The following is a 57,671-nucleotide window of genomic DNA, read 5'->3' on the forward strand; positions in this document are numbered from 1 at the left end:
TCCTGGAGCGCCAAAAAAATCTCCAGGTAAAGCATTTAACTGCAAAATGGGATTGTATGTCAAATTTCCGTTTGCAGATATTTGTGGCAGTGCTCTTGAACGTATTTCCTGAATTTTGTATTCACTGTTTTCAATCTGCAATTTTGATTTCTTGGCTTCGGCTTTATTTTGAAGCGCATAAGTAAGAGCTTCTTTTAAGGTTAGTGTTTTGACCTGTGCGCTGACCGATAAGCCAATAGTGCACAAAAATATAAGAATGATTCTTTTCATATGGATTGATGATTAAGTAATAATTTTTTTAAGTTGTTTTTCTAATTCCTCAATTCCTAAAGGAGTTGACATTGCTCTGGTATGATATTCTAAGGCTTCTAATTCTAATTTTTGCGCTTCTTTGTCTGATACTGTTGTCTCATTGATATGAAAAATTAAAGTGTAATAAAACCTTACATAAACATCAATATTCAAATCTGCTCTATACAATTTTTCACGAATTCCTTTTTCAATATTTTCTCTAAACCATTGACTGCATTGATCAATTTCGGTAGTCATGACCTTATAATAGATATCAGGATAATGTTTTTTAAGCTGATATATCGGAGACGAATCCAAACTGTTTGTAAACATTTCACAAAACATTTCACGGATTTCAAAATTCTCCTGAATTGCATTATTGTTTTTAGCTACAATCGTATCAATGATTTCATGTACCTGTTTATGAACTAAAGTTGTACTTTCTTCTATTAAAATCTCTTTGTTGCAGAAATATTTATAAATTGTTTTTTTTGAAATACACATTTCCCCTGCAATATCATCCATTGTAACACTTTTAAAACCGAGTTTTAAAAATAGCTCACTTGCTTTTGATATGATTTTCTCTTTCATTTTAATTTTCAAAATTGTATTGCAAAAGTAATTAGGAAACTAAAGTTACAAAAAAGCCCCCAACACATTTGTAATAATTTTACATTAACTTATTCATTACGTAAGATTTATATGCTGAATTCTAAATTTGCAATAAGTTTGATATCTTTTCCCAATGCCAATCCTCCGTTGTGGTTATAGGAATTATAGTCTAAACCAAAATCCTGACGTTTAATATCTCCTTTAATTTCAAAAGCGACTTTTTTCTCTCCGTTATAAGTATTCACACCAATAAATTCTGCATCAAGTTCTACAACTCGTGTAACATCTTTTATGGTTAGGTCTCCTTTAAAAAAGTTGATATTATTGTTTACTTTTTGAAAAGAGGTTGATTTGAAACTAATAATAGGGTGCTCATTTACATTAAACAAGTCATTCAGCTGCAAGTGCGAGTCGATTTGCTGAAAACTATCTGCTTTATTGTTAATGTCTAATGAAAATGCAACCGAAGCATCTTCAATTTCATTATCCTCTATATCTACATACCCATCAAACTTGTTTGCAGTTCCTCCTAAATAAGCAATTATTGAATGTCTCATTTTTATTAAAACATCTGATTGGCTAGAATCTACGGTCCATGTTGTTTTCATAAATTTTTGATTTTATTGAGTTTAAAAATCGCTCAATGTCTTTTGGAAACTTTTTTGGTGTTTTGAGTTTCCGTGTGCAAATATAAACAGGAAACTCAAAACACCAAAAAAGTTTCCGTGTTTTTTTAAAATAATTTTAACGTCTTAAAAATGAGTTCAATCAGCTAATTTCAAATTCAGGTCACCATTTAAATTTTAAAAACAATAATTCGTATTTGAATTGTATCTTTGGGCTTCGTAAATCAGAATTCCATTTTATGCACGATATTAGCCAGTACCAGGATTTTTTTATTAGTTATTTAAAAAGGCAAAACATAAGTAAAGAGCCTAAAAATCTTTATGAACCTATTGAATATATTTTAGGGCTTGGAGGAAAACGGATGCGTCCGGTACTCACCTTAATGGCTGCAGAAGTTTTTGATGCCGATTATGAAATAGCACTTCCGGCTGCAATGGCTGTAGAGGTTTTTCATAACTTCTCTTTAGTTCATGATGATATTATGGATGATGCGCCGTTAAGAAGAGGGCAGGTTACAGTACATGAGAAATGGAATCTGAACACCGGAATCCTGTCCGGAGATGCGATGCTTATCCTGGCGTATCAATATTTTGAACAATATGAACCAACAATTTTCAGGGATTTAGCTAAATTATTCAGCAAAACGGCACTTGAGGTTTGCGAAGGTCAGCAATGGGATGTTGATTTTGAAAACCGGTCAGATGTGACCATTCCTGAATACCTGAAAATGATTGAGTATAAAACGGCTGTTTTGGTCGCTGCAGCTATGAAAATGGGAGCAATTGTAGCCAAAACTTCTGAAAAAGAAGCCAATTTAATTTATGATTTCGGACTTAACTTAGGATTAGCTTTTCAGCTTCAGGATGATTACTTAGATGCTTTTGGAGATCCGGAAACTTTTGGGAAACAAGTAGGCGGAGATATTATCGAAAACAAAAAAACGTATTTGTACTTGAAAGCACTGGAGTTTTCTGTTCCTGAAAAAGCTTCAGAACTGCAAAAGTTATTTAGCCAGCAATTAGAAGATAACACAGATAAAATAGAAAAAGTGAAGTTAATTTTCAACGAATCAGGTGCATCAGAAGCTACTCAGAAGGCGATAAAAATGTACACTTTTAAAGCTTTTGAAACACTTGAAAAAATGAATATCAACGCAGAAAAGAAAAATATCCTGAAAACTTTTGGTGAAAATCTAATGGGCAGAAAGGTTTAATATTCAAATTATGGACATCATAGTAAATAATCTTTTTTTTGCTGATAGAAATAGTAATGCGAGAATCCAGTTGTTTTTTGCGCTATGTTTTCCTTTTTTTACCCTTTTTGCTTTAGGAATTGACAGTGTTCCTTTTGCAGCAAATTATTTTGACGGGCGACAAATTACGAATGTTTTAGCCATAATTTATTTCTCTTTTTTCTTTTGGGTTTCCGGTTCTTATTTAAGGAAACTCATGTTTGTGATGGTTTTTTTGTCCTATATAGGAGAAGTGCTTTTTTGTACGTTGCTCGGAATGTACAATTACAGAACGACCGTGATCCCGTTATATGTGCCTTTTGGTCATGCGATTGTGTATGCTTCGGGTTATGTTTTTGCGCATACGAAATGGGCACTTAAAAACGATACTATTCTTAGGAAGTATTTTGCAGTTGGGTTCGCTATATTGTTTTTGTCTGTTGGAATTTTGCTGAAAGACATTTTTTCACTGATTTTCGGGGTCCTTTTCTTTTGGGTTTTAAAGAGAAAAAAATGGCAGAACTTATATTATTTCATTGCCCTTTGTGTTATCTTTATTGAGCTTGGCGGAACTTATTTTCAATGCTGGAAATGGGTGCCAAAAACGTTTGGAGTAATTCCGGCGGCCAATCCGCCAATGGGTGCAGTTTTTTTCTACGCAGGCGGAGATGTGCTTTTGTCTAAAATAGTAGATTACTGGAAATCAAAAAAGATAGTTAGTCAATATTAAATTGAAATTGATTTTTGAAATTGCCATTGAAATTGATTTGTTGCCATTGAATTTTGAAATTGAAAAACCTATGTATGTTTCTCCCTTAAATACCGATTTGTTATTCGAAGAAGCTCAAAAGGATTCTTTATACCTGAACTTGATTGAGCAGCTCAATAAAGACTTCAATCTGGCAAACGAGGGAATTGATTTTCCGTTAAGTATTACTCCCGATGAATTAAAAATCCAGCTCCACGAAAAAATCTACAGAATGATTCAGTATAAATTTGCTGAATACCTTAATTTGCTCTATATAATCGATGTTCCGGAAAACGAAATCAAACAATTAGACGGATCAGATTTGGTTAGTCTTGCTGAAGAAGTTTCTTTTTTAATATTAAAAAGAGAATGGCAGAAGGTTTGGTTTCGGAATTTTTATAAGTAAAGATTCTAAGGTGTTTTTTCATTTGGACGAACGATTTTATGTAACTTATCTAATTCAGTCCCGAGCCCAAAATACTGCGTGTCAATTTTACTTCCAATAATTTGGAAACGATTACATTTAAAACAAATTTTTGCTATTCCAACAGTCTTTTCTTTCTTTTTAAAAATAAAAATATCGCGATACTCCGGAACACAAGCATATGCATTCATCTGTAAAGAGTCTTTTTCGCTGAATATATTTTCAATTTGCTTTTGTTGTTTAATTGTAAGATTAGATTTCTTATAATTATGATTTAGCAAAATTTCCCCAAAATCTTTTTTAGGAATACTATCAGGAAAATATCCAACAAACAAACTTTCAAGCTCTTGTTGTTTTTTTGATCTTTTACTTTTTCCTGTAAAATCAATTACACTTTCAAGAGTATAATTTCCAAAATAATGATCAATTTCATCGGAGTCAAAAAAAGGTCGAGATTCTTTTTTAACAACCTTTTCAATTTCAATATCTTTTTTCGAAGAATGATTACAGCTTAGAAGTAAAATATAAGCAATTATTAAAATACATTTTCTCATTAATATCAAATTAAAAAAACTTAGAATCTCAGAAACTTAGAAACTTTTAGAAATACACCCTCACAAAAGGCATAAATGCAGATCCGTACAAACTTCTGTCATCATCAAATAAAACGTCATATCGGGCACCAACAGTTACACTGCCTGTTCTGTAACCGGCTCCAAGATATAGTGCTGTGTTCCAGAAATTATCCGAATACGACGGAAAACCATTTCTTGCATCATAATCCGTGTTAACACGAACTTGTTCTAATTCAGCCGATAATTGGATTTCGGGTATAGGATTTACCAGTCCGATAATACTTCCTCCATATACATAAGAATCATAGTAATTTTTTGAAGCTAAATAACCAAATTGAAGACCAACACCAACAGCAACAATTTCGTTTATATTATAAATAGCACTTGGCATTACAGAAATGTCAGTATAGCCCGAACCAATTCCGAGACCTAATCCGCCGCCAAATTGTACTTTGTCCCAAAATGTGTAATTGTTATCGATTACATTATTTTGTTCCTGTGCATTTGCAAAATTTGAAAATAGGCTAATCATAATCACAAAAAATGATTTGAAAACGATTGAAAGATGAATTTTCTTCATAGTTTAGGCTATTTTTAACAAATTTTTACGTAAAAGTACGTAAAAAAATCATTTAAATAATATCGTTTGTTGTACTTTTGCCATTCTATATAACAAAAAGTATATTCACTCAAATATTATGGATAGGTTTTCATTTCTAAATGCAGCGCATACCGAGTTTTTTGCACAATTATACGATCAATATTTAGTAAACCCAGACAGCGTTGAGCCAAGCTGGAGAAGTTTTTTTCAGGGCTTTGACTTTGGACAAACAACTTATAATGATGAAAATCCTGTGCAAACAATCGTTGAGTATGTAACGACTAGCGATAACACAGATTACAGTAAAGTTTCTGAAAAATTACAAAAAGAATTTAACGTATTGAAATTGATTGATGGCTACCGTTCACGAGGTCATTTATTCACTAAAACCAATCCGGTTCGCGACCGCAGAACATCATCTCCAACTTTGGATATTGAAAACTTCGGATTAACAACTGCTGATCTTTCAACGGTTTTTGATGCGGCTCAGGTTATTGGTGTTGCACCTTGCTCTTTGCAGGATATCATTACCCGTCTTAAAGCAATTTACTGTCAGCATATTGGGGTTGAATATATGTACATCAGAAACCCTGGTGTTGTAAAATGGATTCAGGATAAATTGGGTGTGAACAACAATCAGCCTAATTTCTCAACAGAAGAAAAACAAACGATCCTTAATAAATTAAATGAAGCCGTTTCTTTCGAGAACTTTTTGCATACTAAATATGTAGGTCAGAAACGATTTTCATTAGAAGGTGGAGAAACGATTATCCCTGCTTTGGATGCTTTGATCGAAAAAGCGGCTGAAAAAGGAGTGGAGCAATTCGTAATGGGTATGGCTCACCGTGGCCGTTTGAACGTTTTGGCAAACATCTTCGGAAAATCAACTCAGGATATCTTTAGCGAATTTGACGGTAAAGATTACGATCAGGAATATTTTGATGGTGACGTAAAATACCACTTAGGTCTTACTGCCGACAAAAAAACAAGATCAGGAAAAAGCATCAATATCAATTTGGCACCAAATCCTTCGCACTTAGAAACGGTTGGAGCTGTAATTGAAGGAATCACAAGAGCAAAACAAGATAAATATTATGCTGATGACTTCTCAAAAGTATTGCCAATCGCCGTTCACGGGGATGCTGCAATCGCAGGACAGGGATTACTTTATGAAATCATCCAGATGGCACAATTAGACGGTTACAAAACCGGAGGTACCATTCATATCGTAATCAACAATCAGGTTGGATTTACAACAAACTATTTAGACGCCCGTTCATCAACCTATTGTACAGACGTTGCCAAAGTGACACTTTCGCCGGTATTACACGTAAATGCTGATGATGCAGAGGCTGTTGTACACGCAGTATCTTTCGCATTAGACTACAGAATGGAGTTTGGACGTGACGTATTTATCGATTTATTAGGATACAGAAAATACGGTCATAACGAAGGTGATGAGCCTCGTTTTACACAGCCGGTTTTATATAAAATCATTGCAAAACATCAAAATCCAAGAGATATTTATGCTGAAAAGCTTTTATCAGAAAGAGTTATCGATGCTAATTATGTAAACACAATTGAAAAAGAATACAAAGCAGACCTTGAACAAAACTTAGAAGCATCGCGTAAAAAAGCATTAACAATTATTACTCCGTTCATGCAAAATGAATGGAAAGGGTTCCAACAGGTTTCTGATGATGTAATGTTGAAAAAGGTTGATACTACTTTCGATAAAAAAGGTTTGGATTCTATTATCAATACTATTTCAACTTTACCTTCTGATAAAAAATTCATCAACAAAATCAACAAAATTGTATCTGACAGAAAGGTTGGGTATGATAATAATACTCTTGATTGGGGAACTGCAGAAGCATTAGCTTACGGTTCGCTTTTAACAGAAGGATTTGATGTTAGAATTTCTGGTCAGGACGTTGAGCGTGGTACATTCTCTCACCGTCATGCGGTTGTAAAAGTAGAAGATTCTGAAGAAGAAGTAATCTTACTAAACAGCATCGAAAACAAAAAAGGAAACTTTGGCGTATTCAACTCTCTTTTATCAGAATACGGAGTTTTAGGATTTGATTACGGTTATGCGTTGGCAAATCCAAAAGCTTTAACAATATGGGAAGCACAATTTGGAGATTTCTCTAACGGAGCCCAGATTATGATTGACCAGTACATTTCTTGTGGTGAAGATAAATGGAACAACCAAAACGGTATTGTTTTATTATTGCCTCACGGATACGAAGGTCAGGGAGCAGAACACTCTTCTGCAAGAATGGAGCGTTACTTACAGCTTTGTGCAAGACATAATATGTATGTAGCAGACTGTACGACTCCTGCAAACTTCTTCCACTTGTTGAGAAGACAAATGAAAACAGATTTCCGTAAACCTTTGGTAGTTTTCTCTCCAAAAAGTTTATTGCGTGATCCAAGATGCGTGTCTACAGTAGATGAATTAGCAAATGGAAGCTTCCAGGAAACTATCGACGACAATACAGTAGATAAAAAGAAAGTTAAAACTTTAGTTTTCTGTACCGGTAAATTCTACTACGATATTGTTGCTGAAAGAGAAAACAACGGAAGAAATGATGTTGCAGTTGTTCGTATCGAGCAGTTATTCCCTTTCCCTGCTGAGCAAATCAAAGAAATCATTGCAAAATACCCAAAAGCAGATGATTATGTTTGGGCACAGGAAGAGCCTAAAAATATGGGAGCTTACAGCTTTATGTTAATGAACTTTGATCTTGTAAAATGGAGACTGGCTTCATTAAAAGCATATTCTGCTCCGGCTGCAGGAAGCTACACACGTGCAAAACGCCGACATGCAGATGCAATCAGAATGGTATTCGATAAAAATTTATTCAGATAATTAAAAATAATTGTTTCAGGTTTAAAGTTTCAGGTTATTCCAAAACGTGGAACTTTAAACAAACTAAACTTAAAAAACAAAAAACAAGATGATTTTAGAAATGAAAGTCCCATCACCAGGGGAATCAATAAAAGAAGTTGAAATTGCAACTTGGTTAGTAAAAGACGGAGATTATGTAGAAAAAGATCAGGCGATTGCTGAAGTTGATTCAGATAAAGCTACTCTTGAATTGCCTGCTGAAATGAGCGGTGTAATTACACTAAAAGCTGAAGAAGGTGATACAGTAGCAGTAGGTGCTGTAGTTTGTTTAATTGATACTGATGCAGCAAAACCTGCAGGTGGTGCTGCAGAAGCACCAGCCGCTGAAGCTCCAAAAGCAGAGGCTCCAAAGGCAGAAGTTAAAGCTGAAGCTCCAAAAGCTGCTCCGGTTCAGGCTCCTGCAGCTACAAGTTATGCAGCGGGAACTCCATCTCCTGCAGCAAGAAAAATTTTAGACGAGAAAAATATTGCTCCTGCAACAGTTTCAGGAACTGGTAAAGGCGGAAGAATCACTAAAGATGATGCTGTAAATGCAGTACCTTCTATGGGAACTCCAACTGGTGGAAGCCGTGGAACTGAGCGTACAAAATTATCAATGTTACGTCGTAAGGTAGCAGAAAGACTGGTTTCAGCTAAAAATGAAACAGCTATGTTAACTACTTTCAACGAAGTAAACATGACGCCAATCAACCAAATCCGTAATGAATACAAAGATGCTTTCAAAGCTAAACATGGTGGATTAGGTTTAGGTTTTATGTCTTTCTTTACAAAAGCAGTTACAAGAGCGTTACAATTATATCCTGATGTGAACTCAATGATGGATGGTGACTACAAAATCGCTTATGATTTTGCTGATATCTCAATCGCAGTTTCAGGGCCAAAAGGATTAATGGTTCCTGTTGTTCGTAATGCTGAATTGTTAACTTTCCGTGGAATTGAAGCTGAAATCAAAAGACTGGCTTTAAGAGCCCGTGACGGTCAAATTACAGTTGACGATATGACTGGAGGAACTTTCACAATCACTAACGGTGGTGTATTTGGTTCTATGTTGTCTACGCCAATTATCAACCCTCCTCAGTCAGGGATCTTAGGAATGCACAACATTATCGAGCGTCCAATCGCTGTAAACGGTAAAGTTGAAATTCACCCAATGATGTACGTAGCACTTTCTTACGACCACAGAATCATCGACGGACGTGAGTCTGTTGGTTTCTTAGTTGCGGTTAAAGAAGCTTTAGAAAATCCGGTAGAATTATTGATGAACGGTGATGCTAAAAGAGCATTGGAGTTGTAATCAATAGTCCTTTTAATTATAAAAACCTCAAATGATGAAAATCATTTGGGGTTTTCTTTTTATATTCGGAAAATTAAATATCAAGGTATGAAAATAAAGCTAATACTACTTACCATTCTATTGGGTCTGAATTTTGTTTGTGCAAATCCGCCAGCTAAAAAACGCATATTGGTTTATACGAAAAACGGAAAAGGGTATGTGCATAAAAATATTGCAGCCAGTGTAGAGGCTTTAAAGAAAATTGGTGAAGCAAATAATTTAATTGTTGATGTTTCAGATAATGCTTCGGTAATGAATACTGAAAATTTGGCAAAGTACAGCTGTCTTGTTTTTTCGAATACGTGTAATGATATTTTTGATACAGAAGAACAAAAGAAGGCATTTGCAGCTTATATCCAGCGGGGAGGATCTTTTGTAGGAATTCATAGTGCTTCTGATTCTGAACGTTCGTGGCCCTGGTATACCCAAATGATAGGAGGGAAATTTAAAAAACATCCTGCTTTTCAGTCTTTCGAAATAAAAGTGATTGATAAAAATCATCCTGCGACTTCAAAACTTCCCGAAGTTTGGAAAAAGCAAGATGAATGTTACTATATGGATGAACTTAATCCTAATATTCAGGTAGTATTGGCTGCTGATTTGCGAACAGTGAATGACAGTGATAAAGGTGTTTATCCGGGACGTATTTTTGGGGATTACTTTCCATTGGCATGGTTTCATGAATTTGAAGGGGCAAGAGTGTTTTACACCGCTTTGGGGCATGATAGTAAAGATTATTCGGATCCTGTATATATTCAGCATCTTACTGGTGGAATTTTATGGGCTTTGGGTAAAAATCCAAAAGAAAAGCATTCAAAGAAAAATTAATTAATAGTAAGCAAAAAGGATTTTTTCAGTTTAACTAACCACCCATTTATGTCATCCAACAAAAAGCAAGCTGCAATAGGCTTTATCTTCATTACCATGTTAATTGATATTACCGGATGGGGAATCATTATCCCGGTTATTCCAAAACTGATTAAGGAATTAATACACAGCGATGTAAGTGAAGCTGCAAAATATGGCGGCTGGCTGACTTTTGCGTATGCAATAACCCAATTTATGTTTGCGCCTTTAATAGGTAATTTGAGCGATAAATTCGGACGTAGACCAATAATCTTAATTTCGCTTTTTGCTTTTGCACTGGATTATATTTTATTGGCATTTGCTCCAACTATTACCTGGCTGTTTATAGGAAGAATAATTGCAGGATTAACAGGAGCCAGTATTTCGACAGCCTCTGCTTATATCGCTGATGTGAGTACACCGGAAAACAGAGCTAAAAATTTCGGAATGATTGGTGTAGCTTTCGGACTCGGATTTATCATCGGACCTGTTCTTGGAGGTATTTTAGGGCATTACGGATCCCGAATTCCGTTTTATGCTGCGGCAGTTTTGTGTATGCTGAATTTCCTGTACGGTTATTTTGTTCTTCCAGAATCCTTATCCAAAGAAAACAGAAGACCAGTTAACTTAAAAAGAGCCAACCCAATTGGTGCTTTTTTGAATTTGAAAAAATATCCGGCACTTTATGGTTTATTGTTTGCCTTGTTTCTGATTTATGTGGCAGCGCATGCAGTTGAAAGCAACTGGAGCTATTTTACGATGTACAAATTTAGCTGGAACGAAAAAATGGTCGGAATTTCGCTTGGTGTTGTCGGCGTTTTAGTAAGTCTCGTTCAGGGTGGTCTGATCCGATGGACCAGCCGAAAATTAGGCAATGAAAAAAGTATTTACATAGGCATGACATTATATACGATTGCAATGTTGTTGTTTGCCTTTGCTTCAGAAAGCTGGATGATGTTTCTCTTTTTGATTCCGTATTGCCTTGCGGGAATTGCCGGGCCGGCTTTACGGGCTATAATTGCTGGTCATGTTTTGCCCACAGAACAAGGAGAAATTCAGGGAACAATTGCAAGTTTAATGAGTGCAGCAACGATTATCGGTCCGCCCATAATGTCCAGTCTATTTTATTATTTTACACACAAAGAAGCACCTTTTGAATTTGCAGGGATGCCCTTTGTACTCGGTAGTCTATTGATGATGACGAGTGGTATCGTTTCGTATTTTTCATTAAAAAAATATGCTGTTTCAAATCCAAATAATACAGAATAATTATAAATGCTAAAAATCCCAAATTCCATTTTTTTTAAGGAATTTGGGATTTTTTTATTTTACCAGAACTAAGTTTTGGAATTTGGAATTTCAGATTTGAAATTTAAATTTTTTATTGTTTGACAATTTTGATGGTTTTAATCTTTCCTTCTGATTTCACTCTCAGAAAATAAACTCCTGTTGAAACTCCTGACAAATCAATGTCAGAATGTGTATTGTTTGTTTTTTTAGCTAAAACAGATTTTCCGGAAAGAGAGAATATTTCGATTTCATCAATTACAGCTGAATTGTTTACTGACAATGTATTTTTTACCGGATTTGGGTAAAATTTGAAATTAGGTAAAACAAAATCATCGTTTGATAATGAACCGTTTGATTTTGCAGTTACGGCAAGACGTTGCTTACTTTCAATATTGTTTATGGTTTGCGATGCATAATACGTTACACCATCAACTAAAGCGGTTGTCAAAGGCAAAGTAGTTTCAGCAATTTTACTTGTTTTTCCTGTTGCAGAACTTGGATTACTGTACCATTTAATACCCTGACCATCCACAATAATATCTCCTAAGGTTTGACCCGGAGTAAATTCTACAGTTAATGTGTTTTTACCGTTTATTGAAGGTGCTGGTGGATTTACAGTGATTTCTTTTGTCAAATAACAGCCCTTTTTATCTGATATCACTATAGAATAAATTCCAGGAATTAAATTTGAGAATGTATTTTGTGTAAAAAACTGATTTAAGTATGGTGAAACAGCATACATATAAGAACCACTTCCACCCGTTGCATTCACTGTTATGGTTTGATTTTCTATGGCAACCGTTGCGTCTAAGACGGCTGGTACGAATATATTTACCATATATTTCACAATGCAACTGTTTTCATCTTTTACAGCTATATTATATGTTCCAGCTGCTAAATTTGTAAAAACATTGGAAGAGACAAATGTTAATCCTCCATCAAGAGAGTAAGTGTAAGGGGATCTTCCTCCAGTAGCATTAATAGAAATTGAGCCATCTTTACTACCATTACAACTCATATTTGTCACTACACAGGTAGCTTCTAATGGCTTATAAGCTTCTACAATAACATATATAAACTCTTCACATCCTAAAGAATCCCTTGTAATTATGATATGTACTCCAGGAACTAAATCATTAAATTCATTGTTAGCAGAATATGTTCCACCATTGATTGAATAAACATACGGACCCTTGCCACCAGTAGCCTGGACTGTTATTTTTCCTTTGTTTATACAGGAAACGGCTGTAACAGTTGCTGTTGAAGCTACATAAGGATATAAAATCAAATTAAAATAATTAGTAGTAACTTTTCCATTATTATCAATTCGGGCATAAATAGTTTTAGAACTTTCTGTGCTTTTGAAATTCGAAGGAGTAGCAATCGCATTTACATTATCCTGAGCATTTTCAAGAGTTAAATGATAAGTGACTGTTGTTTCTGCAGGATTTAAGTTTCCAATTAAAAGTGTTTTTTGGGAAGTCAGATCAAAAGAAGTATCTCCTGCACAATGCTCGATATCGCTAACCTGAGCATAAAAGAAATGGGTAAACAAAAAAAGGAAATAAAGTAGTGTTTTTTTCATACGTATAGATTTGTTAAAATAGGTGGGGCAAATATAGCTAAAAAACTTACTTTCTATTTCAAATACAAATAATGATTATAATAATCAATAATCGCTTTTCCTTCAAGTAAAACATCTGCGCCAATGATACCATGAACAGGTTTTGCTTTGTATTGCGTTAATGCTTCGTTAACGTGCGAAAGATCAAAAATTACGATACCAAAATCATTGTTTTTCCAGGAACCGATTTGCATGGAATTGTTTTTTGAAATTTGCGTTTTCATTCCCGTTCCGCCTGCTCCGGCAGCCTTGGTTTTAGATTTTTTGGTAACCAGTTCAAATCGCTCAATACTTTCATAACCCACACAGGAGTTTGATGCGCCGGTATCTAAAATGAAATTTCCAGAAACGCCGTTGATTTTTACCTTAATCAGCAAATGCTGCGTTTTGATGATTTTGAATTTTATTTTTTTGTATTTCTCTTTTTTGAGGACTTCGTGAAGATTTTCCATTTTTGATAACGATTGAAAACCAAAAATAAACCAATTAGCGTCAATAAACTAATGATGTAAACGATATAATTTGAAGCATTTTCTTCTGTCGAAATAGATCCGTAATAAACGAAAGAACTCCAGTAATAAGGTGATTTTTTAGCGTTTGGAATCGATTTGTCATGTAAGAAATCAAGTTTGGCATTTGTATTGGCTTCAAAATAGGTTTGTTTATTTTGGATGTTTTTATAAAAATCAGTCATAAAAACCGATGTTGTGTAATCATTTACTTTCCATAAAGAAAATAACAGATTCTGCGCTCCTGCAAACTGAAAACCTCTTGCAACACTCATGGCTCCTTCAGCTTTATAGAGTTTTCCGATTCCGGTTTCACAGGCACTTAAAACCACTAAATCCGGATTGATATTCAGGTTGTACAATTCTGAATATAAAACTTCCCGATCGTAGAATTTAATGCTTGCAGGAGTTTCAATGTCTCCTGCAGCAGCATGTGTACTTAAATGCAGAACCGAATAATTTTGAGCATTATTTTTGAAATTAGAAAAACCTGCATCGGTATTTTCTAAATATTTCCCTTTAAAATTATTGTGGATAGCTTCTAATTCTTTCTTGGAATAGCTTAATTCAAAAGCTGTTTTTTCGAAAACCGGAAAAACACCCAAAACGTTTTTATCTGAATTACAAACAGGTTTGGAATTCAGATAAAAATTTGCTGAAGTATTATAAGCAACCTTAAAATCGTTCAGTAAATAATGCATTTTGGCAAAATTCGTTGTATTTGATTTATGTGTAATCAATGCTTCAAATGGAAGAAAATTCAAAATGCCATCAGGAACAATTACTAAGTTTTGATAAACTGAATTGTTTGGAAGTTGCAGTAAATCATAAACGATTTTTCCATATTTGATATATCCGGAAATATCATTTATGATAGAATTTGCGTCGTTGAAATACGCTATGAAATGTGTAATATAAAACATTTTTCTATGTCCAATATGAACTTCATCGAGTATGATTCGGTTGTTTTGAAGAACAAAATAATACAATCTTTCAGCACCCACAAAATAATAAACCATCACGGCTTTGTTAGTTTCTAATTTCTTAAACAATGCTTTTAAATCACAATTTTCGGGAATATGATCGACATTTTCAGACTGGATTTTTTTCAGGGAAAGCATCAATTCATTTTGTTTTTTTATGAGTTGATTAATTTTCAAAATATCAGCGAAATCACCCTTTTGCTGTTCTTTTAAAATAGTATTGTTCAGGTTTTGAAATTGCTGCAAAAGCTGTTTTTCTGCTGCGGAAGCATTTTTAATATTCGAACGGTAACTTTTTAAAATTCCTGATTTAGTTTTTTCAGACAATTGAAAAGCTTTTTCTATATAAGAAGTTTTGCCTTCTTTTTTAAATAATTCATCGTAAATCGAAATGCACTTTTCAGTCCGGTTTCGGGATCGCAATTGCATCAGGATTTTCGAGTTTTCATAGACCAAACCGTTCATCAGCAAATCTTCCATATAAAAAGAAAGACTAAAAGCTTCCAGTGCTTTTTTAGGCTGATGTATTTTTAAAATTTCTCCCTGTAAATCGACTGCATCAACTAAAACTGTTTCTGCGTACAATTGATTTTTATTTGGGAGGCTGTTCTTTGAATTATAATCAGGAATCAAAGTCTTAAAAACAAGTATAATCTGCTTTGAGCTTTCCTCGTACTTTCTTTCATCAAATAGAATCAGGGCTTTTTCATAATAAAGTTTAGCGAGTTTTCGAGGCTGATGATTTGAGGTTTTAAAAAACAATTTTTCAGCTTTTTCTAAATATGAATTTGCTGTTTCAAAGTTTTGTCTTTGACGATTAAAAGTTGCAAGATTTCGATAAGAATTAGATAAAGTTTCGAATTGATCCTTCTCTTTTTGAAGAAATTTTATGGAAGATTCAAATGCTTTTTCGGCTTTTTCTCTTGTTCCGGGAAATAATAAATTGCCGCCTGAACTCAGTAAATAATTATTCCCGAGATTATTCAGTAAAATTCCTTTCATTGCATTCGGCAATTTTTCAGTTTTTAAAGTATTTTCCAAAAGCTCAATTGCTGTTGAAATCTTGCCAGAACTCTGATAAACATTCGATAAATTCAGAATAGCCGCTGTTTTTTGTGATTGGTTTTTCTCTGTTTCAGCAATAAAATAATACTGTTTGATAGTATTTTCGGCACTGTCGTAATCTCCTGAAACGGTGTATAAATTACCCAAAGGTTTCAGACAGTATTCAATAATATCGTAATCTTTAAGGTTATATTTCTGATAGATTTGCCAGGCTTTTTCATAACTGGAAATTGCATGGTTTGTCTGACTAAACTGATTCTGATAATAGGCTTTGTTGCAGTTTAAAACCACTATGGCTAATAATTCATCTTTGGTTTTGGGTTTTCGATTTTTCCAAAAAACAGTTTCGGTATTGGTTAAGTTTTGCAACGCTTTCGCGGAAGGATTCGCTACAAATAAATCAATGGCATTGTAAATTTTGTCTTCAGGATTTTGCCCAAAAACATTCAGGTTAACAAAAAGAAAGATTAAACCATATAAGTGATATAATTTCATATTATAGTTGTTGGTATACTAAAATAAATCACATAAGCTTATGTGTCATATCTTTTTGAATTTAAAAAGCTTAAATTTACTTAAATCCCTTATATGGTGGAAATATTTAAAACCTCCAAATCCCATAAACCTGAAAGTAATTAAAATCCTGTTCAAAATTGATCACATATCGCGCTCCTAAACTTGGTCCTATTCTGGCGAATCCTGCCGTTAAATCGAATAAAAGACCGGTTTTTAAATTTGTAAAAGAATTTTTTATGGTATTACTTGCTGTTTGCGTGCCTATTAAAATATTTTCTTTGTCTCCCTCAAAAATTTCGGTTTTTATATCCTGATTCTGCTCTGAAGCCACATTGATATTGGCCTGAACTCCGGCACCGACTCCTATGTAATTATTAATGTTGTACCGAATCAAAACAGGGATTTCCCAATTGACATTCTTGTTTTCAGTAGTAGTAGTGGTACGTATTAATTGCCTCGTTCCGTTTGCATTGGTGTTAAATTCGGTTGCGATATTGACTGCGCTGTTGTATTGGTTTAAAGCATTTACCCATTCTGCCTGCCAGTAAAAGCGATAGGCTTTAAAAGGCGAAATAGTAGCCCCGACAAAATAACTGGTTGATTTGTCAAGACCTGTATAAAAATTATATCCCGCTTTTGCGCCAATTGAAATTCCCGGTAAAAATCGGGTAGTGGCGTAGTTGGTTATGATAGGTTCGTTTTTATCAAAAATGATCGAAGTCCGGCTTTTGGTTTTCACTTTATGAAAGTCTTCACCGAATTTCATCGAATAACGGACAAAACCTTTGGTACTATCTTTTTCCTTTACGTTTTTTTGTTCAGTCCCGGGAAGGTAAATATTCTTAAACGTAAAAATGATTTGTTTTTTTGTAATGATGGTGTCGAGACAGCTTACGGTTGGCTCTTCGCCTTTTGGACAAATTGGACATTCGGGATACATACTTTCGATCTGGAATGTTTTTTTGTCGAACATATCCGGAATATCGGTTTCTAAACGAATTTTTCGGGCAGGACCTTCGCCGTTATTCTGAAAACGGGTTTTGAATTTCACTCTTTTAAACCGAACGAGTCTGTAATTCATAAAACTCCCGTTTGAACCCATTTTGTTGGGGTCGTGAGAGGTTACGATTTCCATTTCGAGATTTTTGACTTTATGATTCTTAAAACTACGGTTGGGAACAAAAATTCCGCGCATGGTAACCGTTGCGCTGGTATCCTTGATCATTTCGGGTGTTGTTTTAAAGGTGTAAAAAACATTTCGGGTTTCGCCTGGATTGGCATCGTCAAATTCCAGAATCGAAACATTATGGTAAAGTGTGTTTGCTTCTTTTAAACTCGCATCCAGATCTTCTTCTGTCGTTGTATTTTTATATTTTTTGAATTTTATAGTGTTTTCAGAAGAAGCGACATAAGAGTTTGTATCGTCCACATCATCAACTGAAGCGACTGTATTTTCTTTTACTTCACGTTCGCCGGCATGCGTTCTGAAATCGACCAGTTCGAAATTGTTGTTTTTGAATTGCTTTTCGTTGTAAAAAAGATAGAGCTTGCCATTGGCGACATAATTCTCCAGATTTTGATAACTTACTACGACTACCATTTCCTGTTCCGGAATTGGGTCACAGTTTTTTATGATTGTAAATCCGTTTTGATCAGCGATGGAGGCGATGTCCTGATACGGGTCGTCTGCTATTTCGTTAACTGCGACTTTTTTTGGCCGTGTAGCAGGAGGTTTTCCGTTGTCGTAATTGTTGGTAACGGCTAATCGGGCGGTATAATTGCCTTTGTTTTTATAAACATGTTTGGGCTCTGCCTGTTTGCTGTAATGTCCGTCACCCATTTCCCATAAATAGGAGTAGCTGGGTTTTGGAGCACCTGCAATTGGAATCAATGGTGGTGTTTCGGGCTTAAAAGTGACCGAATTGCCTTTCTGGGTGTAGCTGATATTTGCTCTTCGGGTGATGGTGTCTTTTACTTTGGTTTGCGCCAACACCATTACTGATGAAAGGAAGATGAAACAGCATAAAAGTTTTTTCATGGTCGAGGAGGTTTTTTAGCCCTGATGAGAGTGACATCCTTTTGTGCCGGGGTTCGGCATAAAAGATATAACGGACAGCAGGATTAGCTTCTGAAAATCATCAGAAATAGTTTAAAACAGGTTTAAATGTAAAAAAAAGTGATGAGCAAATCACCACTTTTTCCTAAAAAAAGTATTTGAAAATTACTGAATGGCATTGATTGCTGCTACCAATTGCGCTTCTGAACCTACTGTTGTTTCTGCAAGTGTAAAGCTATAAACTGCATTTGCTGTCGTTGTTACTCCTTTTATTGCGTAACGCCATTGTCCGTTTTCTTCTGTTGCGAAAATAATGTGGCAAGCTAAACCAATCGGAATTTGTCCGTAGTGCTCACTGAATAATCCGGCAGCTGTGTAAGTATCTAATTGGGCAAGCGCATTTGTTCCTTCGCCATCATAAGAAAGGTATACAGCAGAATTTGTGTTATCGAATCCTTCAGGAGCATCTACTAATATTGTAGTTTTAGGTCTTGGGTCGCTGTAAAAACGGTCTACATTTGCCCATCCAAAGTTTCCAAAAGTAACATAGTAACTGTTTGCTTCGCCCTGAACACCGCCTTTTCCGCCAGTTCCGTCAGCACCATCTTTGGCTTCTCTCCAAACTAAGTTATCCTCTTCGTCAATGTTTCCAAACCATAAAGTCATCTGATTATCATAACCTCCTGTCAAACCGGTTGGTACAATAAGATACATACCGCATGTAGTAGTTAAGTCCTGCCCGTTTTGTGTGGCTTTGATATAGAATTCTCCTCCTGAAATTAATAAGTTTTTCTTTCCGTCAGGCATTAAACCCATGGTTGGTTTGTTTGTTACCAGCATATCCCCTTTATCAAAAAGTTCTACGTATTCAATATCAATTGTTCCGGTTACGGCTACTCCTGCTTTTTTCAGGCAGTCTCCATTGAGGTTGATTTTAACTCCTTTTTTAGAAGTAAGAACAATATTTCCGTTCCCTGCAGTTGCTGTAAAATGTTGTGTTCTTCCTGCCAAAGCTTCATCTCTTACTGCTGCAAATTCTGATGCCGATGGTGGTGTAACTTTGTCATCTCCTCCTTCGCTGTCATCACAGCTTGCAAATGTGGCTAATGCTAAAAACAATAATGCGATTTTTCTAAAGTTTGTGTTCATGATTTCTAATTTTTATAAATCTGAGCTGATCGTTATCAGTTGGTTTTCAGATTTGGTTGTTAATTCAATTTTTATATCCTTATATTAATTCGGGTTTGATATTGTTACCCTTGTTTTAAAAAAAATATTTTTAATCTGTTTTATATCGTTATATCAATTGGGTTTTTAAATTGTTACCCCTGTTTTTTATTTTTTTTAAATTTTATCTGGAGAGGCATTTTTCTTCAAAAACATTTCCGTCTTCATCAAGAGCAACCAGGATTTGTTTTTTGCGAAGGCTAATCAGTAAATAAAGCCAGACTACTGACCAAAGCCCCAGAGTTGCCAGAACCAAAGCCAGATGAAATGAAGAATCGATTTGTTTTTTTTCTTTGGATAAAACCACATATGGGAGTTTGTCATTTTTTTCAACTACGATAAATCCGTTGCGAATTTTGTTCGACAATGTTTGCTGGAACTTGGCAAAATCCTTTTCACTTGTTAATTGATAACTTTTCATGGTGTGTGATTTTAATTCTTTGAAAAAACCTTTTTGTAGTCTTATATCAATGTGCTTGTCTAATTGTTACCCTTTTACTGTAGTTTTTTTCAGATTCTTTTTTTTACATTAGCTAATAATTTTCGATATGAAAAAGAGTAAAATACATCCTGACCAAAAATATATTGAAGGAATTGCCGCAAACGATTCGGTAATAATCCGGGCTATTTATAAAAATTTCGTTCCCAAAGTGGTTTTCTACGTTATGAATAATTCCGGGGACAAAGATCAGGCTGAAGATGTGGTTCAGGAAATCATGATTTTACTTTTTAATCAGGCCAAAGCCAATGCATTGCAACTGACCTGTCCGTTTGATGCCTACTTCTTTTTGTTGTGCAAAAGGAAATGGCTTAACGAATTGAAAAAAACTTCGAATAAAGGGGTAACAATTAATGAAGATTTTGCATCTATCAATGAATCTGCTCTCGATTTGGTTGAACAAGCCGAACAATTTGATGAAAAACAGCAGCTTTTTGACATGATGTTCCAAAAATTAGGAGATAAATGCCAGGAACTGCTTAAACTGAGTTTTGAGATCAAATCGATGGAAGAAGTTGCCGAAAAACTAAACGTAACGTACGGCTATGTCCGTAAAAAGAAATCGTTATGCGTAGGGCAGCTGACACAGTGGATTCAGGAAGCAAAGAATTTTAAATCTCTAAAAAATAATTAGTCATGAACGAAGAACGCTACATATTATTTGATCAATATCTTCAGGGAGAAATGACGATTGAAGAAAGAAATAGTTTTGAAAAGCAGGTTTCAGAAAATGAAGAATTTGCAGCTGAATTCAGGACTTTCAAAGAAGTTTTGGCGCAATTGGATAACAAGTTCGGATATGATCAGGAAAGAGAAGCGTTCAAAGAAAATCTTTCTGTGATTTCAGATAAACATTTCAATAAAGACAGGCCAAAAGTGGTACTGATGCGTCCATGGTATTATGCGGCAGCTGCATCAGTGGCTATTTTATTCGGATTGTTCTTTTTTGACTACAATCAAAATCCGTCTTTTAATGATTACAATCATCCCGGACAAGCTCATTTTACAGAAAGAAGTAATGTGAATTCCAATTTGATACAGGCCGAGAAAACGTTTAATGACAGAAAGTTCAAAGAGGCGATTCCGTTTTTTGAGGCAGTTCTTAAAAACAAAAAAACGGCGGAAATTCAATATTATTATGGTGTTTCCTTGTTACAAACCAATCAATATAAAAAAGCTGAAACGATTTTTAATGAATTGAAATCAGGAAGTTCTGTTTACAAAGAAAAAGCGCTTTGGAATCTGGCTTTACTAAAATTAAAACTAAAAGATTATAAAGGCAGTAAACAAATCCTGGAGACTATTTCTCAGGATTATGAAGATTATGATGAAGTTCAGGAACTTTTGCATGCATTGGACTAGATAATTTTTTGTAAGAAATAGTAAAACAAATCGGATTTAGAAATTTTTATTCTATATTCGATTTTTGTTTTTTATGAACTGACCTGAAACTATTTACAACCTTAAACCACCATTAGAATGCAGAAAATTACGTTAACTCTTCTTCTGTTTTTACAAATCACAATTGGTCATGCCAAAATTTCCGAAACCGAAAAACTAACTACAACTTGTAAAGTCTGGGGATTTTTAAAATATTATCATCCGAAAGTTGCCGGTGGAGAAGTGAATTGGGACAATCAGCTTTTAGAAAAATTACCGAAAATAGATAAAGCGCAAACCAAAGAAGAGTTTTCATTGATCTTAGAAAACTGGATTGATGAACTGGGTCCGGTAAAAGAAGTTGCTCCGATTGCCGTACCAAAAGAGATTGAACTTTTTGATAAGAATTTCGATTTAAGCTGGTTGAATACTAGTAAGCTGTTTTCTAAAAAACTTTCTAAAAAACTAAAATTTATTGAAGAGAACAGGTTTCAAAGTGATGAAGAATTCGGGATGGATTTTGATGCGCTAAAAAAACTGAAAAATTATTACGATCTGGATTATACCAATAAAGGTTCGAGAACTGTAATGTTGTTTGCGTATTGGAATCTAATAGAATATTACTTTCCATATAAATATATAATGGATCAAAAATGGGATCTGAGCCTGGAACAAGCATTACCACTTATTATTGATGCAAAAACGGAAAGGGAATTTTTCAAAGAAATGCGAAAATTGTCTGCAAAACTTAATGACAGTCATGTTGAATTTGTTATATATCCCTCCTCAGATGAAGCTAAGGCAGATATATTCAGATATTTTCCTGCTACAGGTAAAATAATAGATGAGAAATTTGTTGTGACAGAAATTCTTGCTGATAGTCTTGCTGAGGCGGATAATATTAAGCCGGGAACTGTAATTACTAAAATAAAAGACAAAACCCTAAAAGAATTAATTTCAGAAAATCGGGCTGTAATCAGTGCTTCAAACGAGGCATCCTACTTAGATAAACTCGTAAATCGAATTTTGATAAGCGATACGGAAAATGTATCTGTAGAATTTCTAAAAGAAGGAAAATCCGAAACAAAAGCAATGATTTGGCATGATTATCATGATTCACACAGAAATGAGTTTAAAAAAGGCGCCATTAAAAAAAAGGAAAAATTTAAACTTTTGGATCATAATATTGGTTATGTCGATATAGGTGTAATAAAGAGTAGACATATTCCTGATATGATTGAAGCTTTAAAGGATACAAAAGCTATTGTTTTTGATTTAAGAAGTTATCCAAATGACGATATTTGGAAACCCATTTCTGATTTTTTAAATTCTCAGGAAAAAAGTTTTGCAATTTACACAGAACCTTATGTAAAATATCCGGGAAAATATAAATGGACAGAAGGAGTAAAAGCAGGATTTGAAAACAAAGATCATTACAAAGGCAAAGTAATTCTTTTAGTAAATGAAGATACTTACAGCCAGTCAGAATGGATGGCGATGAGTTTTAAAACTTCTGGAAATACTACAATTATCGGAAGTCAGAGCGCAGGAACAGATGGAAATGCGATAGATATTGATTTTAAAAAATTTCATACACGATACACAGGAATCGGTGTTTATTATCCGGACCGAAGACCAACCCAAAGAATCGGAATTGTTCCGGATATTGAAGTTAAACCAACTATAAAAGGGATTCAGGAAGGAAGGGATGAGGTTTTAGACAGGGCTTTAATGTTTATTGAAACCGGGAAGTAAAAAGTAGTTTGTCATTCCTGACAAAAAAGGTAAAAAGTTCGTTAAAATCTGAGCTCCCAATCCCATAATTGCTATTCTTTTATTATTGTCGTAATTTTGGCGTTTTAAATTTTTGCAATTGAAACCTATTATTACAATTACCGATACCCACACCCATTTATATTCTGAAGAATTCGATCAGGATCGTGACGAAATGATGCAAAGAGCGATAAACGCCGGAATAACCCGTTTTTTTATACCTGCTATTGATGCCGCTGCCACACAATCAATGTACGATTTGGAGCAAAATTATCCGGATCATGTGTTTTTGATGATGGGTTTGCATCCCACTTACGTGAAAGACAACTATCTGGACGAGCTGCAGCATGTTGAAAATGAGCTGGCAAAACGAAAATTTTATGCCGTTGGCGAAATCGGAATTGATTTGTACTGGGATAAAACACATTTGAAAGAACAGCAAATCGCTTTTAGAAAACAAATTCAATTGGCAAAACAGTACAAGTTACCAATTGTAATTCATTGTCGTGAAGCTTTTGATGAAATTTTTGAAATTCTGGAAGAAGAAAAGTCGGAAGATTTATTCGGGATTTTTCATTGTTTTACCGGAACCTATGAGCAGGCACTTCAGGCGATTTCGTATAATATGAAATTGGGAATTGGAGGCGTAGTGACTTTTAAAAACGGAAAAATCGACCAATTCTTACATCAAATTGATTTGAAAAATATAGTTTTAGAAACTGATTCGCCTTATCTGGCACCCATTCCGTACAGAGGTAAACGCAACGAAAGCAGTTATTTAGCAAATGTAATTGCAAAACTGGCCGAAATTTACGACCTTTCAGATACAGAAATTGCAGAAGCGACAACGCAAAACTCCAAAGACGTTTTTGGGATTTAATACCCCGATTACAATATTTTAGTTTTTTTTTTGTTCTTTTGCCCACCTAAATTGATATTTATAATGCAGAAATTTGACGCTATTCGACCATTTTATGATTCTGAAGTAAATGAAGCACTTCATGGAGTTGCCAATCATCCGATGATGAAAACCATGATGAATTTTACTTTTCCGGAATTAAATGATGAAGTCTGGAAAGAACAATTAAAGAAAACACATTCAATTCGTGATTTTCAATGCAATTTTATTTATCAGACCATTCAAAAAGTACTCGAAAAAAGTTCAGAAGGACTTACGACTTCGGGTTTTGAAAAATTAGAAAAAAATACGCCTTATTTATTTATATCCAATCACCGTGATATTTTGCTGGATACGACTTTACTGAATGTTTGTCTTTTCGAACATGGTTTAGTAATGACAGCATCGGCAATTGGAGACAATCTCGTTAAAAAAGCATTTTTGAGCACATTGGCAAAACTGAACAGAAACTTTTTGGTTTTAAGAGGTTTGACACCAAGAGAAATGCTGCAGAGCTCTAAATTACTGGCAGAATATATGGGGCAGTTACTGCTTCGTGAAAACCGTTCGGTTTGGATTGCCCAAAGGGAAGGCCGTACCAAAGACGGAAATGATGAAACTAATCCGGGAGTTTTAAAAATGATCGGAATGGGTTCTGATGAAGAAAATATTATGAACTATTTTAAGAAATTAAAAATTGTTCCGGTATCCATTTCATACGAATATGACCCAACCGATGTTCTGAAAATGCCGCAATTAATGGCAGAAGCCAATAACGAAGTTTACGTAAAAGATAAAAACGAGGATTTCATGACCATTTTAAGCGGTATTATGGGAACCAAAAAAAGAATCCATATTTCTGTTGGAGATGTTCTGGATACAGAAATTGATCAGATTGTGGCTGAAAACGATAATTCGAACAAACAGATTCAGGCTTTGGCACAGGTAATCGATGATTCTATTTTGCAGAATTACCAATTATGGCCAACGAATTTTATCGCATACGACATTTTAAACGAAACCAATACCTATTCTCATTTATATAAAGAAAACGAGAAACAGCTTTTTGAGCGTCGTTTAGAGAAAAGAATAGGAACTGATAATGGCGTTGCAAGACAAGGATTTTTGGCCATGTATGCGAATCCTGTTGTGAGTAAATTGAAATATCAGGATGCCTTCTAAAGCTAAAATACTCTTAATCTATACCGGTGGAACCATCGGTATGAGCAAAGATTTTGAAACAGGAGCACTCAAAGCTTTTGATTTTGGAAAACTGCTCAAAAATATCCCCGAAATAAAACAACTGGATTGCGAAATCGAAACGGTTTCGTTTGCAGATCCAATTGATTCTTCGAATATGAATCCCGAAATGTGGGCTAAAATTGCCACTATTATCGAGGAAAATTATATCGCTTTTGACGGATTTGTCGTTTTGCACGGTTCAGATACGATGTCGTATTCTGCATCGGCGTTGAGTTTTATGCTAGAAAATTTATCAAAACCTGTGGTCTTTACGGGCTCACAATTGCCGATTGGAGATTTGCGTACCGATGCCAAAGAAAACCTGATTACGGCTATTCAGATTGCTTCGCTTCAGGAAAACGGAAAATCGGTAATCAACGAAGTTTGTTTGTATTTTGAATATAAATTATACCGTGGAAACCGGACTTCAAAAGTAAATGCCGAACATTTCAGGGCTTTTACAGCACCCAATTATCCTGAATTGGTAGAATCTGGTGTACATTTAAAATTAAACCGTCATTTATTTCTTCCTGTAAAAACCGATGCAAAACTGATTGTTCACAAAAACTTAAACAATCACGTAGCCATAATAAAAATGTTTCCGGGAATGAGTGAAACCGTTCTGGCTTCGATTTTAGCAACTAAAGATTTAAAAGGAATTGTTTTGGAAACCTATGGTTCAGGAAATGCGCCTACCGAAGACTGGTTTTTAAATTTGATTCAGAAAGCAATTCAGAATGGAATGCATATCGTAAACGTAACACAATGCTCGGGCGGAAGTGTCAATATGGGGCAATACGAAACCAGTACTGCTTTGAAGTCTTTAGGTGTTATTTCAGGAAAAGATATTACGACCGAAGCTGCTATTACCAAATTGATGTATTTACTGGGACATACAGTTACGATTCCCCAAAACGAATTTAAAACCATTTTTGAAACGGCTTTGCGTGGCGAGATTTCGCTATAGCCGGTTTATTTTAGATAAATAAGACAAGTATTGAAAGGATTTTATAAAAAATGCTTTTCTAACTCATTTTTTTTCATGTTATTTGCAAACCAAAATAGAGAGGTGTCCGAGTGGTTGAAGGAGCTAGCCTGGAAAGCTAGTATATGGGTAACTGTATCGAGGGTTCGAATCCCTTCCTCTCTGCGAGATAAAACTCCGTAATTTCAAATTGAAATTACGGAGTTTTTTATTTCTTGAAAAACCAAAACCTCTAACCCAGCCCCGATAGCAGGGGCATCCTTTTGTGGTGGGGTTCACCACAAAAGATATAGCGGATAGAGGGACTAAAGGTGTTTTGAAAACTGATTTTCTGCTTCTTAAAATAAATGAAGAGGTAAATTACTTTGGTAGCAACTCAAAACAGGTTTTAAAGATGAAACCTAAATTACAAGAAGTAAATACGTACAAAAGCATTAAAGGTGTTTTCCAGAGCATTGATATTTATCTCTTCGATGGTTGAATTTTGTGAGTTAATTCGGTAGCTTCGGTTTATGGTTTCTGATGAATTGAGAAGGTTTTGCACAGAAATTCCAGTCTTGCATTTCATTTTATCCGATAGCTTACTGGTGAAACTTACTGATGCATTGAGCTGTAAATAGTCATTGAGCTGGCTGCTGTTTGGGTTTCGGTATACAATTACTGGATTTTGGTTTTCATCAAATTCCGGAATACGCGAAGCGGGCTGGGTGTAGAACCTGCCTGACATCCAGCTTCCGCCCAACGCAAACTGCCAGCGTTTGTTGTCGAAAATAAAGCCACTTCGAATTGCATGTGGCACTTCATGATTGCTGGTGAAATCCTGATCGTACAGGCGTTCAAACTCATATTCATTATTGTTGTACTGGTAGGTTATCCAGCCGGTAAAATTGCGCCATTGTTTTTGTACCAGCGTTTCGATTCCATAAACGGTATATTTTCCTAAAGTATTGGCAAACTCAAACTGCCCCTGAAATCCCTGACTGATACTGTTGATTCCGTCTACCTTTTTAATAAAAGGTTCTGCAGTAAACAGCCATTTACGCTTTTGGAAGTGTGCTGCAAAGGAGAGCTGGGAACTTTTGGTAACCGGAAGATTATTACCGTTAGAAAGTGTCCATCTTCTTTTTTCCAGGCCGAAGAAATTTTCCTGAAAATCAACAATTTGTTGTGTAGTCTGGCTTTTCATTTCGCCTTGTAATTCCAATGCAAAATGATCTGTTAAATTGCAGCGTATTAAAAAACGGGGTTCTGTGCGAAAGGTATGAAGGGTTTGAAAATAGTTTTGTCGGATTCCGGCAGTCAGCAAAAATTGTTTGTAGTTAGCATCGGCCTGTGCATAAACAGCGTGGGAGAGGAGATGTTCATTACTGTTTTGAAGATTGAAAGTATTATCGTTATTAGTGTTGTCAATATTGGTATGATTAAGCTGATAGCCGAACTGAAGTGAAAAATTTTTGCTTCCTGCAAGGCTATGATGTATTCCGTAGCCTTTGTCCAGTATTGTATTCTCCTGCTTAAGGATTCGGTTGCTTTCTATAAACATATCACGTGAATCAATACTGTAATTGGTGTAATGCAATGTTAATTTGGTTACATCACCGGATTCCCATTTGGTAGAGAAAGAGGCATTTCCAGCTATTGTCTGCTGGTCCAGTTTGCTTCTTTCATTGATAGGGCCATTACTGTCAGCAATGCTTTGGTTGACATTGAGCTCGTTGGAAATTAGGATGGAGTTTATCCGAAGTTCGGATCGCTTGCCTATTTTTTGCCTGTACTGGCCCGTTATATCGTAGAAATAGAAATCTTCTGAACTTTTATAGTCAATATCTTCATCAATAAACAAGTTGGTGATTTTAGTATTCTGAAAAATTCGTTTAAAATAGCTTTTATAAGTAGGCGAAGCAAAATAATCGGTTATGGACCTTCGGGCACTAAATTGCCAGTCCGCTTTTTCGGAAGTTTTAAATGAAGTATTAAAATCGATGTTCAGCATATTGATTCCTAAGGAGCTTTCGTATAAATCGCCTGATTCGGGCAGCGTTTCTATAATTACAGTACCGGATACTGCCTGTCCGTATTGAGCAGGACTTGCATTTTTGTAGACCGTAAAGGACTGCGATAGATTCGGATTTAAAGCAGAGATAAGGCCAAAGAAATGTCCTGTCTGGTACAGCCGTATGCCGTTCCAAAGAAACAGATTCTGGTCATGAGTGCCGCCGCGGAAACTGATGTTGGAAACGGTTTCATCAAGACTTACAGCACCGGGCAATTGCTGAATGGTCTGAAAAACATCTGGTTCTGTCATGCCCGGAAGTATCCCTGTATTTTTAGATTCGATTTTGTAGCTTCCATCTCCGTCTTTTTTAATCCCGCGCGTTAACAAATGCATGATCTGCACTTCAGAGAGACGGGCGATATAAACAGACAATTCAATTGTAGTTGTTCCTTCTTTTCCAAAAGTGCTTACCGCTATAATTTTATCTTTATAACCCACATGGGAGATGTACAGGTTTTTGTCATTGGAACTAAAAAAACAAAAACGACCCTCTGCGTCGGATTGTGTGGATTGTTTCGGTCCCAATGCTATCGAGGCAAAAGGAATGGGTTCTTTGGTATCAGCATCTAATAAAAGGCCGCAAAGTTGTGAAGTTTTGACTTGTGCCGGTTTGATAACAATATAATGATCAGAAATACGATTAAAAACAAGACCTGTTTCTAAGGCAAGTTTGGCAATGATTTCCTGTGTACTGCCCTGAGGAATAGCCGTAACTGTTGCATTTGCGATATCATGTTCAATATAATTAAACTTTATATGGTATCTGGACTCAATAGATTGTAAAGCTTGGCGTAAAGATATACGAGTCCCGGCCTGTTGGGCATTTGCCATCCAACAGGTTAAAAATAAAACACATAATACTAAAGCTTTTTTAGACAATTTTACTTCTTCATTAATTCATAATTGCCATCAGTGAATTGGGTTCTCTTAAGGTTAAAGGTCTCTTCAATGATTTTGAGGGCTATATCTAAATTATCTGCGGGTACAGTACCAGTATATTCTTTAGTCGTATTCACTTTACTCACTTTAATTTTAATATTGTATTTGCGTTCCAGTTCAGCTGTAACTTCATTTAGCAAATCAGCACGAAAAATAATTTGATTGGCAGTCCATTCAGGCTGGTTTACATTTATTTTGTTTACAAGCCAGCTGCCTTTGTTTATGGTGACCATTTTGCCCGGGATTACTATTTGTTCCTTATTTTTTTCACTAACCCTTACCCTGCCTTCGTAACAGGCTACATCTATTCTCTGGCTGCGCGACCGTACATTAAATTGTGTCCCCAAAACCTGAACTATTCCGTTTGACGTTAGAACACTGAATTTACTTCCTTTGACAACTTTAAAATAGGCTTCCCCTGTTAGGCTAAGCGTACGGTTTTCTTTCCAGTCTGATTTATTAAAACTGATTTCCGAATCAGAATTCAGGCTCACCTGAGACCCGTCCGGGAATAAAAATGTTTTCTCTGTTCCTCTGGCTGCGTAAATAGATGTCTGGGAATCTCCTAAGAATAAAAATCCAATTCCGGTAAATAACAGTAGCATTGCGGCGGCTGCCATCCATTGAAAAGAAGGCGTTTGAAACAACGATTTCTTTTTAGGTGCCGCTAAAACAGTCTGCAGCATATTGCCGGACTCTCTTTGTGATACATTCAACTGACCAGAATGTTCTTTTATTTTTTCAAACATTTGCCAGTCAATATCTTTGCCCAAAGCCTGTTTCTCTTCTTCAGATAAATCATTGCTGAGTAAACGTGATAAATAATGATCCTCTTTCATAACGTACTATTTTTTGTTTTCAGTTACCTGAAATTTTCTATGTTTTTCTTTAAGGCAAGCATGGCAAGATGAAGTCTTTTTTCTACTGCTTTTACACTGATTCCTAATGTGGCCGCAATTTCTTTTTGAGGAATCTTGTCTATACGGTGCATCAGAAAAGCCACTTTTTGTGTTTCATTAAGATCATCAATTGCTTTTAACAGTTTTTGTCTGAATTGTTCTTCTTCCAGTACAAATTCAGGGCTTTCGTTTGTCGCTGTAACAGGCTGTGATTCCTGTACGTAATTAAGAACAACTTTTTGATGAGCGACCACTTTTAGCGATTTGTTAAATGCTACAGTATAGAGATAAGACTTTGCCTTTTCCCATGGAACACTGCTGCAGTTCTGCCATAATTTGATAAAAGCTTCCTGTGCTGTATCATATGCCTGTTCTTCGTTGCCAAATTTATAGTATAGAAAATTACGAAGCGCTTTTTCGTGGTTTTTAAAAAATAGTGAAAAATGATTTTCGCTGCAGGTATTGTAAATTTCTTTTTTAGACATAAATGTATCCTTGATATACCTATAACCCCTCGCACGGGTAAATCCCTACCTGAAATAAATAAATATTTTTAGGCCGGGATGCTGATATATTGGAGGTTTAAATTAAACTGCAAAGATAAGGGAAAGCTGATTAGCTTTGTTTAATAAAACGAATTCAATAGTTAGTTTGGCTTATAATCCTATAAGTGACTTTCATTATTTAAAGGGCTTACATAACGATTTTTATTACCGATGAAAAAAAATAATATTTTCTGGTAGGGATGAGAATAAGCCAGGGGTTATAGATACAGAAGCAGGCAAAGGCAACGAAACAGCCTTTGTGAATTTTAAAAAACAGAATATTAAATTAAATTATTTTATCATGACAAAAAAAATTTTTGCATTAGCCCTTTTAGCCGTAAGTGTTTTAACCACTTCTTGTGACAATGACGATGACAAATCACTTAATACAGACCCTACTCCTGCAACTTCTGTTCTTGCAGTTGGTACATGGAGAATTACAAAATTTGAAGATCGCGGTGTTAATAAAACTGCCGATTTTGCCGGCTATAACTTTACCTTTAATAATGGAAATGTACTGGCTGTAAACGGAAATGAACAAACCTACTCAGGGTCTTGGTCTGTTATCTCTGATGATGAACGTGATACGCCGCCGGATACTGATCTGGATTTGAATCTTTATTTTGCCAATCCGCAAAGTTTCAGGATTCTTAACGAAGATTGGGATATCATTAGTATTACCGATACCAGAGTTGAAGTTGCTGATATAGACGATGATGGCCCATCAGATTATTTAGTGTTTGAAAGAAATTAATTTATAATAAGGATTCCAATTTTAATTTTATAAACTCCCATTGCTGATGGGAGTTTTTTCTGCTTCTTAAAATAATTAAAATGTCTAATCCTGCAATGCTATTTTAACTTGAGGCAAAAGGCGCTCAACAAATAAAGCGTAAGCCGATTCTGAAGGATGCAAACCGTCTGAAGCAACAAGATTTGGATTGTTTAAACCTTGTCTTGTGATGTCAGTGATATTCACAAAAACGATCTGGTTTGCTTTGCAGTAACTTTCTGCAAAAGCATTGTATTGGTCAATTTCTGTTGAGATTTTTGTTTTTTGTGACTGGCTTAAGTTTGCTGCAAAAGAAGTATAGGCATAGTCAGGAATCGAAACTACAATTACATTTTTTTTATCGCCTTTGGCCAGCATAATGGCTTTGTTGGCTAATTCCGGAAATTCTTTTTCATACAGTGAAAAATCCCTTCCCTGATATTGGTTGTTAACCCCGATTAATAAAGTAACCAGATCATAATTTGATTCGGGTTTTTGCTGGTTTATGGCCGAAATTAAATTTGTGGTAGTCCAGCCTGTAGTGGCAATAATTTTTAGTGAAAAATCAGTTTGGGAATAGAACATTTTTAAACTCATTTTAAGCTGTTCCGGAAAACGACAGGTTTCGCAAACACTCTGACCAATAGTGTAGCTGTCTCCCAATGCCAGATAATTTATCGATTTTGCAATTGGACTAGTTGGAGTAGAGGGAACGGGTGTTGTTGGTGGCGTTACAGACGGAGGAGTAACTGCAGTTTCAGGATTAGCTTCTTCAGTACTGCAGCTTAAAAGGAATATGGATAGGATAACGACAACTATTTGTTTAAAATGGGATTTCATAATTTGTTTAAAATTAGATTCAGACTTCTAAACAAATAGTTACGTTAAATAAGATATTTTGGTTTTAGACCATTTCTGTTTTTAAAAGAATTTCTTCTTCAATGGCATTCCAGAGTCCGATGCGTTTTTCTAAAGCCAGAATCGAAATTTCTTCTACATCTGACCATTTTTGAGCGTCATCCCCACATAATTCTGTAATCATTTGCATGGCCATTGGTCCGTGTTCATCGGCATCCAGTTCGATATGTCTTTCAAAATAGTAAAGCAGTTTTGTTAAATCAACTTCAGGAAGATTTTTCTGAAAGTTTTTTAAGATTTCGGTAAACATAGCCGGGATCAGATCTTCTCGTCCAAAGGTAAAGGCAGCTGCGATTTCATGTGGTTTTCCTTGTTCTATAACCCTGAAAGTGAAATCTAAAAACGATTTTACATCCGGATGTAAGGAACTTTGTTTGATGGCAACAAAAATATTATGAAGCGAATTTACCTCGGATAAAAATTTGTTGATTGCAGTTGTATCAGCACCACAAGCTTCCATGGCCTCGATATACATTTCGTAATGGCTTTGTCTTCTTCCATCGATTGTTAAATCGGTTTCTTCGGCCAAAACAATTTCGTTGATTAAATATCGGGTTTCAGGATTTTTTGTTGGAAACCATGGTGTAGTTGTACAGGTTAGTTTAGCCTGTAAAGCCTTCAATAATGACATAAAATCCCAAACGGCAAAAACATGATTTTCTAAGAAACTATGCAGGTCATCGATGTTTTGGATTTTATTGTACAAAGAATGTTGTAAAAGCATTTCCTTTTGAGGCTGAATGCTGTTGTTGATAGTTTCAATATTCATGATGTGGTATTTTTTTGGTAAATATAAAAAAGCTTCCCGGTTAGAAGAAGCTTTTGGTATTGATTTTCAATATATTTTAATAGAACGTTATTATTTGAATGCTGAAAATCCGGTTACATCCATTCCTGTTATCAATAAATGGATGTCGTGTGTCCCTTCATAAGTAATCACACTTTCAAGATTCATCATGTGGCGCATGATCGAATATTCACCTGTAATTCCCATTCCGCCCAGCATTTGTCTGGCTTCGCGGGCGATGTGAATCGCCATATCGACATTGTTACGTTTTGCCATTGAGATCTGAGCTGTTGTAGCTTTTCCCTCGTTTCTTAAAACCCCTAATCTCCAGGTTAATAATTGTGCTTTTGTGATTTCGGTAATCATTTCGGCTAATTTCTTCTGTTGTAATTGGGTTCCTCCGATAGGCTTTCCAAACTGGATTCTTTCTTTTGCATAGCGTAAAGCGGTATCGTAACAGTCCATCGCTGCTCCGATGGCACCCCAGGCAATTCCATATCGGGCAGAATCTAAACAGCCCAACGGTGCCCCTAATCCGGATTTATTGGGTAATAGATTTTCTTTTGGAACTTTTACGTTATCAAAAATCAATTCTCCGGTAGATGATGCACGAAGCGACCATTTGTTATGCGTTTCCGGAGTTGAAAAACCTTCCATACCTCGTTCTACAATTAATCCGTGAATTCTGCCTTCTTCATTTTTGGCCCAGACTACAGCAATATCTGCAAAAGGGGCATTAGAAATCCACATTTTAGCACCATTTAAAAGATAATGATCACCCATATCCTTAAAATTGGTAATCATACTTCCGGGATCAGAACCGTGATCAGGTTCAGTTAATCCAAAACATCCCATGAATTCTCCTGTAGCCAGTTTTGGTAAATATTTCATTCTCTGTTCTTCGTTTCCGTATTTCCAGATGGGATACATTACTAAAGAAGATTGTACAGATGAGGTAGATCGAACACCGGAATCTCCGCGCTCTATTTCCTGCATAATCAGTCCGTATGAAATCTGGTCTAAGCCTGCTCCGCCATATTCCACAGGAATGTAGGGGCCGAATCCGCCAATCTCTCCAAGACCTTTTATAATTTGTTTTGGGAACTCGGCTTTTTGGGCATATTCTTCAATAATGGGAGAAACTTCACGCTTTACCCATGCACGTGCCGACTCGCGAACCAGTTTGTGTTCATCTGTTAGTAAATCATCAAGATTATAATAATCGGGTGCTTGAAATAAGTCAGGTTTCATGGTACTATAGTTTTATAATTACAAATCTACATAAAGAAATATAACAAAACTAATGGTTAATGTTGTAAAAATTAATTTATTCATCTTCTCAAGATAGTAGAAGTATAAAAATAAGATTTTATAATGTGTTTTGAACCTTAAAAATTAAAAAAGAGGAATTACATTTTAAGGTAAAAATCTTTTGTCAACTCAATATACTCGGGTGTATAAACATGTCTGTCAATTTCGATAATTAATTCATCGATTTCAGTTTCCTGATTTTCATTTCGGCTAAAAGCGAGTAAACTTCTTTTGATTTCTGAAGTTGGACTTCCTTTTACACGGGTAATTTTGATTGGGTATAATTCAGATTCTTTGGCTAAAGCTATAAAGTTTTTCTCTTCTTTGAATGGAAGAATCACTGCAAATATTCCATTTTCTGAAAGCAATAAGTCTGCCGCTTCAACCAATTCTTCAAAAGGCATTGCATCCTGAAAACGTGCCAAATCCCGTTGTTCATTTTCGGTTTTATAATCTTCAGAGTAAAAAGGAGGATTTGAAATAATCAAGTCGTATTCATCTTCCGGTTCCTCAATAAATTCGTCCAGCCCGGCATGAAAACAGAACAAACGATCACCCCAGGGAGAATTTTCAAAATTATCAGTTGCTTGTTCATAAGCATCTTCATCAATTTCTAAAGCATCAATTTGTTCAGCATGAGTTCGCTGAGCTAACATCAAAGCTATAATTCCGGTTCCGGCACCAATGTCTAAAACACTAAAAGGGTTATGATTTACAGGGGCCCATGCGCCTAATAAAACACCATCAGTTCCGACTTTCATAGCGGTTTTATCTTGCTGAACAGAAAATTGCTTGAATTGAAACATAAAAATTAAATAAATTCCAAACTTTAAATTCCAAATTCCAATTTTTTAAAAGGAAATTCCAATCCCAAACCTTTGGGGAAAATTCCAAATTCCAATTGAGATGGATTGAATGGCAAAAATAATATTAAAATAGGAATTATTTAATTTGATGTTTTGGTAATTATTGCAGATAGAATTTTTTTTAGTTCTTCTATTTCGAATAATAGAGATTCAGATAAATTGATTTGATCTGGATTTAGGTCATTTAATAATTGAAGCCAAAATTTAGATTCTTTAGCTTCTTTTCTTGCAATTTTAAGACGAAATAAAAAGTCTTTGTCGCCTAATTTTTCATTTGCTTCAATATAATTTGCTCCAACGGAGCCAGAAGAACGAACTAATTGTTTTCCATTTTCAATATTCGAAATGGTTTTTGGTAATGTTCTAATATAGATTCTACATTCTTTAGCAAATAGAAAAGTTCTTTCTTCTAGATTATAGGGTTTTGGGCATAATAAAAATTCCAATTTGTGTTGTAAAAATAGAAAAAAACAAGAAAAAAATAATCTTTTTCTTTCAAATTGTAAAATAAATAAATTTGATGCTCAACTTTGGAATTTGGAATTTCAATATTGATATTTTCCTTTTAAAAGTTGGAATTTGGAATTTAAAGTTTGGAATTTCCTTCTAAAGGTACATTTCTACCAATCCTTCAGGAAGATTCATAATTACCTTTTTATTGTCACGATCAATTTTTACAAGGAAATGATCAATCATTGGAACTAGTATTTCGACTTCGCCATTTAAAACTTCAAAAAGTGGCTGGGCAGAAGAATCATTAATTGAAGTTATTTTTCCAAATACGCCTAAACGCTGGTCTTCAATTTCGAAACCAATAACTTCGTGGAAATAAAATTTGTTACCTGTAAGTTTTGGTAACATAGTCAAAGGAAGATAAATGGCACTGCCAACTAGAGCATCAGCATCATCTTCGGTATTTACATCTTCAAAACGAACTCTTAAAAAGTCGCTTTTGTGTAAAGAACTTGTTTCAATAAAAAAAGGAATCAGATGTTTGTTTTGTTCAACAAACACTGATTCCAGATTTTCGTATAACTCAGGTTCGTCCGTGTCTAAATAGATCAGAACTTCACCTTTGAAACTAAATTTTTTAGCGATTTTACCTAAATAAAAACATTCTTCTTTACGCATTATCGCTAACTAAAATTATGCCTCAGTTGTTTCGTTATTCTCTTCAGCAGCAGGAGCTTCTTCAGTAGCGGCTTCAACTTCAGCAACTTCTTCTGTAGCCTCTGCAGCAGATGCAGCAGCGATAGCGTCAGCTTCAGCCTGAGCTGCAGCAGCTACACGTTTAGCGTTAACTTCTTTTTCAGCTTTTAAAGCTTTAGCTTTAACATCAGCTTGTGCTTTTGATAAACCATCTTTTTTAGCATCAACTTTTCCAGCTTTTGCCTCTAACCAAGCAGCTAATTTAGCGTCTGCCTGCTCTTGAGTCAAAGCCCCTTTACGGATACCTCCATCAAGGTGGTGTTTCAATAAAGCACCTTTGTAAGAAAGGATAGCTCTAGCAGTATCAGTTGGCTGAGCACCATTGTGCAACCATTTTACTGCGCTGTCAAGGTTTAACTCAACAGTTGCCGGGTTAGTGTTTGGATTGTAAGTACCGATTTTTTCTAAGTATTTACCATCTCTTTTTGAGCGTGCATCTGCAGCTACAACCCAGTAAAAAGGTTTTCCTTTTTTACCGTGTCTTTGTAATCTAATTTTTACTGACATAATCGTATGATTAAATTTTGAGGTACTCGACCTCTGTTAATTAAGGGCGCAAAGATAAACTTTTTTTGTTAATTGTACGTTTAAAAGCAGATTAAATATGTTTCGGATGATTTTTTTTAATTTTTTATCTTTTTTGTTTTCAATTATCTGCTAAAATAAGATTTGTCCTTTAGTTTTACTATTGTAGAATTGTTACCATAATTCTTAGAATTTGTTAGGCTGTTGCTTTGTAGATTTTTTTGAAAAAAATCAAAATAAAAACATAAATAAACTAATATATAGTAGATTGCAGAAAAATAAGACTACATTTGCTACATTATCATAAATAAGTACATATGAACATTTTTGTTGGAAGCCTTCCATTCAGTATTGAGGAAGCAGATTTAAGAGAGTCTTTCGAGGCTTACGGAGCAGTAGATTCAGTAAAAATCATTACTGATAAATTTACTGGAAGAAGTAAAGGATTTGGTTTTGTTGAGATGCCAAATGATTCGGAAGCTCAAAAAGCAATTGATGAATTGAATGGAGCTACTGTTCAGGGTCGTACAATTGTGGTTAATAAATCTGAGCCAAAACCTGAAGGTGAAAGAAGAAGCTTCAATAACAACCGTGGAGGTGATTCCCGCGGAGGTTACGGAAACAACCGTGGTGGAAATGACCGTGGTGGAAACAGAGGAGGATATTAATATTTTTTTCTAAATATACAAAAGGCGTCAATGAAAATTGATGCCTTTTTTGTTTGTGATAATTATTTTTGTAAAGCTCTTTTGGAATAAATATTTTGCCCAAATATAAAAGCTGAAAATGCAAAAGGTATTATTGGTGAAATTTGATAGAAAAGATTTACGCCTGACTGAAAACCTGTTGCTAAAATACTATTTATACCTAAACCAATAAAAAATAGACAAATAACAAAAAGTAAGAACTGTATTTTTAAGTTTATTTTTATCATAATTGAAATTTAATATTTTATAATAAAATACAACAGTATTGCTATTGAGTGTTATAAAAGTAATCATTTCTAATTGATAAACTAAATACTTAGAAAAGAAATAAAGAGTTCATCACAGATGTAAACACAAAAGGCGACATTTTTTATTGCCGCCTTTTGTATTTATATTCTTAAGAAAATTAGATGTTAGCAGCTAACCAGTCACCTACTTCTTTGGTTCCGTATGCTTTGCCTCCATTAGCTAAATCTTCAGTAACTACTCCTGCTTCTAAAGCTTTGTTTACAGCATCTCTCATTGCTTTTCCTTCTTCCATCAACCCGAAGTTTTCGAACATCATAGCAGCAGATAAAACAGTAGCCATTGGGTTAGCAATGTTTAATCCTGTCGCTTGTGGGTAAGAACCGTGGATAGGTTCGAATAAGGATACTTCAGCTCCCATAGAAGCAGAAGGCATTAATCCCATTGAACCGGAAATTACAGAAGCTTCATCTGTTAAGATATCTCCAAATAAGTTTTCAGTAATTAATACATCGTAAGAGTTTGGCCACTGAACTAGACGCATAGCAACAGCATCCACAAATTCGTAGCTTACTTCAACTTCAGGATAATCTTTTTCCATTGCCTGAACTGTTTCCCTCCATAAACGTGAAGTTTCTAAAACGTTTGCTTTATCAACACAACATAATTTTTTAGATCGCGTCATCGCTAATTCGAAACCTTTTTTAGCCAAACGCTGAACTTCTGCTCTTGTGTAAACACAGTTGTCGTAAGCAGTATCTCCGTTATCTTTTCTTCCTTTTTCACCAAAGTAAATTCCACCAGTTAATTCTCTTAAGAAAACTAAATCCGTTCCTTCGATTCTTTCTCTTTTCAAAGGAGACTTATCCAATAAAGAAGGGAATGTAAAAGTTGGTCTTACGTTTGCGAACAAACCTAAAGCTTTACGCATTTTTAACAAACCTTGCTCTGGTCTTACCGGCGCAGAAGGATCGTTATCATATTTAGGGTGTCCAATCGCTCCAAAAAGAACGGCATCAGCATTTTTACAAACTTCATGCGTAGAATCCGGATAAGGCTCACCTACTGCATCAATTGCAGCGGCACCTGTTAAAGCTGGTTTCCAGGTGATTTCATGTCCAAATTTTTGTGCAACAGCATCTGATACTTTTACTGCCTGATCAATTACTTCTGGTCCGATTCCGTCTCCGGCTAAAAGGGCTATGTTAAATTTCATTTTTATTGATTATTATGGGTTTATTTACTATTTCGATTTATTTAAGTTTTACTGAGTGATAACATTGAGCATTTTTTGAGTTGCTATAATTGCAGCAACTGTCTGATCCGAATCTAATCCGCGGGTTTTGAATTCTTTTCCGTTGTTTACCCAGGTAATAATAGTTTCGCATAAGGCGTCTGAACTACTTCCGGGCGGGATTCGCACAGCATAATCAATCAATTTTGGGAGTGTTAATTTTCTGCTCTTGTAAATTTTAGTAAGTGCATTCATAAAAGCATCAAACTGACCGTCTCCCTGTGCGTTTTCTTCAATGATTTCATCATTGATTTTTAAGCACAAAGTAGTCGACGGGCGCATTCCTTTTGAGTGAACTAATATATAAGATTCGATTTTGATTTTTTCTTCGTAAGTATGGCTGTCCAGAACATCTGAAATAATGTATGGAAGATCTTCTTTGGTTACGGTTTCTTTTTTATCGCCCAGTTCTATAATTCTTTGGGTTACCAGTTTTAAATCCTCATTGTTTAATTTTAAACCTAATTCCTGAAGATTTTTTTCAATGTTGGCTTTTCCGGAAGTTTTTCCAAGCGCGTATTTTCTTTTTCTTCCAAAACGTTCCGGAAGAAGATCATTAAAATATAAATTATTTTTGTTATCCCCATCAGCGTGGATTCCGGCAGTCTGCGTAAAAACATTGTCTCCTACAATTGGTTTGTTGGCAGGAATTCTGTATCCGGTGAAAGTTTCAACGAGCTTGCTGACAGAATATAAAGAAGTTTCTTTGATATTAATGCTGACTTCCGGCAAGTAATCATTGATTACGGCAACAGTGCTTTCTAGCGGCGCGTTTCCGGCACGTTCTCCCATTCCGTTTACGGTTACGTGAAGTCCGTTAATACCGGCTTTTATGGCCTCCATTACATTGGCGACACTCAAATCGTAATCGTTATGTGCATGAAAATCGAAATGAATCTGTGGGTATTTTGCTTTTATTTTCGAAATAAATTCAAAAGTCAATGATGGAATTAATACACCTAAAGTGTCCGGAAGCAATACTCTTTTAATTGGCTGGGTCGCTAAGAAATCTAAGAATTGAAAAACATATTCAGGAGAATTTCGCATTCCGTTGCTCCAGTCTTCCAGATATACATTGGTTTCAATGTTGTTTTCTTTTGCTAAAGCAATAATTTTGGCAATTTCAGAAAAATGCTGTTCCGGAGTTTTTTTTAATTGATGCGTTAAGTGGTTCATTGAACCTTTGGTCAATAAATTTTGCACTTTGGCACCGGCTTTTTTCATCCAGTCAATTGAAACACCTCCATCAACAAAAGTCAGGACTTCAATTCTGTCAATATATCCTTTTTCTTCAGCCCATAAAGTGATGCCTTTTACGGCCTGAAATTCGCCTTCGCTGACACGGGCTGAGGCAATTTCGATTCTGTCAATATTTAATTCCTCCAGCAACAATTGCGCAATGGTCAGTTTTTCTGCAGCAGAAAAAGATACTCCTGAGGTTTGTTCGCCGTCACGGAGCGTTGTATCCATTATTTCAATTTTTCTTTTTTCCATTAAATATCAGATGGCTTTGTATGATTTGATAATTATCGAATCGAATTTTGTAAAATTGTAAAAAGCAGTTACGAAGTCCAACTTTGAGGTTGAAACTTGCGTAACTGCGTTTGAGTTGGTTGTGTTTAGTAAGGAAGCTTGTCAGCAAAAGCTTTAATGTCTTCCTTAATATTTTGTAAATAATCAATGTCATCAAAGCCATTTGTCAGGTTATTTTTTTTGTAACCATTGATAGCAAATGATTCCTGCTCACCAGTTGATAACAAAGTAATAGTCTGAGCCGGAAGATTGATTTCTAGTTCCGTTTTGGGATCAGCTTCGATTGCTTTGAAGATATTTTCAAGAAACTCAGGGCTGATTTGTACAGGCAAAACACCAATATTCAAACAGTTTCCTTTGAAGATATCAGCAAAGAAAGAAGAAACTACAGCACGGAATCCGTAATCGTAAACCGCCCATGCAGCGTGCTCACGAGAAGAACCTGAACCGAAGTTTTTTCCTCCAACAAGGATTTTTCCACTGTAAGTTGGATTGTTTAACACGAAATCTGCTTTTGGAGTATCGTCTCCGTTATATCTCCAGTCTCTGAAAAGGTTGTCTCCAAAGCCTTCACGTTTTGTAGCTTTTAAGAAGCGGGCCGGGATGATCTGATCTGTATCTACGTTCTCAATTGGCAGCGGCACTGCGCTGCTCGTAAGTATATTAAATTTATCGTATGCCATTTTAATTTTAGATTTTTGGATTTTAGATTTTAGATTTTCCGAAAATTGAAATTCTATTTTAAATCTAAAAACAATTTTTATTGATTTTTGAAATTGTCATTGAAATTGATTAGAACAATTCTCTCGGATCTGTTAGTTTTCCAGTAACAGCAGCAGCAGCAGCCATAATCGGACTTGCAAGAAGCGTTCTTGAACCAGGGCCCTGACGTCCTTCAAAGTTTCTGTTTGAAGTACTTACAGCGTATTTACCAGCTGGAACTTTATCGTCATTCATTGCTAAACAAGCAGAACATCCCGGCTGACGTAATACGAAACCAGCTTCAGTTAAAATATCTAAAATTCCTTCTTCTTTAATCTGTGCTTCTACAACGTGCGAACCCGGAACTAACCAGGCAGTAACATTGTCTGCTTTTTTTCTTCCTTTTACAATTTCAGCAAAAGCTCTAAAATCTTCAATACGCCCGTTTGTACAGCTTCCTAAGAAAACGTAATCGATTTGTTTTCCAATCATTACATCATCTTCGTTGAAGCCCATATAAGCTAAAGATTTTTTGTACGTTTCCTCACCGCCTTCAACTTCTTTTGCATTCGGGATATGTTTTGTAATACCAATTCCCATACCTGGGTTAGTACCATAAGTAATCATTGGTTCGATATCAGCAGCGTTGATGTTTAATTCAGCATCAAAAACGGCATCAGCATCTGTTTTAAGTGTTTTCCAGTATTCAACAGCTTTAGTCCAGGCTTCTCCTTTTGGAGCGTATAATCTTCCTTCTAAGAAATCAAAAGTAGTCTGGTCAGGAGCGATCATTCCCCCACGAGCACCCATTTCGATACTTAAATTGCAAACTGTCATACGTCCTTCCATAGTCATGTTTTCAAAAACATCACCAGCGTATTCAACAAAATATCCTGTACCTCCAGAAGTAGTTAATTGAGCAATAATGTAAAGCGCAACGTCTTTTGGTCCAACACCTTTACTTAGTTGTCCGTTTACGTTGATACGCATTTTCTTTGGTTTTGGCTGCATAATACATTGCGTAGAAAGCACCATTTCAACCTCAGAGGTTCCTATACCAAAAGCGATAGCTCCAAAAGCACCGTGAGTAGATGTATGTGAATCCCCGCATACAATAGTAGCACCCGGCAAAGTAATTCCGTTTTCAGGACCAACTACGTGTACAATTCCATTTTTTTGGTGACCTAATCCCCAGTGCGAAATTCCGTATTCATTTGCATTGTCTTCAAGTGCTTTCAACTGGTTTGCTGATAAAGCATCCGCTACCGGTAAATGCTGGTTTATGGTTGGTGTATTGTGGTCTGCAGTTGCAAAAGTACGTTCAGGGTATAAAACCTTAACGCCTCTGGCTTTTAATCCTAAAAAAGCAACAGGACTTGTAACTTCGTGAATGAAATGACGGTCAATAAAAAACACATCCGGTCCATCTTCAATTTTACGCACAACGTGTGCATCCCATACTTTGTCAAATAATGTCTTACTCATTTTTTATTTTTTTTAATTGTAATTTCTATAATCACAGCATTTTTTCCTGTTCATATAATAGCAAAACAAAAGTAAAAAAAGATACAAAAGCGTCAATTTCAATATTTCATTATATACGATACCCAAACTAATTACAAATTGGGAATATGCTTTTATGAAATCAATTCATATCAAAAAAATGAAAAGGATATAGATTTTGTTTTTCTTTTTCAGTTTAGATTTTGCTTAACTGTTTTTTGTTTTAATAGTTTGCAAATTTATCTCATAATAGCTATAAAATACGTCTTTTGTTTTGAAAAAATGTAACAAATCGAATAAAAATAGTAATAATTGATAGTTTCTTAGATTTTTTAAATTCTAATTTTTTGATGTTTTTTGGGTTAGAAATAATGATTCCAAATAAACTTTTTGTGTTTTTTTTAAGCCGGAATACTACGACATCCAAAAGGGTAAATTTTATCAAATTTTATGATTATTTGATCATAAAGTTGAGTTAGAATTAAAGATATATAGGGTGTATGTTTGTTCCGTAATCAATTCGATAGGTTTTGATTTTGACTTTGTTTCCATGATATTCTATTTGATATATTCTGCAGTTTTTTTCATCTAAATAACAGTTGCTTGCAAAAGAATCATATTGTTTGTTGAGTTTCATCATATCATAGTTTTTACGAAGCCGTACTTTAGCAGAATCGATGTTTTCGTCAGGAGTATCCAAAGTGGTGTAGGTAGGAGTGTAAATTACTAAGCTGTCTTTTGCTTTTACATTTGTGCAATTTAGAACAGAATTTAAAGTCACATCGATCATAGTGTATCTTTTTTGTGACTTTTTTCGATCATTATTGTTGATCAATTCATTTATGGCTGTGTTGAGTTCATTTGAAAAAGAGGTGTTTGTTTTTGGAATTTTGGATAGTGGTTTTTCAAGAGGAAATTCCCAATAATCTTTGTAGATATTATTAAAAAGAGGAACAGAGTAGATTTCTTTTTTACCATTTATGAAAACCAAAATGTGGTTTCTGTTTTTATAACCTTCAGGTTGAGAATAAAGTCGTATTTCAATGTTGAATTCTCCTTCTTTTATGCTTTTTATAAATTTGAATTCTGCGCTTCGAACTGATTTTTTTTGAGCTGTCAGTTGTGGAAACTTTTCAATCAGATTTTGAATAGAATTATTTATTTTAGGTTCAATGTCTTGATGACAGCTAACAGCTATAAAAAGGATTAAAATGTATAAAACAACGTTTAGTGAGCCAAAGCTTTTAAGAGATTTATTTGTCATTTTTGAATTCTTTTGTGGTTGAAATTATCATCCTTTAAATCTTTAATTGTTCGATTTGTACTTTTCAGGATTATATAATCTTTTTTCATCATAATCTCCTGGGTATTTTTTTAAATCACCTTCTTTTTCTTTAATTAAAAATAAATAATTAGTATATGGTTTTTCTTTTGTTGGATAAGTAAGTATAATTGCTTTGTCATTATAACTTACCACATCATAAGAGAAATTTCTCCATGTCAGAATACTGTCTTCTGATGCAGACCATTTTTCTGGTAATTCAGATACGTATGGATCTTCTGGAGTATCGGTAAAATTTCCATCTCTATCTTTATTATATCTATAAGATAGCTGATCATCTTTAAATTTATAATAAGTATAGTAGGTTTCGTTTTTATAATTGTAATAATAGCACCAATATTCATCAGGATTTGTTTGAAGCGCTTTTTCAATCGGATTTTTTTTAGAACAGGCAGTAAATGCTGCAATAAAGAGAAGGTAGAAATATGTTTTCATTAGACGATTATTTAATAATTATCTTAAATGTATTCAGTAAATCAAACTGCTGTGAGGTTTTGTCAAAATTAGATTATTAAAAGGCATAATCTAAATAATATTTTGTCAAAATAAGATACTTTGTTTAACAATTTTGAGTCATAATTTCTCTAAAAAAAGCGTAAATTTGACTTCCTTCCATTTTTCATATCGAATTTGTTTATGTTTCATGTTATCAAATGTTTACAATATTAAAGGCTTGGAATTTGGGACTTTAAAATTTGACTTTTTCTATAAAAATATATGTATTTAATATTCGATACCGAAACCACCGGATTACCAAAACGCTGGGATGCCCCGATTACCGATTCTGAAAACTGGCCCCGCTGTATCCAGATCGCATGGCAATTGCACGACGAAATGGGACAGCTGATCGAACATCAGGATTATTTGGTAAAACCAGAAGGATTTAATATTCCATATGATGCTGAACGTATTCATGGAATCTCGACTGAACTGGCTGAAGCCGACGGAATAACACTGGCCGAAGTTTTGGAGAAATTCAATATCGCTTTAAGCAAAACCAAATTTATCGTTGGTCAGAATTTAGGATTCGACGTTAATATTATGGGAGCCGAATTTCATAGAATGGGAGTAGAATCTCAAATGAGTTCGATGCCTGTTTTAGATACCTGTACGGAAGTTACCGCTTCATTATTACAGCTTCCCGGAGGTCGTGGAGGAAAATTCAAACTTCCAACTTTAACTGAGCTTCACGAATATTTATTTAATGTTCCTTTCGCGGAAGCGCACAACGCAACTGCCGACGTTGAGGCAACCACACGTTGTTTCCTGGAATTGGTAAGAAGAGAGGTTTTTACCAAAGAAGAACTTGATGTTCCGAAAGAATATTTTAAAGATTTTCAGGAAAGAAACCCGGAGCCGTTTAAGCTTATTGGTTTAAAACACATCAACTTAAAAGCGGCTTCTGATAAAATTAGAGAACAGCTTAAAGCTTTAGCCGGAGAAGGAAGGCAGGCTGTTGTTTCAGAAGAAGATAAAGCGGACTTTAAAGCAGCAAAATTTGCGCATTTACACAATCATACACAGTTTTCGGTTCTTCAATCTACAATTGGAATTGGAAATATCGTAGCGGCTACAGCCAAAAACGGAATGCCGGCCGTGGCAATGACCGATACCGGAAACATGATGGGGGCTTTCCACTTTGTGAGCGCTGTTATGAACCACAATAAAGGTGCTTCTGCAAAAAACAAAGCTTTGGTTGAAGCTGGTGAAGAACCTACTGAAACCGAAATAAAACCAATAGTTGGATGTGAATTTAATATCTGCGACAACCATTTAGATAAATCAAAAAAAGACAATGGTTACCAGGTTGTTTTATTAGCCAAAAATAAAGCCGGATATCATAATCTGGCCAAAATGGCTTCAATTGCTTATACGGACGGATTTTATTATGTTCCGAGGATTGACCGAGTTATTGTAGAACAGTACAAAGGTGATATCATGGTTTTGTCCGGGAATTTATATGGGGAAATTCCGAGCAAGATTCTGAATATCGGTGAAAACCAGGCCGAAGAAGCTTTAATTTGGTGGAAGGAACAATTTGGTGAAGATTTCTATCTGGAAATAATGCGTCACAATCAGGAAGATGAAAATCGTGTTAACAAAACCCTGATTGAATTCTCGCAAAAACACAATATCAAATTAATTGCAACTAACAATACCTATTATTTAAATAAAGAAGATGCCAATGCACACGATATTTTATTGTGTGTAAAAGACGGTGAAAAACAGGCAACACCAATTGGCCGTGGCCGTGGTTATCGTTACGGATTGCCGAATCAGGAATATTATTTCAAGTCGCAAGACGAGATGAAAAAGCTTTTTGCGGATTTGCCGGAAGCGATTATCAACATTCAGGAAATTATTGATAAAGTTGAAGGTTATTCATTGTATCGAGATGTATTGCTTCCGAAATTCGAAATTCCGGACGAATTTATGGTACCTGAAGATGAAGAAGATGGTGGTGTTCGTGGAGAAAATAAATACCTGCGTCATCTTACGATGGAAGGTGCTAAAAGAAGATACGGCGAGATTACTGAATCGATTCAGGAACGTTTGGATTTTGAATTAATGACGATTTCGAATTCAGGGTATCCGGGTTATTTCCTGATTGTACAGGATTTCATCGCCGAAGCCAGAAAAATGGATGTTTCGGTAGGTCCTGGTCGTGGTTCTGCAGCGGGTTCTGCCGTTGCATACTGCCTTGGAATTACGAATATTGACCCGATTAAATACGACTTGCTTTTTGAGCGTTTCTTAAATCCTGACCGTGTATCGATGCCCGATATTGATATCGACTTTGATGACGAGGGTCGTGGACGTGTAATGGAATACGTAATCAACAAATACGGCCAAAAACAGGTAGCGCAGATTATCACGTATGGTAAAATGGCCACCAAATCGGCGATTCGTGATACGGCACGTGTACTGGATTTACCTTTATTCGAAGCCGACAGGATTGCGAAACTGATTCCGGGAATGATGCCGTCAAAATGGAATCTGGCGCGTTTTATTTCAGAAAGTGAAGATGAGGTTAAAAAAGCCCTTCGTTCAGACGAATTTGACAATGTAAAAGAATTAATCGCGATTGCCAATGAAGGTGATTTGGCAGGAGAAACCATCCAGCAGGCAAAAATCCTTGAGGGATCGATGCGTAATACCGGAATTCACGCCTGCGGGGTAATCATTACTCCATCGGATATTACGAATTATGTTCCGGTTACGACTGCAAAAGATTCCGACTTATATGTAACACAGTTTGACAACTCGGTTGCTGAAAGTGCGGGACTTTTGAAAATGGACTTTTTGGGTCTGAAGACCCTTACGCTGATAAAAGATACCGTAAAACTGGTAAAATACAGAACCGGAAAAGATCTCGATCCCGATACTTTCCCAATTGATGATGAAGAAACGTATGCACTTTTCCAAAGAGGTGAAACCGTTGGAATCTTCCAGTACGAGTCTCCCGGGATGCAGAAATACATGAAAGATCTGAAGCCAACAGTTTTCGGGGATTTAATTGCGATGAATGCCTTGTATCGTCCGGGACCTTTGGAGTATATCCCTTCTTTCGTTCGAAGAAAAAATGGCGACGAGGAAATCAAATACGATTTAGATGCCTGTGCAGAATATTTATCAGAAACTTACGGAATTACCGTTTACCAGGAGCAGGTAATGCTTTTGTCTCAGTCTTTGGCAGGATTTACAAAGGGTGAGGCCGACGTATTGCGTAAAGCGATGGGTAAGAAACAAAAGGACGTACTGGATAAAATGAAACCAAAGTTTGTTGAGCAGGCAGCAGCAAAAGGCCACGATGCGAAAGTGCTGGAGAAAATCTGGAAAGACTGGGAAGCCTTTGCGAGTTACGCCTTCAACAAATCGCACTCGACCTGCTATGCCTGGATTGCCTATCAAACAGCATATTTGAAAGCACATTATCCTGCAGAATATATGGCAGCAGTACTTTCGAATAACATGAACGATATCAAACAGGTTTCCTTCTTCATGGAAGAATGCAAGCGTATGGGATTACAGGTTTTAGGACCTTGTGTCAATGAATCCTACTACAAATTTACCGTAAATGATGATTATGCGGTACGTTTCGGAATGGGGGCGATTAAAGGAGTAGGCTCAGGAGCGGTTGCTACCATTGTTGAAAGCAGAAAAGACGGTAGATATAAGTCGATTTTTGATCTGGCGAAGCGAATTGATTTACGTGCTGCCAATAAAAAAGCAATTGAGAATTTGGCGCTTGCAGGAGGATTTGATTCGTTTGAAGGAACGACCAGAGCACAATATTTCCACGACGATGGCGACGGAATTACGTTCTATGAAAAAGCGATGCGTTATGGAAATAAGTTTCAGGAAAATGAAAATTCATCACAAGTAAGTTTGTTTGGAGAAGCGAGCGAAGTACAAATTGCAGAACCTGTTGTGCCTCCGTGTGAAGACTGGAGCACTATGGAAAAACTGGCGAAAGAAAAAGAAGTTGTCGGGATTTACATTTCCGGACATCCTTTGGATGATTTTAGATTTGAGATGAAATACTTCTGCAATGCCCGACTGGAAGCATTAAAAAGTATGAATGAATACGTGGGTAAAAATCTAACCTTTGCCGGAATTATAAACAACGTGCAACATCGTGTGGCGAAAAACGGAAAAGGCTGGGCGGCTTTCAATTTAGAAGGTTATGATGAAAGTTATGAGTTTAAAATTTTTGGTGAAGAATATCTTAAGTTCCGTCATTTCCTGATTCAGAATAATTTTGCATTTCTAAAAATTCTAATAAAAGAAGGATGGGTAAATCACGAAACAGGTAAAAAAACCGATCCAAGGATGCAGTTTGTAGAAGTTAGACAGTTACAGGATGTTTTGGAAGCATTTGCTAAAAAATTGATTTTACTGTTAAACATAAAAGATTTGCAGACTGATTTTATTCATAGATTAAGTCAGTTATTCAATGCTTACAAAGGAGATAATTCCGTTACTTTTGAAATCATGGAATTAGAAAACGTAAAACGTCTGGTTGAGGTAGAGACAACAAGCGAATTCGAAGAAACAGAAGATGCTGTTTTTGAAGATGATAACGAAGATGCCGAAGTTGCACTTGAAAACACTAAAATAAAGGAAGTAACTGAAGTAGAAGAAATAAAAGTAGTGACAAAATTAACCATGCCAAGTCGCAGATTAAAAGTCAGAATTTCAAATGAATTATTACAGGAATTAGAAAAAATGCAGATAAATTTTAAACTCAATTAAAATTTAACAGTTAAAATTTAATCGATAATATATTTTTTAGGTTAAAATTATGCGCGCATAGTAATTTTGGATAATATTGGCTTTCAAATCAATAATAATCTTAGAGTGTGTGGGAATGCTGTAAAGAAAGAAAATTTAATTGTTATAATTTTGTAATAAATTAATAAACAAAACTATGAAAAAGCATTTATTTTTAATCGGATTGATGATTTGCTCCATGGCCACAATGGCGCAGTCAGAAGGTACAGATAAACCGGAAAGCTGGTATTTTAAATTAGGAGGGTCATACTTCATTCAGACTGCTGCAACGGAATTTCCCATTGTAAATGGTCAGGCACCTAATACGGATGTTTATGCAGCTAACGGAACTACATTAATTTCAAGAGAAACGAATCACGGTTCATTTGGAGAAGGTTTTCGTTCAGGATTGACTGCAGGTTATCGTATTTCAACGCGTTTAGGAGTTGAAATGGGGATTAACTATTATTCCAGTGCCGATAAATTGATGGTGGAAACTACCAATCGTTTAGTTCCTGGAACTACAAATGTTTTTGTGTCCGGAGATGCAGTAGGTAAAATCAGGGCTTGGGATTTATCACCTTCATTAGTTTTGTTTTTGGGGGAAACTAAAGGGTTTGAACCGTATACAAAAGTAGGTGTTATTGTCCCGGTACATGGAGATTTAACTATTGAAACGAATCGTGAGTATTATACTGCTGCAGGTGTAGTGGCAAAAACATATGCTGAAGATGTTGTAAAACCGAACCCAACTCTTGGTTTTATGGCTGCAATAGGAACTTCTTATAAATTAGGTAAAAAATTAGCTTTGTTTGCTGAAATTGAATACAGAAACTTTACTGTTCACGGTGATACTAAAGAAACTACCGTATTTACTGAAAACGGTGTAGATAAATTACATACAGCATCTACTTTTAGACCGGACTTTTCTTATTCTGCGATTCATACTAATTATGTAGATAAATTAACTACAACTTCTAATAGCAAAGTAACTAATGCAGCTGGTTTTGATGATACAAAAGCTACAGACGATATTAGCTCCTATGTGGGTATTTCTGGTGTAGGTTTGACTTTTGGATTAAGATATAGTCTGTAATTCGAAAGAAATTAATCTTAACGAAAGAGGATATTCATAACGAATATCCTCTTTTTTTGTTTTTTATGAAAACTGAAGCCCTAGCCCTGATAGCAGCGATATCCTTTTGTGCCGGGGTTCGGCATAAAAGATTTAGCGGACAGCAGGAAAAAGCTCCTGAATCTAATTGTAGTTATTTCGAATTTCTAAACTCTTTTAAAACTTCATCAATAACCCATGAAGTTCTGGCTCCTGAAGTTCCTTTTGATGGGGAGTTTCCATTTCCTAAAAGTTCTGCAACAACAGTTTCAATAAAGGGCTGCTGAATGTGTAGCGGGTTTTCGATTGTAATCGTTTCTTTGTCTCCATTTGCATATTCAACATGGATTGGATCTTCCCCAAAAGTTGAAAATGCTATTTTGCCTTTATCACCCACAATTTCAGTACTATCATAACGTTCGAAACTGGCGAAATTCCATATTCCCGTACCATGAATGCCGTTTTCAAATAAAAAAGACATCGAAACAGAATCTTCAGCAGGATACGCTTTTAACTGAGAAGTCGCATGTCCGCGAACGGATTTTATCGGACCTAAAACAAAATCCAGAAAGTCTAAAGTATGACAGGCCAGATCAACAAAAATTCCGCCTCCTGAAAGATGTGGTAAAACGGTCCAGGGAAGATTGATTTCGTCGTCATAACGTTCTTCAAAAGGATGGTATAAGACACAATTTACGTGGCGTATGTTTCCTAATTTTCCTTCGTCGATTAGTTCTTTAATTTTTAAAAATCGTGGCAGGCTCCTTCTGTAATAGGCTACAAATAACGGAACATTGTGTTCTTTGCAGACGCTGATCATTTCGTTGCATTCTGCAAATGTCAGTGCCATTGGTTTTTCAACATAAACCGGTTTTCCGGCTTTGGCGCACAAAATTGTATATTCTTTATGAGAGGATGGAGGCGTTGCGATATAAACGGCATCAACTTCCGGATCATTGATTAAATCAGCAGCATTTGAATACCATTTCGGGACATTGTGGCGTTTGGCGTAATCTTCGGCAAGGGCTGTATCACGGCGCATCACAGCGACTAAAGCTGAATTTGGTGCTTTTTGAAATGCCGGACCGCTTTTAACTTCGGTTACGTTTCCGCAGCCTATAATTCCCCATTTTATAATTTTCATTGTTTAAGTTTTTAGTTTCTCAAATTTAGCATAAAAGCTTTGTTTAAAAAAGTTAGCCACGAATTCACAAAAAATAATTCGTGAATTCGTGGCTGTTAAAATTTTAGTTTAAAGTTTTTACTTTTTTGGCAAAGCTTTAAAGCCCATATTGTAAAGCGTGAACGCCTGAATGTCTACATTTTCCTGAATCGTAGCTGCAACAGATTTTCCTGCTCCGTGACCCGCTTTTACATCAATACGAATCAATACCGGATTGTCACCAGTTTGCTTGTCCTGAAGTTCGGCAGCAAATTTAAAGCTGTGTGCCGGAACTACACGGTCGTCATGATCGCCTGTTGTAACCATAGTTGCGGGATACTGAACGCCTTTTTTAACATTTTGAACAGGTGAATAGCCTTTAAGGTATTCGAACATTTCTTTGCTGTCCTGAGCTGTTCCGTAATCGTAAGCCCAGCCAGCTCCAGCGGTAAAAGTATGGTAACGTAACATGTCCATAACACCAACAGCAGGCAGTGCTACTTTAAACAAATCAGGGCGTTGGGTCATAGCAGCACCAACCAATAAACCTCCATTAGAACCTCCACGAATGGCTAAGAAATTGGATGAGGTATATTTTTGAGCAATCAAATATTCAGCAGCGGCTATAAAATCATCAAATACATTTTGTTTTTGTAATTTGGTTCCTGCATCGTGCCATTTTTTTCCGTATTCACCGCCTCCTCTTAAATTGGCAACTGCATAAACGCCTCCATTTTCTAACCAGACTGCATTCGCAATGCTAAAAGCCGGAGTTAAGCTAATATTGAATCCGCCGTAACCGTAAAGGATTGTTGGGTTTTTACCATCTAGTTTGATTCCTTTTTTATAGGTAATAATCATTGGGATTTTGGTTCCGTCTTTTGACGTGTAGAAAACTTGCTTAGACTCATAATCCTCACTTTTAAAATCAACTTTTGGCTTTTGATAAATTTCAGATCTGCCTGATTTTGGTTCAAACGAAAAAATACTTCCCGGAGTGGTATAATTGGTAAAACTGTAGTACAACGTTTTTTCTTTTTTCTTTCCGCCAAAACCACTTGCAGTCCCTACAGCAGGAAGTTTGATTTCACGGACTAATTTTCCGTTGTAATCATATTGCAGAACCAATGAAACTGCGTCTTTGGTATAATTGGCAAAAAAGTAGCCAGCGCCCGTTGAAGGAGACAGAATATTTTGAGTTTCTTTAATAAAATCTTTCCAGTTTTCTGGTTTCGGATTACTTGCATCGACAGTAACTACACGTTTGTTTGGTGCATTTAAGTCGGTATCGATGAACAATTTACTTCCTTCGTTTTCGATGATATTGTTGTCGCTGTTAAAATTGTCAACAATTGTAATGATTGGGCTGTCTGGCTTAGTAAGGTCTTTAATGTACAATTCATTTCCGTAAGTGGAGTTGGCTGCTGTAATCACTAAATAATTATTGTCTTCAGTGACATAGCCACCAACATACCTTCTTTTTTGATCTGCTCCAAAAATGACCTTATCCTCTTTCTGTGAAGTTCCTAATTTGTGGAAGTACAATTTATGCTGATCTGTTTTGGCAGATAATTCACTTCCTTTAGGCTTGTCGTAACTGGAGTAATAAAAACCTTCATTTTCATACCAGGAGATGCCACTGAATTTTACATCTACAAGAGTATTTTCTAAAACTTTTTTAGAAACGGCATCAATAATAATTACTTTTCTCCAGTCGCTTCCGCCTTCAGAAATCGAGTAAGCGGCTTTTGATCCGTCTTTCGAAAAATCCAGTCCGCCAAGCGAAGTGGTTCCGTCTTTCGAAAATGTATTCGGGTCTAAAAAAACTTCTTCTTTGCCATTCTGGTCTTTTCTATAAACAACAGATTGATTCTGAAGTCCATTGTTTTTAAAATAGTAGGTAAATTTTCCTTCTGTAAAAGGAGCGCTTATTTTTTCATAATTCCAAAGTTTTTCCATTCTTGATTTCAATGCATCACGAAAAGGAATTTTATTTAAATAGCCGTATGTAACTTCATTTTGAACTTTTACCCAGGTACCGGTTTCATCAGATTTGTCATCTTCCAGCCAACGGTAAGGATCGGCTACTTTGGTGTCAAAATAAATATCAACAGTTTCACCTTTTTTAGTTTCCGGATAGTGAATTTTATTTTGCCCGAATGAAATCCCTGCGGTAATCATAGTCATTATAAAAATTGTTTTTTTCATGGTTTAATTTTGTGATTTGTAACAAAAGTATAAATTTTTGTTGCAAAATCGTTATTTCAAATGTTAAACCACATAATTTATATGAGTAAATGTAAGTAAAGAAAACTTAATCTATTGATAGAAATTATATGGTTTGTGAAATGTTATAAATTGAAGTTAACTCCCAGAACAATGTTTCTTCCAATATTCGGGATTCCGTCTGTTTTTAGTCTTGAAAGATGGGCTATGTATTTTTTATCTAACAAATTGTTTCCGTTAAGATTTACATCGAAAGCAGTTTTTCCAAGTTTTACTGTTCCGCCAAAGCCTAAATTGACCAAAGTATAGCCTTTTGAAGCACTTTCAAAACCACTCACATTCTTCTGATCAAAAGTCGAAGATACATTTAAAGAAGCATAACCTTCCTTGAACCAGTTTTTGATGTTGAATTCGGTTCTAAGGGTGTTGTTCCAATTGTTGGCCGGAATTAAGGGCAGGTAATCATCATTGTCTTTTTTGCCGGTTACGGTTTCAAAACTGGTTTCAAAATGCAGCCAGTCTAAAGGATGCGGGTGAAAATGCAGTCCGGCTTCACCACCAAATAATTTGGCATTATCCTGAACATAAGCAAAAACATCATTATTGTCTAAAACGTCTCCGGTTGGTGAAGTATAAATGTAATTGTTGACATGATTATAAAATCCGTTTACAAAGAATTCAAAATGCGAATTTTTATATTCCAGATTCAAATCGGTTTGAATGTTTTGTTCCGTTTTTAAATTACTGTTTCCAATTTCATAACGATTGGTGCCTTCGTGAACACCGTTTGAAGTCAGTTCGGCTAAATTTGGAGCCCTGAATCCGGTGGCAACATTTAATCGAAGAGTCAGTGGTTCCGCTAATTTAGTTTTATATCCCAAAGAAGCATTAAAACTGTCAAACGATCTGTCTAAAGCTTCGAAAGAACCTTCTTCACCTAAAATCCCATGGGCTTCAGAAGTAACATTTCGGTTGTCAAAACGTAATCCGGCTTGTAAAACGCTGTTATTCCATTCGTAATTGGCAGTTCCAAAAACTCCGAAATCATTCGTAGTGGCATTTGGAATCAAATATTCTTCTCCGGAATTTTTATTGGTCTGATGCATGCCCTGGATTCCTAAAATGGCTTCAATTTTACCAAATTTTGGAAAATGATATTTTGCATTGTAATTAAAAGTATTCAGTTTCATTCTTAGAGCAGCATCGTTGCTGTCTTCAAATTCGCTTCTGTCATTTGAAATGTAACCCAAATCGACATCTAGTTTAGAATTTTCAAAAAAGATGACATTGTTTAAACTAAATAAATGGTTGAAAATTCCCTGTCTTGGAAATTGTGTGTCTTTGCTTGAAGATTGCCCCGCGATTCCTTCTTCCGGAATTCCGATATCCAGTTTGTTGTAATTGTATCTTAAAACACTTGAAAAACTGGAGTTGCTGTAACCGATTCCGGTTTTAAAATCGGTTTCGTTATAACGTGAATTTGTAACACGATCGCCATCAGCAATTTTGTAATCAGAATGTGTGTTGAAACTTCCCCGAGCAAGAAATTTCCAGTTATCTGTAGAAGTTTTTAATCCGATGGATGAATTGCTTCCCTGCGTATTCGTAAAATATTTTTGACTGAAATTAGCTTTAAATGAACCGGCATCAGCAAATTTTTCAGGATTAAAGTATAAAACGCCTCCCAGGGCATCCGAGCCATACAATAAAGAAGCAGGGCCTTTGATTACCTCGACACTTTCAATTCCGGCATCATTTAAACCCAGGCCATGTTCGTCCCCAAACTGTTGGTTTTCGATACGGACACCCTGAGAATATACCAAAACACGATTGCCGCTAAGTCCGCGAATTACCGGTTTTCCAATCGAAGTTCCGGTAGAAATCTGTGAAACTCCCGGAATCGTAGCCAGACCTTCAATCAAAGTAGAAGTTCCTTTTTGCTGTAATGTTTTGATGCTTTCGTGATCAATTTTCATTACGTTTTGTGATTGCAGCTTATTGAAGGGAGTAGAAACCACTACTTCATCCATTTCCAGAATTGATTCTACGAGTGTAATATCTAATGTGTTTTCTTTTATTAGTTTGACGATGGTTTTGTTTTGATTCGAATATCCCACATAAGAAAAAGAAAGACGCAGGTTTCCGTTTGGAAGATTTTTTAATTCATATTTTCCGTTCTCGTCTGTTGTAGTTCCTTTGTGTAGTTCAGGAGCATAAACAGAAACACCTGTTAATGGCTGATTTTGATTATCGGTAACGGTTCCTGAAACCGAATTTTGAGCAGAGAGCATGCCCGAGAACCCTAAAATTAGGGCTACTATTATTTTTTTCATTTGAAAAGGATTGCTATAGTTAATTGGATTTTCTTTCAAATAGAATCAAAGCAAATGTGAAGTTTTACTGAATCTACAATGAAAATCAGCAAACTTAACTGAATTTTGAAGTCAATTAAAAGGGTTTTTGTTTCGGATAATCGAAACTTAAGAAATTATAGCTGATGGAGGCCCCCGAAGTGGATTTAAACTTTTTGAAAATGAAATGAAACTTTCAGAAATACCAAAGGAATAAGGGATTTCCTGATGATTACTGAAGAACTGAAATGAAATTTTTTCAGGGCCTATATAACTTCCAAAAGCAAAATGACATACAAAACAAGAATCATCGTTATGATGCTGATGTGTAATTTCACCATTTACATCATTATAATTATGATGACATTTTTTTTCTGAAAGCTGTTTAGAGATATGTTCATAACTGTGTACAGACTGAAAAAGTATGGAAAACAATACTATCAGAGCCAGGGAAATACTTGTTATGAGCTGCTTTTTCTTCATTATTAGACAAAGGTATAAAAGGTAGATATAAAAATATTTGATTTTAACGCTTTTTATTGAAAATAGTGCAACAGAATATTTTGATGAAGGGTGTAAACAGAATAATTATCATTGAAAATGTATCATGAACAATCATTATATTATATTTGTGTGTCAAATAAATAATCCTAAAAAGCGTTTATTTAAACTCATTATTAACCCAAACACACTATGCGATTATTTTTTAGTTGTTTATTTCTGATATCGTTTTTTAATATTTTTTCTCAGGAAGAAAAGCCTGAGATTAAACCTGTGGTTAAAATTGATTCTTTATACAGGGAAGATCAGTTTTATTTTTCTGTTGGTTATAATCTTTTTTCTCAGGCTCCCGACGGCCTTAAGCAGGATAAATTTTCTGCCGGGATTTCTGCCGGTTTTTTGCGGGATATGCCTATCAATAAAAACAGAACAGTTGCAGTTGCAGCAGGCCTTGGCCTTTCTTATAAAAATTATTTTCATAACCTCACGATTTCTAAAAATAATGATGGGGAATTAATTTATGGAGTAAACGACTATAATGAATTTGTTTCAAATAAATACAGGCAGTATTCGGTAGATCTTCCGATAGAATTTAGATGGAGAAATTCTACTTATGAAAGCCATAAATTCTGGAGAATTT

The 57,671-nt window shown here is 35.5% G+C and carries 50 protein-coding genes and 1 tRNA gene (2 of these 51 only partly in view); 19 read left to right on the plus strand and 32 right to left on the minus strand.

Features of this window, described 5'->3' with window-relative positions; all coding sequences use genetic code 11:
- From GXM16_RS00760 to GXM16_RS00770, 3 genes are all read right to left on the minus strand, one after another.
- Positions 1 to 270 carry the start of a TolC family protein gene (locus tag GXM16_RS00760; RefSeq protein WP_163391763.1) on the minus strand. It extends 1,065 nt beyond the left edge of the window, so only the first 270 of its 1,335 coding nucleotides appear in the window; the start codon lies at positions 268 to 270; its stop codon lies beyond the left edge, outside the window.
- Positions 271 to 282: 12 nt separating this feature from the next.
- A complete protein-coding gene (locus tag GXM16_RS00765; protein WP_163391765.1) occupies positions 283 to 882 on the minus strand; it encodes a TetR/AcrR family transcriptional regulator in 600 nt (199 codons plus the stop codon).
- 107 nt (positions 883 to 989) lie between these two features.
- Positions 990 to 1,511: a YceI family protein gene (locus GXM16_RS00770; protein WP_163391767.1), complete on the minus strand. Its 522-nt coding sequence runs from the start codon at positions 1,509 to 1,511 to the stop codon at positions 990 to 992.
- Between the two features lie 257 nt (positions 1,512 to 1,768).
- On the opposite strand from GXM16_RS00770, the gene GXM16_RS00775 reads away from it, so the two are divergent.
- From GXM16_RS00775 to GXM16_RS00785, 3 genes are all read left to right on the plus strand, one after another.
- The gene (locus tag GXM16_RS00775; RefSeq protein WP_163391769.1) at positions 1,769 to 2,743 is read left to right on the plus strand and encodes a polyprenyl synthetase family protein; all 975 of its coding nucleotides are present in this window, start codon (positions 1,769 to 1,771) and stop codon (positions 2,741 to 2,743) included.
- A gap of 10 nt (positions 2,744 to 2,753) precedes the next feature.
- Positions 2,754 to 3,491, plus strand: coding sequence for a hypothetical protein (locus GXM16_RS00780; RefSeq protein WP_163391770.1), 738 nt, complete (start codon positions 2,754 to 2,756; stop codon positions 3,489 to 3,491).
- Between the two features lie 70 nt (positions 3,492 to 3,561).
- Complete coding sequence (locus GXM16_RS00785; protein ID WP_163393211.1) at positions 3,562 to 3,915, plus strand: hypothetical protein; 354 nt, start codon at positions 3,562 to 3,564, stop codon at positions 3,913 to 3,915.
- A 5-nt stretch (positions 3,916 to 3,920) separates the two neighbouring features.
- Here GXM16_RS00785 and GXM16_RS00790 read toward each other — a convergent pair whose 3' ends face one another.
- Both GXM16_RS00790 and GXM16_RS00795 read right to left on the minus strand, forming a co-directional pair.
- Positions 3,921 to 4,487: a hypothetical protein gene (locus GXM16_RS00790; protein WP_163391773.1), complete on the minus strand. Its 567-nt coding sequence runs from the start codon at positions 4,485 to 4,487 to the stop codon at positions 3,921 to 3,923.
- Positions 4,488 to 4,533: 46 nt separating this feature from the next.
- Entirely contained in the window at positions 4,534 to 5,088 is a 555-nt protein-coding gene (locus tag GXM16_RS00795) for a hypothetical protein (protein ID WP_163391776.1), read from the minus strand.
- A 118-nt stretch (positions 5,089 to 5,206) separates the two neighbouring features.
- Here GXM16_RS00795 and GXM16_RS00800 point away from each other — a divergent pair, with 118 nt between their 5' ends.
- The 4 genes from GXM16_RS00800 (at position 5,207) to GXM16_RS00815 (ending at position 11,471) form a co-directional block, all read left to right on the plus strand.
- On the plus strand, positions 5,207 to 7,984 hold the full coding sequence (locus GXM16_RS00800; RefSeq protein ID WP_163391777.1) for a 2-oxoglutarate dehydrogenase E1 component: 2,778 nt from the start codon (positions 5,207 to 5,209) through the stop codon (positions 7,982 to 7,984).
- An 88-nt stretch (positions 7,985 to 8,072) separates the two neighbouring features.
- Entirely contained in the window at positions 8,073 to 9,317 is a 1,245-nt protein-coding gene (gene odhB, locus GXM16_RS00805) for a 2-oxoglutarate dehydrogenase complex dihydrolipoyllysine-residue succinyltransferase (RefSeq protein WP_163391779.1), read from the plus strand.
- Positions 9,318 to 9,404: 87 nt separating this feature from the next.
- Positions 9,405 to 10,184 carry a ThuA domain-containing protein gene (locus GXM16_RS00810; RefSeq protein ID WP_163391781.1) on the plus strand — a complete coding sequence of 260 codons (780 nt, stop codon included), beginning with the start codon at positions 9,405 to 9,407 and terminating at the stop codon, positions 10,182 to 10,184.
- A gap of 48 nt (positions 10,185 to 10,232) precedes the next feature.
- The gene (locus GXM16_RS00815) at positions 10,233 to 11,471 is read left to right on the plus strand and encodes a TCR/Tet family MFS transporter (RefSeq protein WP_163391783.1); all 1,239 of its coding nucleotides are present in this window, start codon (positions 10,233 to 10,235) and stop codon (positions 11,469 to 11,471) included.
- A 112-nt stretch (positions 11,472 to 11,583) separates the two neighbouring features.
- Here the strand turns inward: GXM16_RS00815 and GXM16_RS00820 are convergent, their stop codons facing one another.
- The 6 genes from GXM16_RS00820 to GXM16_RS00845 form a co-directional block, all read right to left on the minus strand.
- Positions 11,584 to 13,077, minus strand: a complete 1,494-nt coding sequence (locus GXM16_RS00820) for a T9SS type A sorting domain-containing protein (RefSeq protein ID WP_163391785.1) — start codon at positions 13,075 to 13,077, stop codon at positions 11,584 to 11,586.
- A 53-nt stretch (positions 13,078 to 13,130) separates the two neighbouring features.
- On the minus strand, positions 13,131 to 13,568 hold the full coding sequence (locus tag GXM16_RS00825; protein ID WP_163391787.1) for a retropepsin-like aspartic protease: 438 nt from the start codon (positions 13,566 to 13,568) through the stop codon (positions 13,131 to 13,133).
- Positions 13,520 to 16,168 (minus strand): CHAT domain-containing protein, encoded by a 2,649-nt coding sequence (locus GXM16_RS00830; protein WP_163391789.1) that lies wholly within the window; start codon positions 16,166 to 16,168, stop codon positions 13,520 to 13,522. The genes GXM16_RS00825 and GXM16_RS00830 overlap by 49 nt, the downstream gene beginning before the upstream one ends.
- Before the next feature lie 106 nt (positions 16,169 to 16,274).
- A complete protein-coding gene (locus tag GXM16_RS00835; RefSeq protein WP_163391791.1) occupies positions 16,275 to 18,227 on the minus strand; it encodes a DUF7849 domain-containing protein in 1,953 nt (650 codons plus the stop codon).
- 183 nt (positions 18,228 to 18,410) lie between these two features.
- Entirely contained in the window at positions 18,411 to 19,394 is a 984-nt protein-coding gene (locus GXM16_RS00840) for a hypothetical protein (protein ID WP_163391793.1), read from the minus strand.
- A gap of 202 nt (positions 19,395 to 19,596) precedes the next feature.
- Positions 19,597 to 19,893, minus strand: coding sequence for a hypothetical protein (locus tag GXM16_RS00845; RefSeq protein ID WP_163391795.1), 297 nt, complete (start codon positions 19,891 to 19,893; stop codon positions 19,597 to 19,599).
- Positions 19,894 to 20,020: 127 nt separating this feature from the next.
- On the opposite strand from GXM16_RS00845, the gene GXM16_RS00850 reads away from it, so the two are divergent.
- The 7 genes from GXM16_RS00850 (at position 20,021) to GXM16_RS00880 (ending at position 26,414) form a co-directional block, all read left to right on the plus strand.
- Positions 20,021 to 20,605 carry an RNA polymerase sigma factor gene (locus tag GXM16_RS00850; RefSeq protein WP_163391797.1) on the plus strand — a complete coding sequence of 195 codons (585 nt, stop codon included), beginning with the start codon at positions 20,021 to 20,023 and terminating at the stop codon, positions 20,603 to 20,605.
- Positions 20,606 to 20,607: 2 nt separating this feature from the next.
- The gene (locus GXM16_RS00855) at positions 20,608 to 21,333 is read left to right on the plus strand and encodes a tetratricopeptide repeat protein (protein WP_163391799.1); all 726 of its coding nucleotides are present in this window, start codon (positions 20,608 to 20,610) and stop codon (positions 21,331 to 21,333) included.
- A gap of 117 nt (positions 21,334 to 21,450) precedes the next feature.
- Positions 21,451 to 23,106 (plus strand): S41 family peptidase, encoded by a 1,656-nt coding sequence (locus GXM16_RS00860; protein ID WP_163391801.1) that lies wholly within the window; start codon positions 21,451 to 21,453, stop codon positions 23,104 to 23,106.
- 130 nt (positions 23,107 to 23,236) lie between these two features.
- On the plus strand, positions 23,237 to 24,004 hold the full coding sequence (locus tag GXM16_RS00865; RefSeq protein WP_163393213.1) for a TatD family hydrolase: 768 nt from the start codon (positions 23,237 to 23,239) through the stop codon (positions 24,002 to 24,004).
- Between the two features lie 63 nt (positions 24,005 to 24,067).
- On the plus strand, positions 24,068 to 25,204 hold the full coding sequence (locus tag GXM16_RS00870) for a 1-acyl-sn-glycerol-3-phosphate acyltransferase (protein WP_163391803.1): 1,137 nt from the start codon (positions 24,068 to 24,070) through the stop codon (positions 25,202 to 25,204).
- On the plus strand, positions 25,194 to 26,231 hold the full coding sequence (locus GXM16_RS00875) for an asparaginase (protein WP_163391805.1): 1,038 nt from the start codon (positions 25,194 to 25,196) through the stop codon (positions 26,229 to 26,231). Before GXM16_RS00870 ends, GXM16_RS00875 begins: the two co-directional genes overlap by 11 nt.
- A 96-nt stretch (positions 26,232 to 26,327) precedes the next feature.
- Positions 26,328 to 26,414 (plus strand) — tRNA-Ser (locus tag GXM16_RS00880).
- Between the two features lie 241 nt (positions 26,415 to 26,655).
- Here the strand turns inward: GXM16_RS00880 and GXM16_RS00885 are convergent.
- The 3 genes from GXM16_RS00885 to GXM16_RS00895 are packed head-to-tail and all read right to left on the minus strand — an operon-like array spanning position 26,656 to position 30,628.
- A complete protein-coding gene (locus GXM16_RS00885; RefSeq protein ID WP_163391807.1) occupies positions 26,656 to 29,136 on the minus strand; it encodes a TonB-dependent receptor in 2,481 nt (826 codons plus the stop codon).
- 50 nt (positions 29,137 to 29,186) lie between these two features.
- Entirely contained in the window at positions 29,187 to 30,083 is an 897-nt protein-coding gene (locus tag GXM16_RS00890; protein ID WP_163391809.1) for a FecR family protein, read from the minus strand.
- Positions 30,084 to 30,106: 23 nt separating this feature from the next.
- Positions 30,107 to 30,628: an RNA polymerase sigma factor gene (locus tag GXM16_RS00895; protein ID WP_163391811.1), complete on the minus strand. Its 522-nt coding sequence runs from the start codon at positions 30,626 to 30,628 to the stop codon at positions 30,107 to 30,109.
- Between the two features lie 361 nt (positions 30,629 to 30,989).
- Here GXM16_RS00895 and GXM16_RS00900 point away from each other — a divergent pair, with 361 nt between their 5' ends.
- Positions 30,990 to 31,442: a hypothetical protein gene (locus tag GXM16_RS00900; protein ID WP_163391813.1), complete on the plus strand. Its 453-nt coding sequence runs from the start codon at positions 30,990 to 30,992 to the stop codon at positions 31,440 to 31,442.
- Between the two features lie 84 nt (positions 31,443 to 31,526).
- On the opposite strand, the gene GXM16_RS00905 is transcribed toward GXM16_RS00900, so the two are convergent.
- The 7 genes from GXM16_RS00905 to GXM16_RS00935 form a co-directional block, all read right to left on the minus strand.
- The gene (locus GXM16_RS00905; protein ID WP_163391815.1) at positions 31,527 to 32,300 is read right to left on the minus strand and encodes an SGNH/GDSL hydrolase family protein; all 774 of its coding nucleotides are present in this window, start codon (positions 32,298 to 32,300) and stop codon (positions 31,527 to 31,529) included.
- Positions 32,301 to 32,364: 64 nt separating this feature from the next.
- Positions 32,365 to 33,147 (minus strand): DUF3050 domain-containing protein, encoded by a 783-nt coding sequence (locus GXM16_RS00910; RefSeq protein ID WP_163391817.1) that lies wholly within the window; start codon positions 33,145 to 33,147, stop codon positions 32,365 to 32,367.
- Positions 33,148 to 33,237: 90 nt separating this feature from the next.
- Positions 33,238 to 34,416 (minus strand): acyl-CoA dehydrogenase family protein, encoded by a 1,179-nt coding sequence (locus GXM16_RS00915; RefSeq protein WP_163391819.1) that lies wholly within the window; start codon positions 34,414 to 34,416, stop codon positions 33,238 to 33,240.
- A gap of 158 nt (positions 34,417 to 34,574) precedes the next feature.
- Positions 34,575 to 35,282 carry a tRNA1(Val) (adenine(37)-N6)-methyltransferase gene (locus GXM16_RS00920; RefSeq protein WP_163391821.1) on the minus strand — a complete coding sequence of 236 codons (708 nt, stop codon included), beginning with the start codon at positions 35,280 to 35,282 and terminating at the stop codon, positions 34,575 to 34,577.
- Between the two features lie 140 nt (positions 35,283 to 35,422).
- Complete coding sequence (locus GXM16_RS00925) at positions 35,423 to 35,788, minus strand: four helix bundle protein (protein WP_163391823.1); 366 nt, start codon at positions 35,786 to 35,788, stop codon at positions 35,423 to 35,425.
- 160 nt (positions 35,789 to 35,948) lie between these two features.
- The gene (gene rimM, locus GXM16_RS00930) at positions 35,949 to 36,473 is read right to left on the minus strand and encodes a ribosome maturation factor RimM (RefSeq protein ID WP_163391826.1); all 525 of its coding nucleotides are present in this window, start codon (positions 36,471 to 36,473) and stop codon (positions 35,949 to 35,951) included.
- Between the two features lie 15 nt (positions 36,474 to 36,488).
- Positions 36,489 to 37,058, minus strand: coding sequence for a 30S ribosomal protein S16 (locus tag GXM16_RS00935; protein WP_163391828.1), 570 nt, complete (start codon positions 37,056 to 37,058; stop codon positions 36,489 to 36,491).
- Between the two features lie 335 nt (positions 37,059 to 37,393).
- On the opposite strand from GXM16_RS00935, the gene GXM16_RS00940 reads away from it, so the two are divergent.
- The gene (locus GXM16_RS00940; protein WP_017494671.1) at positions 37,394 to 37,744 is read left to right on the plus strand and encodes an RNA recognition motif domain-containing protein; all 351 of its coding nucleotides are present in this window, start codon (positions 37,394 to 37,396) and stop codon (positions 37,742 to 37,744) included.
- Between the two features lie 62 nt (positions 37,745 to 37,806).
- Here the strand turns inward: GXM16_RS00940 and GXM16_RS00945 are convergent, their stop codons facing one another.
- The 7 genes from GXM16_RS00945 to GXM16_RS00975 all read right to left on the minus strand — a co-directional run bounded on the left by GXM16_RS00945 (position 37,807) and on the right by GXM16_RS00975 (position 44,838).
- On the minus strand, positions 37,807 to 38,010 hold the full coding sequence (locus GXM16_RS00945) for a hypothetical protein (RefSeq protein ID WP_163391830.1): 204 nt from the start codon (positions 38,008 to 38,010) through the stop codon (positions 37,807 to 37,809).
- Between the two features lie 179 nt (positions 38,011 to 38,189).
- Entirely contained in the window at positions 38,190 to 39,245 is a 1,056-nt protein-coding gene (gene leuB, locus GXM16_RS00950) for a 3-isopropylmalate dehydrogenase (protein WP_163391832.1), read from the minus strand.
- 48 nt (positions 39,246 to 39,293) lie between these two features.
- Entirely contained in the window at positions 39,294 to 40,817 is a 1,524-nt protein-coding gene (locus GXM16_RS00955; protein ID WP_163391834.1) for an alpha-isopropylmalate synthase regulatory domain-containing protein, read from the minus strand.
- 125 nt (positions 40,818 to 40,942) lie between these two features.
- Entirely contained in the window at positions 40,943 to 41,539 is a 597-nt protein-coding gene (gene leuD / locus GXM16_RS00960; protein ID WP_163391836.1) for a 3-isopropylmalate dehydratase small subunit, read from the minus strand.
- A gap of 109 nt (positions 41,540 to 41,648) precedes the next feature.
- Positions 41,649 to 43,043 carry a 3-isopropylmalate dehydratase large subunit gene (leuC, locus tag GXM16_RS00965; RefSeq protein WP_163391838.1) on the minus strand — a complete coding sequence of 465 codons (1,395 nt, stop codon included), beginning with the start codon at positions 43,041 to 43,043 and terminating at the stop codon, positions 41,649 to 41,651.
- Positions 43,044 to 43,542: 499 nt separating this feature from the next.
- Complete coding sequence (locus GXM16_RS00970; protein WP_163391841.1) at positions 43,543 to 44,325, minus strand: hypothetical protein; 783 nt, start codon at positions 44,323 to 44,325, stop codon at positions 43,543 to 43,545.
- A 42-nt stretch (positions 44,326 to 44,367) separates the two neighbouring features.
- Complete coding sequence (locus GXM16_RS00975; RefSeq protein ID WP_163391843.1) at positions 44,368 to 44,838, minus strand: hypothetical protein; 471 nt, start codon at positions 44,836 to 44,838, stop codon at positions 44,368 to 44,370.
- Between the two features lie 282 nt (positions 44,839 to 45,120).
- Here GXM16_RS00975 and dnaE point away from each other — a divergent pair, with 282 nt between their 5' ends.
- Both dnaE and GXM16_RS00985 read left to right on the plus strand, forming a co-directional pair.
- Positions 45,121 to 49,659: a DNA polymerase III subunit alpha gene (gene dnaE, locus GXM16_RS00980; RefSeq protein WP_163391845.1), complete on the plus strand. Its 4,539-nt coding sequence runs from the start codon at positions 45,121 to 45,123 to the stop codon at positions 49,657 to 49,659.
- A gap of 175 nt (positions 49,660 to 49,834) precedes the next feature.
- A complete protein-coding gene (locus GXM16_RS00985) occupies positions 49,835 to 50,773 on the plus strand; it encodes an outer membrane beta-barrel protein (RefSeq protein WP_163391847.1) in 939 nt (312 codons plus the stop codon).
- Positions 50,774 to 50,945: 172 nt separating this feature from the next.
- Here GXM16_RS00985 and GXM16_RS00990 read toward each other — a convergent pair whose 3' ends face one another.
- The 4 genes from GXM16_RS00990 to GXM16_RS01005 all read right to left on the minus strand — a co-directional run bounded on the left by GXM16_RS00990 (position 50,946) and on the right by GXM16_RS01005 (position 57,013).
- A complete protein-coding gene (locus GXM16_RS00990) occupies positions 50,946 to 51,935 on the minus strand; it encodes a Gfo/Idh/MocA family protein (RefSeq protein WP_163391849.1) in 990 nt (329 codons plus the stop codon).
- 117 nt (positions 51,936 to 52,052) lie between these two features.
- On the minus strand, positions 52,053 to 54,161 hold the full coding sequence (locus GXM16_RS00995; RefSeq protein ID WP_163391851.1) for a prolyl oligopeptidase family serine peptidase: 2,109 nt from the start codon (positions 54,159 to 54,161) through the stop codon (positions 52,053 to 52,055).
- A 143-nt stretch (positions 54,162 to 54,304) separates the two neighbouring features.
- Complete coding sequence (locus GXM16_RS01000; protein WP_163391852.1) at positions 54,305 to 56,512, minus strand: TonB-dependent receptor; 2,208 nt, start codon at positions 56,510 to 56,512, stop codon at positions 54,305 to 54,307.
- Between the two features lie 147 nt (positions 56,513 to 56,659).
- Entirely contained in the window at positions 56,660 to 57,013 is a 354-nt protein-coding gene (locus GXM16_RS01005) for a hypothetical protein (protein WP_163391854.1), read from the minus strand.
- Between the two features lie 210 nt (positions 57,014 to 57,223).
- Between GXM16_RS01005 and GXM16_RS01010 the strand changes: the two genes are divergently transcribed.
- Positions 57,224 to 57,671, plus strand: the 5' portion of a protein-coding gene (locus GXM16_RS01010; RefSeq protein WP_163391857.1) for a porin family protein. Its footprint extends 254 nt past the window's final position; the window shows 448 of its 702 coding nt (coding positions 1-448); its start codon is at positions 57,224 to 57,226; its stop codon lies off the right edge, out of view.

Origin of the sequence: Flavobacterium limi, assembly GCF_010645075.1 — a bacterium.
Classification (GTDB): Bacteria; Bacteroidota; Bacteroidia; order Flavobacteriales; family Flavobacteriaceae; genus Flavobacterium; species Flavobacterium limi.

Coding starts and splice junctions, on each gene's coding strand:
- GXM16_RS00790 (WP_163391773.1), bottom strand. CDS start 4,487: ATGAGAAAATGTATTTTAATAATTGCTTATATTTTACTTCTAAGCTGT.
- GXM16_RS00785 (WP_163393211.1), top strand. CDS start 3,562: ATGTATGTTTCTCCCTTAAATACCGATTTGTTATTCGAAGAAGCTCAA.
- GXM16_RS00920 (WP_163391821.1), bottom strand. CDS start 35,282: ATGTTTCAATTCAAGCAATTTTCTGTTCAGCAAGATAAAACCGCTATG.
- GXM16_RS01000 (WP_163391852.1), bottom strand. CDS start 56,512: ATGAAAAAAATAATAGTAGCCCTAATTTTAGGGTTCTCGGGCATGCTC.
- GXM16_RS00985 (WP_163391847.1), top strand. CDS start 49,835: ATGAAAAAGCATTTATTTTTAATCGGATTGATGATTTGCTCCATGGCC.
- GXM16_RS00945 (WP_163391830.1), bottom strand. CDS start 38,010: ATGATAAAAATAAACTTAAAAATACAGTTCTTACTTTTTGTTATTTGT.
- leuB (WP_163391832.1), bottom strand. CDS start 39,245: ATGAAATTTAACATAGCCCTTTTAGCCGGAGACGGAATCGGACCAGAA.
- leuD (WP_163391836.1), bottom strand. CDS start 41,539: ATGGCATACGATAAATTTAATATACTTACGAGCAGCGCAGTGCCGCTG.
- odhB (WP_163391779.1), top strand. CDS start 8,073: ATGATTTTAGAAATGAAAGTCCCATCACCAGGGGAATCAATAAAAGAA.
- GXM16_RS00875 (WP_163391805.1), top strand. CDS start 25,194: ATGCCTTCTAAAGCTAAAATACTCTTAATCTATACCGGTGGAACCATC.
- GXM16_RS00840 (WP_163391793.1), bottom strand. CDS start 19,394: ATGAACACAAACTTTAGAAAAATCGCATTATTGTTTTTAGCATTAGCC.
- GXM16_RS00900 (WP_163391813.1), top strand. CDS start 30,990: ATGACAAAAAAAATTTTTGCATTAGCCCTTTTAGCCGTAAGTGTTTTA.
- GXM16_RS00860 (WP_163391801.1), top strand. CDS start 21,451: ATGCAGAAAATTACGTTAACTCTTCTTCTGTTTTTACAAATCACAATT.
- GXM16_RS00990 (WP_163391849.1), bottom strand. CDS start 51,935: ATGAAAATTATAAAATGGGGAATTATAGGCTGCGGAAACGTAACCGAA.
- GXM16_RS00830 (WP_163391789.1), bottom strand. CDS start 16,168: ATGAAATTATATCACTTATATGGTTTAATCTTTCTTTTTGTTAACCTG.
- GXM16_RS00825 (WP_163391787.1), bottom strand. CDS start 13,568: ATGGAAAATCTTCACGAAGTCCTCAAAAAAGAGAAATACAAAAAAATA.
- GXM16_RS00800 (WP_163391777.1), top strand. CDS start 5,207: ATGGATAGGTTTTCATTTCTAAATGCAGCGCATACCGAGTTTTTTGCA.
- GXM16_RS00885 (WP_163391807.1), bottom strand. CDS start 29,136: ATGGCAAATGCCCAACAGGCCGGGACTCGTATATCTTTACGCCAAGCT.
- GXM16_RS00770 (WP_163391767.1), bottom strand. CDS start 1,511: ATGAAAACAACATGGACCGTAGATTCTAGCCAATCAGATGTTTTAATA.
- rimM (WP_163391826.1), bottom strand. CDS start 36,473: ATGCGTAAAGAAGAATGTTTTTATTTAGGTAAAATCGCTAAAAAATTT.
- GXM16_RS00845 (WP_163391795.1), bottom strand. CDS start 19,893: ATGAAAAGTTATCAATTAACAAGTGAAAAGGATTTTGCCAAGTTCCAG.
- GXM16_RS00780 (WP_163391770.1), top strand. CDS start 2,754: ATGGACATCATAGTAAATAATCTTTTTTTTGCTGATAGAAATAGTAAT.
- GXM16_RS00765 (WP_163391765.1), bottom strand. CDS start 882: ATGAAAGAGAAAATCATATCAAAAGCAAGTGAGCTATTTTTAAAACTC.
- GXM16_RS00890 (WP_163391809.1), bottom strand. CDS start 30,083: ATGAAAGAGGATCATTATTTATCACGTTTACTCAGCAATGATTTATCT.
- GXM16_RS00820 (WP_163391785.1), bottom strand. CDS start 13,077: ATGAAAAAAACACTACTTTATTTCCTTTTTTTGTTTACCCATTTCTTT.
- GXM16_RS00775 (WP_163391769.1), top strand. CDS start 1,769: ATGCACGATATTAGCCAGTACCAGGATTTTTTTATTAGTTATTTAAAA.
- GXM16_RS00915 (WP_163391819.1), bottom strand. CDS start 34,416: ATGAAACCTGACTTATTTCAAGCACCCGATTATTATAATCTTGATGAT.
- GXM16_RS00935 (WP_163391828.1), bottom strand. CDS start 37,058: ATGTCAGTAAAAATTAGATTACAAAGACACGGTAAAAAAGGAAAACCT.
- GXM16_RS00970 (WP_163391841.1), bottom strand. CDS start 44,325: ATGACAAATAAATCTCTTAAAAGCTTTGGCTCACTAAACGTTGTTTTA.
- GXM16_RS00955 (WP_163391834.1), bottom strand. CDS start 40,817: ATGGAAAAAAGAAAAATTGAAATAATGGATACAACGCTCCGTGACGGC.
- GXM16_RS00910 (WP_163391817.1), bottom strand. CDS start 33,147: ATGAATATTGAAACTATCAACAACAGCATTCAGCCTCAAAAGGAAATG.
- GXM16_RS00995 (WP_163391851.1), bottom strand. CDS start 54,161: ATGAAAAAAACAATTTTTATAATGACTATGATTACCGCAGGGATTTCA.
- GXM16_RS01005 (WP_163391854.1), bottom strand. CDS start 57,013: ATGAAGAAAAAGCAGCTCATAACAAGTATTTCCCTGGCTCTGATAGTA.
- GXM16_RS00975 (WP_163391843.1), bottom strand. CDS start 44,838: ATGAAAACATATTTCTACCTTCTCTTTATTGCAGCATTTACTGCCTGT.
- GXM16_RS00895 (WP_163391811.1), bottom strand. CDS start 30,628: ATGTCTAAAAAAGAAATTTACAATACCTGCAGCGAAAATCATTTTTCA.
- GXM16_RS00905 (WP_163391815.1), bottom strand. CDS start 32,300: ATGAAATCCCATTTTAAACAAATAGTTGTCGTTATCCTATCCATATTC.
- GXM16_RS00810 (WP_163391781.1), top strand. CDS start 9,405: ATGAAAATAAAGCTAATACTACTTACCATTCTATTGGGTCTGAATTTT.
- GXM16_RS00870 (WP_163391803.1), top strand. CDS start 24,068: ATGCAGAAATTTGACGCTATTCGACCATTTTATGATTCTGAAGTAAAT.
- GXM16_RS00940 (WP_017494671.1), top strand. CDS start 37,394: ATGAACATTTTTGTTGGAAGCCTTCCATTCAGTATTGAGGAAGCAGAT.
- GXM16_RS00835 (WP_163391791.1), bottom strand. CDS start 18,227: ATGAAAAAACTTTTATGCTGTTTCATCTTCCTTTCATCAGTAATGGTG.
- leuC (WP_163391838.1), bottom strand. CDS start 43,043: ATGAGTAAGACATTATTTGACAAAGTATGGGATGCACACGTTGTGCGT.
- GXM16_RS00855 (WP_163391799.1), top strand. CDS start 20,608: ATGAACGAAGAACGCTACATATTATTTGATCAATATCTTCAGGGAGAA.
- GXM16_RS00795 (WP_163391776.1), bottom strand. CDS start 5,088: ATGAAGAAAATTCATCTTTCAATCGTTTTCAAATCATTTTTTGTGATT.
- GXM16_RS00815 (WP_163391783.1), top strand. CDS start 10,233: ATGTCATCCAACAAAAAGCAAGCTGCAATAGGCTTTATCTTCATTACC.
- dnaE (WP_163391845.1), top strand. CDS start 45,121: ATGTATTTAATATTCGATACCGAAACCACCGGATTACCAAAACGCTGG.
- GXM16_RS00850 (WP_163391797.1), top strand. CDS start 20,021: ATGAAAAAGAGTAAAATACATCCTGACCAAAAATATATTGAAGGAATT.